This is a genomic window from Bacillus sp. CH_48 (assembly GCF_038008465.1).
Lineage (GTDB): Bacteria > Bacillota > Bacilli > Bacillales > Bacillaceae_G > Bacillus_A > Bacillus_A thuringiensis_S.
On the sequence record NZ_JBBOZF010000001.1, the window covers coordinates 2,282,144 to 2,339,814 of the forward strand.

Consider the following 57,671-nt stretch of genomic DNA (forward strand, 5'->3'; position numbering starts at 1 on the left):
ACGTAAAACGCCAAATTCCTGCAAATTTTTTTGAAAAAATAAAAGAAAAACTAATAAGAAATGTCTGAAATATTACAATTGTTCGGTATTTAGTTTTCGTGTATGGCATAAGGGATTTCGGTTTGCTATGATGAAAGAGATAATATAGTGAAGGATGGATGCGTGATGTCAGCGATTAATTGGACAGAAGAAGTTGCAAAACGAAAAGATGATTTAATTCGTGATACACAACAATTTTTACAAATTAAAAGTGTATGGGAAGAAGAATCGGCGAAAGAGGGCGCACCATTCGGTGAAGGGGTAGAAAAAGCGCTATCTTTCATGTTACATAAAGGAGAAGCTGAAGGTTTTGCTTCTAAAAATTTAGAAGGATATGCAGGTCATCTTGAAATGGGACAAGGAGAAGAATTAGTAGGTATTCTTTGTCACGTTGATGTTGTACCAGAAGGAGATGGCTGGACGACTCCCGCATATAGTGCGGATATTCGCGATGGAAAGATTTTTGCACGTGGTGCAATTGACGATAAAGGCCCAACGATGGCAGCATATTATGCGATGAAAATTGTGAAAGAATTAGGCTTACCTCTTTCAAAACGTGTTCGTATGATTATAGGAACAGATGAAGAAAGCAATTGGAAATGTGTAGATCACTACTTTAAAAACGAAGAAATGCCAACAATCGGTTTTGCACCAGATGCAGATTTTCCAATTATTAATGCAGAAAAAGGAATTTCTGATATACAAGTTGTGCAAAATGGTAGTGAAGAGAAAAAAGGTACATATGAACTTGTTTCATTTGATTCAGGGCGACGTTTAAATATGGTTCCTGATTTTGCAGAAGCGGTTATTACAGGAGAAGATGTAAATGCACTTATAGTAGCATATGAAGAGTATTTACAAACTGCTAAAAAAATAGGGGAATCGACTATAGAAGGTAATACAGTGACGTTGCAAATAAAAGGAATTTCAGCGCACGGATCTACTCCTGAAAAAGGAGAAAATGCAGGTTTATTATTAGCAAACTTCTTGACTACAGTTTCACTTGATGGAAAAGCAACTGCATTTGCGACATTTGCAACAGAAACATTTACTGGTGATATTTTGGGTGAAAAAGCTACTATTGCTTATAAAGATGAAATTAGCGGTCCGTTAACAGTGAATGTTGGTCGCCTTTCTTATACGAAAGAAAACGGTGGTAACTTAGGGCTAAACGTACGTTACCCAGTTACAACTAACTTTGAAGAAACAATTGCGAAGTTGAAAGAGTATGTTGGTACGCATGGATTTGAAGTAGCTGACTATTCTAATTCACGCCCGCATCACGTTGATAAAGACCACGTATTAATTCGTACGTTACAACGTGTATATGAAGAACAAACAGGTGAAAAAGCAGAACTATTAGCAATTGGCGGAGGTACTTATGCTCGTTCATTAAAAGCTGGTGTGGCATTTGGACCGCTATTCCCTGGAAAGGAAGAACTTGCGCATCAAAAAGATGAGTACATTGAAATTGAAGACTTATTAAAAGCAACAGCAATTTATGCGCAAGCAATTCATGAATTAGCGAAGTAAAGTGAAACTTTAATCGCCGATATATGAATAATGACCGCTCTCTACTTTAGAGGGCGGCTTCTTTTTAATTGAATGAGATAAGAAAGAAAAGCAACAATAGAAAGAAGGAGACGGTGTACATGGATAGGCATTATTTTGTCGCAATTACGTTACCAAATCATATAAAAGAAGTGCTGTCTAACTATAAAGAGGATACGAATGAGAAATTACCATTTCGCTCGTGGGTACATAAGGAAGATTATCATATTACCCTTTCCTTTTTAGGAGGTGCGACAGAAGAACAGTTAAAAGGGATAAAGAATGGATTACAAACACTTATAAAAACAAAAGAACTATCGTTCACGTTACAAGGTTTTTCAACGTTTGGTAGGGAAGATCAGCCCCGTATTCTTTGGGCGAAGGTAAGTGAGAATCATGATTTGTTTCAGTTACAAAAGCAAGTACATGCCATTTGTGAAGAAAATGGTTTTTCTCTAGAAACACGCCCGTATCATCCACATATTACTGTTGCTCGTAAATGGATAGGAGAAGAAAAGTTTCATTTAGAAAGTATAAAAGAAGTGCCTGAAATATCATTTCAAGCAGATACAATTACTTTATACGAATCCCACGTGAAAGAAACCCCGAAGTATAAATCGATTGCTGAAATAAAATTACAAAAATAGAATGTTGAAAACGTTTTTTATGCAGGTGAATATACTATAGAGAAGAATGGAGTTACTGTATAGAGTCTTGTTGATAAGAAAAGTCTTATCATTTGCAGCTCATTTTATCTCGCCTGATTGGTGAAGGCTAATAATAAGTGAGGATGGAAAAATTTTCTCGCTCATTAAAGTTTCACTTTATTTTAACTTTGAGAATGATGGTGATTTTTTTATGTTGAAAGTAAAACGTCCATTTGATGCCTATTTAGATGAAATGAATAAAATTACAATTTTGCTCCCACATGCGTATGGAACAAGTCGGACATTTCGTTTGCAAGAAGGAAGTAATGTGAAAGATTTACCGATTGCTCATACTATTGCACTTCCAGATGCAACGAAGTATGAGTGCTTTATAGAAGAGCCGCTAGATGTGGGGAAGTATTATACAGTACGAGATGAACGGAATGAAGAAACGGATTTACAAATAGGTGCTGTTATTCGAACAACAATTTTCGATGAAAAGTATTATTACGAAGGTACAGATTTAGGTGCTGTGTATCAAAAAGAAGAAACGACATTTAAAGTATGGGCTCCAACCGCAAGGCTTGCGAAAGTAAGAATTTATAAGAGTGATAAAGAATATACCGATCATGAAATGTACAGAGAAGAAAACGGAGTTTGGATTCAAACATTACAAGGGGATTTAGACGGAGCATGCTATACATTTCTTGTTTGTATTAATTTAATATGGAACGAAGCTGTGGATCCTTATGCAAAGTCGGTGACGGTAAACGGCAAACACGGTGTTGTTATCGATTTAGAAAAAACGAGTGTAACAAGACGAGAGGGATTAACACCATTACAATCAATGACAGATGCCATATTGTATGAACTGCATATTCGTGATGCGACTATACATCAAAATAGTGGAGTGAGTCAAAAGGGAACATATAAAGGATTGATGGAAGAGGGAACAACGGGACGGAACGGGACGTTAACAGGGTTGTCTCATATAAAAGATTTAGGTGTTACACATGTTGAACTATTACCTTTATATTGTTTCGGTGGTGTAGATGAGGCGAATCCTTCGTCCGCCTATAATTGGGGGTATAATCCATTATATTACAATGCACCAACAGGATTTTATGCTACAAATCCCTCTGATCCGTATAACAGGATAGTTGAGTGCAAACAACTAATTGAAACATTTCATGAACAAGGTATTAGGGTGATCATAGATGTTGTATATAATCATGTTTATGAAAGAGAGCTATCATCATTTGAAAAGCTTGTTCCAGGCTATTATTTTCGTCATGGTGAAGATGGTATGCCTTCTAATGGGACGGGAGTCGGAAATGATATAGCGTCTGAACGGAAAATGATGAGGAAATTCATTGTAGAGTCTATTTTATATTGGCTTACTGAATACAATGTCGATGGATTCCGATTCGACTTAATGGGAATTTTAGATGTTGATACAATGAATGTGATAGAAAAAGAAGTACGAAACATAAAACGAGATGCTTTATTATTAGGAGAAGGATGGGATTTACAAACACCACTTCCTGCCAAAGAAAAAGCAACGTTAAATAATGCGAAGAACATGCCGCATATTGCGCAGTTTAATGATCAATTTCGTGATGGGATAAAAGGGAGTACATTTCATATAAACAAGCGTGGTTTTGCATTTGGTGGGTCTGTAGACTGTAATCATTTGCAGTATATTGCAGCAGGAAGTCTTTTAAGTATGAAAGAAACAGGGCTGTTTCTAGAGCCGGCGCAAAGCATTAATTATGTAGAATGTCATGATAATATGACGATGTGGGATAAACTAGTGCGCAGTAATGAAGAATCAGAAGCGATTTTGAAAAAACGTCACCTGCTAGCGAGCGCAATGGTTATTCTTTCACAAGGCATTCCTTTCTTACATGCAGGACAAGAGTTTTATCGTACGAAGAAAGGAAATGAAAATAGTTATAATGCAAATGATGAGATTAATCAATTAGATTGGGATCAAAAAGAGAAAGAGATAGAGACTGTTAACTATATAAAAGGTTTAATTGCGATTCGTAAAGAGCATGGGGCATTCCGATTACAAAACGCAGACCTTATAAAAAAACATATGACTTTTTTACAAACATCTACAGAAGTACTTGCATACCACCTGCAAAATGTAAAATCGTTTGGACCGTGGAAAGAGATTGTCGTTTTATTTAATAGCGGTTTAGAAGCTAAAACGGTGCAACTTCCGAAAGAAGAAACGTGGCATGTGTTAGTAAACGAAAACGAAGCGAAAATAGATCCAATTTCTTCATTTAGAGGAAAGGAACTTAGGCTCGCTCCAATTAGCACGTATATATTGACGATAATGTGACAAATCGCTACTTGACGATGAGAATGTAATAAATGTAGAATTGACAAAGGTGACGATTTTGATAAGTTGTCATTCTATGACAGGTTTTGTAAAATAAAATAGAGGATTTTTGGCCTAGGCTAATTTTTCTTTTCATTTACAGTAAAATATATGAATCCACAACATGTGTAGAAATGTTGCGGTTTTTCTTTTCATAACTATAAAAGATAAGGATTTGTTAACGGGTAATGAATATGGAATGGTTGGAACAATTATTAGGAAAAGAGTGGAGTCTTGTACCGGCTGGTGGAGTAACGGGCGATGCATATATTGCGCAAAACGGACAACAGAAGTTATTTTTAAAGCGGAATACATCGCCCTTTTTAGCGGTATTGTCAGCAGAAGGAATTGTTCCAAAATTACTTTGGACAAGAAGGGTAACGAATGGTGATGTAATTTCTGCTCAAAAATGGCTTCCGGGACAGAAGCTAGAGCCAGAGGATATGAAACTAGAACGTGTTGCGAAACTTTTGAAGAAAATACACTCCTCTAAAGCGCTTGTACAGATGATTCAAAGACTTGGGAAGCAGCCGCTTCACGCACAAGAGTTATTACAACAACTGCAACTCGTTTTAAGAGGAGATATAAGGGATGATGAAACAATTCAGCAAGGCCTTCAATATTTAATGGGTTCATTAAAAGCTATTGAATACAATGAATTTGTTGTATGCCATTGTGATGTAAACCATAACAATTGGATATTGTCGGATGAAGATGAGTTGTTTTTAATTGATTGGGATGGAGCTGTAATTGCTGACCCGGCTCTAGACCTTGGTATGTTATTATATTGGTACATTCCGCGCCAGGAGTGGAGTGAGTGGCTCGGTTTTTATGATATTGAAATGGATGAATCGCTGCTTAGGCGTATGAGATGGTATGTGATAGCACAAACGATTTTGTCTATTCAATGGCATACAACAAAAAAACAGCAAGCAGAAGCTGAATATTGGCATCAATATTTACAGCAACTACTTGCTTCAGAATAATACTTAAGAAAAATTGTCCATTCCAGCAATCCACTGAGTAAGTTGTTCTTGATTATTGGAAATATGGTTGTCCAAATTAGAGGAAGATTTACCCGATTGACTATAAGAATATACATCGTTTAGCATTGTTTTAGCGTCACTACTTATATTATCGTTTGCGAGTAACGATTGAATGAGGCGCTCTAATTGCTCGCATTCTGAAACTGTCCCGCAGCAATCACTTTGGTGGTTGACTAAAATATCTTTCAGCACTTCTAATTGATGTTGTTGATTAATTGGCATGAACGGATCATCCTTTCGATTGTTTTTCTCTTCAAATGTAAGAGAAAAAGCTGTTTCGTCATGGAATGTTTAATGCTGTATGTAGTTTTTATCAAAATGGTACATCTTATACTTGAAAGAAACGGACCGAGTGCTCGTACGTACTTGGTTTTTTGTTTGGTAGATTAATTAAAAAAAGAAAGAAGGAATTATTCCTTTAAAATAGTTTTGTAAAGAGAGGGAGACATCTATGCGTTTAAGACATAAACCATATGCAATGGATCGAATTAACGAGTATTCACATATCGTAATCGGAAACCCAGAGGAGCGCGCTGGTAACTGGAAAGAAGTATTTGGAAATGAACAACCAATTCATATTGAAGTAGGTACAGGTCGTGGCCGCTTTATGTATGATATGGCAAAAGCGAATCCACATATTAATTATATTGGAATTGAAAAATTCACAAGTGTTGTTGTAGATGCACTTGATAAATTAATTGAAGAAGAAGTGCCGAACTTAAAGTTAATTAATAAAGATGCTGAAGATTTAACAGTTTTCTTTGCAAAAGGTGAGATTGATCGCGTTTATTTAAACTTCTCAGATCCATGGCCAAAGAAGCGTCATACGAAGCGTCGTTTAACGTATAAAACGTTTTTACGTAATTATGAAGAAGTGTTAGTAGAAGGCGGAGAAATTCATTTTAAAACAGATAACCAAGGTTTATTTGAATATTCTCTTATGAGTATGGCTGAGTATGGTATGTTACTAACGTACTTAAGCTTAGATCTTCATAACAGCGACTTTGAAGGTAACATCATGACTGAATACGAAGAGAAATTCTCTAGTAAGGGTCATCGTATTTACCGAGTTGAAGCAAAATATCGTACAGAGCCTATGCAGTAATGCATAGGTTTTTTTATGCCTAAAATAATCAGAATTTTATGTTAAGATTAATTAAAAGGGGGATGTGTAATGGAACAGTTACAAATTGGAGATATAAAAGTAACGTGGTTAAAAGGCGGGAATACACATTTAGATGGAGGGGCAATGTTTGGTGTTGTGCCGAAAGTACTTTGGTCACGTAAATATACACATAATGACACAAATCATATTTACTTACGAACAGATCCGTTACTATTACAAACGAAAGATGGAAATATGCTCATTGATTCAGGAATAGGAAACGGTAAGTTGAATGAGAAGATGAAACGAAATCAAGGTGTAACAGAAGAATCATCGGTTTATGAATCGTTAGAAAAACAGGGATTAAAGCCTGAAGATATTCAATATGTTTTAATGACACACCTTCATTTTGATCATGCATCTGGTCTAACAAAATGGGAAGATGATCACCTTGTACCGGCATTTCCAAATGCGAAAGTTTACGTAAGTGAAACAGAGTGGAATGAAATGAGGAATCCAAACATTAGATCACGTAATACATATTGGAAGGAAAATTGGGAGCCAATTGTAGATCAAGTTGTTACGTTCCAGCAAGAAATAGAAATTACAGATGAAATCAAGATGACGCATACCGGTGGTCATAGCGATGGACATGCAGTTATCGCTTTGGAGAGTCAAGGAGAAACGATGCTACATTTAGCAGACCTATTGCCGACACACGCGCATCAAAATGTATTATGGGTAATGGCATACGATGATTATCCGATGACTTCGATTGAAAATAAGCAAAAGTGGATGAAGTATGGTGCTGAAAAAGAGGCGTGGTTTACGTTTTATCATGACGCATATTATCGTGCTGTGAAGTGGAATGAGGAAGGACATATTGTAGAAAAAATAGAACGGAAAACGAGTATAGAAGCTTAAAAAGAGGAGATTGTTCCATCATATTTGTTGGAGCAGCTTCTTTTTTATTATCGGATTTTGTCGGTAAGTCGATATATTCGGAAAATCGCTGATATAATTTTAATCAATACCCACAATTTCAAAAAAATAAGAGGTTCACCTAATGGGAACCCTCCTTTTTATGCTGCTATAACTTCTAAAACAGTACCTGTTTTAGCATCAACTAAAAATTCAAATCGTTCTTGTATATCATCTAACATTGTTGTAAGACCGCCGCGATAAACTTCATATGCGACATCATATTTTTCAAATGTCTCTGGAACCATATGTACCCAAGAGCCAGTAATTTCACCTTTATGACTTAATGCTTGTTTCACCATTTTCAATGCTTTTTCTGAAGAAATATGGGATTGTTCTTGTACTTTGTTTGCAACGAGATAACCAGCTGCGAACCCAACGCCAAGACCTGCTACTAAACCTTTCCAACTCATATATTCACCTCAATTCTATAAAATAAAAATAGTGTACCAATAATAATTATAAAGCAAATACAGTTAAAAAAGAAGAAACTAGAAACATTTCGAAAATTTCGTTACAATAAAAGAGGTATTCTACTAAGGTTTGAAAGAAGGGGACTTCGTGAATAAAGAGACATTACAATTATTTCGTACGTTAACAGAATTACAGGGTGCATCAGGTTTTGAACATGATGTACGCCGTTTTATGAAACAAGAATTAAGCAAATATGCGGATGAAATTGTACAAGACGGTTTAGGTAGCGTATTTGGTCTGAAAAAAGGGGACGAAACTGGCCCGCGTGTTCTTGTAGCAGGTCATATGGATGAAGTAGGTTTCATGGTTACGCAAATTACGAAAAACGGAATGCTTCGTTTTCAAACGTTAGGCGGCTGGTGGAGCCAAGTTTTATTAGCACAGCGTGTACAAGTTATGACGAAGAATGGTCCTGTTATTGGGGTTGTTGGTTCTATTCCTCCTCATTTATTAAGTGACGCGCAACGTGCAAAACCGATGGATATAAAAAATATGTTAATTGATATAGGTGCAGATAGTTATGAAGATGCGATTGAAATTGGTGTAAAACCAGGACAACAAATCGTGCCGATTTGCCCATTCACACCGATGGCAAATGAGAAGAAAATTATGGCGAAAGCTTGGGACAATCGTTACGGATGTGGTCTTGCAATCGAATTGTTAAAAGAATTAAAAGATGAAACATTACCAAATACATTATATTCTGGTGCTACTGTACAAGAAGAAGTAGGCCTTCGCGGAGCGCAAACCGCTGCAAATATGATTCAACCAGACATTTTCTATGCGCTTGATGCAAGTCCAGCAAACGATGCATCTGGTGACAAAACGCAGTTCGGTCAATTAGGAAAAGGTGCCCTTCTTCGTATTTACGATCGCACGATGGTAACACATAGAGGAATGCGCGAATTCATTTTAGATACAGCAGAAACAAACAACATTCCGTACCAATACTTTATTTCACAAGGTGGTACAGATGCGGGCCGTGTACATACAAGTAACTCTGGTATCCCATCAGCAGTAATTGGTGTTTGTGCACGCTACATTCATACACATGCTTCAATTTTACATGTTGATGATTATGCAGCGGCGAAAGAATTAATTACGAAGCTTGTAAGAACAACAGATAAAACGACGTTAGAGACAATTAAGAATAACGCGTAGAGAAGAAGGGCGAAAAACCCTTCTTTTTTTAGGTTGAATAGATGACCCAGCGATGATTGGGAGCGGTCAGTGCTTAATTGGTGTTCGAATGATGTATGAAGACTCCAAGTAGGAAGTGAGAGGAAGGCTGTTTTTGTTTTCGAAGACGGTAATGTTGCTAGAAAAAACCTTCTTTTTTAGGCTGAATAGATGACTTGGTGATATGTGGTAGTGGTTGATACTTAATTCGTATCTGATGCGGATATTAGAATAGAATGATGAATTTTTTTAGAGGTGAACGAAATGAAAGTAGTAGTTGGATCGAAGAATAAAACGAAAGTTGGTGCTGTGGAGAAGGTTTGGAAAAATGCTGAAATTACCTCTCTTTCTGTTCCTTCAGGAGTAGCAAACCAGCCGTTTTCAGATGAAGAGACGATGCAAGGAGCGATTAATAGAGCGAAGCGAGCGCTAGAGGAAGGAGAAGCTCCAATTGGTATTGGGCTAGAAGGCGGTGTGATGAAAACGGAGCACGGTTTATTTATGTGTAACTGGGGCGCGCTAGCAACAAGTGATGGGAAAGTATTCGTGGCTGGAGGAGCGCGTATTACGTTACCAGACGATTTTTTAGCACCTCTTGAAGATGGCAAGGAGTTAAGTGAAGTGATGGAAGAGTTTGTACATAGAAAAGATATTCGTAGTCACGAAGGAGCGATTGGTATTTTTACAGATGATTATGTCGACCGCACGGAATTATTTGTACACGTTGTTAAGTTACTTGTTGGGCAATATAAGTATGACAAAAAGCAAGCATAAACCTTGCACCATGCGCGATGTATGGTAGTATAAAAGAAAGATTATAACATGAAAAATGCACTCGTTAGAGGAGGAAATATAGATGAAGTCATTAGAAAGCATGGAGCAATTCCAACAATTAAAAAATGAAGAGAATGTAGTCTTTATGTTCTCAGCAGAATGGTGCCCAGACTGCCGTTTTGTAGACCCATTTATGCCAGAAGTAGAAGAGAAATATAGTGATTTCTCATTTTACTATGTAGATCGTGATGAGTTTATTGATCTATGTGTAAAATTAGACGTATTTGGCATTCCGAGCTTTGTAGCGTACAATAAAGGTGAAGAAACTGGTCGCTATGTAAACAAAGATCGTAAAACACAAGAACAAATCGAAGAGTTCATTGAAGGTTTAAAATAAGGCAATTTGCCAATTGAATTGTAAAACAACCTCTACCTTCGCGGGGGAGGTTATTTTTTTGGAAGGGAGGAAAAAGAGATGAAGATGACAAGTAAAAAGATGAAAGACGAGTTAATGAAGAAATTATCTCGTCCAGAGTGGGACTTTCAGTATGATAGCGAGAAAGAGGTTCTACGTATAGAACAGAAAGACTCGAAAAAAGGTATTAACGTATCACTTCCAGGAGTTGTAGCAAAATGGGAAGTGAACAAAGAAAAGGCAATTGAAGAAGTTGCTTATTACGTACAAGAAGCGCTAATTGCGATGCATAAAGAAGAAAATAGCGGAGCAAAAATTTTACCTGTTATTCGTTCTACTTCTTTCCCGAAACAAGCAGAAGAAGGAAATCCGTTTATTATGACGGATCATACGGCGGAAACACGTATTTACTATGCGTTAGATTCGAATAAAACGTATCGACTAATTGATGAACGTCTGTTACAAAAATTAGAACTTACAGAACAGCAAGTGCGTGAAATGGCATTATTCAACGCACGCTCATTAGGTTATGAATTTAAACAAGACACAGTAGCGGGTAATACATTCTACTTTTTAAACACAAATGATGGGTATGACGCGACTCGTATTTTAAACGAATCGTTACTACAATCGATGCGTGAAAAGATTTCTGGTGACATGGTTGTTGCTGTTCCTCACCAAGATGTATTAATTATTGCTGATATCGTCAACGAAATCGGTTATGATATTATTGCACAAATGACAATGAAATTTTTTGCCGAAGGGCATGTTCCGATTACATCACTTTCATTCGTATATGAAGATGGAGAATTTGAACCAATCTTTATTTTAGCGAAAAATCGGAAGAAGACAGATGGAAAAGAGAAAGGATGAACGAAGTGAACGTTTTTTACAACCTTGAAGGAATTGGTGACACTTTAATTGTTGCCTTACAAGATATTACTTTAGAGAACCGTACTTTTGATCGCAAAGGAGATGTTGCACGCGTATACGATCGTGAAAGCAATATAACAGCAGGATTCAACATCTTTAATGCATCTTCTTACTTAGAAGTAAAAGAAACAGGAAACCTTACATTAACGAAAGAGCTTGTAGAGAAAATCAACGAAGTTTTAGCGAAGAATGGCTTTGAAGAAACAGTAGAAGCAGATCTTTCTCCGAAATTTGTTGTAGGCTATGTAGCTGAAAAAGAGAAACATCCAAATGCTGATAAGCTAAACATCTGTAAAGTAGAAATCGGTACAGAAACATTACAAATCGTATGTGGTGCACCAAACGTTGATGCAGGACAAAAAGTTGTCGTTGCGAAAATCGGCGCTGTAATGCCAAGCGGTATGTTAATTAAACCGGCTGAACTTCGCGGTGTTCCTTCTTCTGGAATGATCTGCTCTGCACGTGAATTAGAGCTTCCAGACGCTCCACAAGAAAAAGGTATTCTTGTATTAGAAGATAGCTTTGAAGTTGGACAAGAGTTTAAATTTTAATTGATATAAGAAAAGAGAGGTTGTCCTTTTGGACAGCCTCTCTTTTCTTTTTGTCATTCTTTGTCGGTAAGTCGAAATTTCTTGTTGAATCGTTGATATATTGAGAGTTGTGATAGATATACTCAAAAAATCGTAAATATGATAAGAATGTCACCTTTTTTCTTAAAATCTATATTGTATTTTATAAACAAACTAGTTAAAATTTAGAAAAATAGAAGGGGATAGACGTATGAAACAACAACCAAAAATCGCAGAACTTCTAAAACGAATTGAAACTTCAAAACAGCAAGATGTTGAGCTAGGTACTTATGAAATATATGTGTTTAGTGAAAGTGAATTAGAAAAAGGACAAATCGGTTACCGATATGATAAACATAAAAATTCATTAATAAGTGAAGAAAACGGAAAGTGGCAAGAAGGATGGATTGCAATTGGATATGAAACGGATATGGGTGATCCAGTTTTCGTAAATATAGATGATAACGCTTATCCGGTTTATACTGCAGAGCGTGGTACAGAAACGTGGCATCCTGTTTATATTGGAAATATGGATGAGATTATAGGGCAATTATAAGAAAAACTTTGAATCCGGTGCAAAGTGATGGGAGAGAAGTATGAAGTATATAAAAATAATGAGCATGATTGCATTCATTGGAATATATATGGCTGGTTGTTCACAAGAGCAGCCGAAAAAAGAAACTACATCTTCTATACAAGAGAAAAGAAAAGATACCAAAGAAGACGCACCGGTAGAAAAGCAGCAAGAACAAGAAAAGAACGAAGAATCGCAAGCAATTAAAACGAATGAGCAAGTGGAGCATAAGCAGGAGGAAATGCCGACTGAAGAAAAGATAGAGGAAACTACACCGGTGCTGCCAACTGAGCAACCAGTGCAAAATAATGAACAAAAAGTAGAGAGTAATGAAAAACAAGAGAAGTTTCTCGTCGTTATTGATCCAGGGCATCAACAAAAAGCGAATTTAAATTTAGAGCCGATTGGGCCAGGGGCAACAACACAAAAATATAAAGTCACAGATGGTACAACTGGTGTTGTGACGAAAAAAAGAGAGGCCGTACTTGTATTAGAAATGGCTTTCGTATTAAAAGAAAAGTTAGAAGCGAAGGGAATGCAAGTATTAATGACGAGAACGTCACAAGACGTTGATATAAGTAATAAAGAACGGGCGACATTCGCAAACAATCATAAGGCAAATTTATTTTTACGTCTTCATGCAGATGGTTCTGAAAATCCAAACCAAAGTGGATTTGCTGTATTGACGCCAGCAGAAGACAGTCCGCATACGAAAGAGATTTATGCGGAAAGCCTTCAAATCTCTCAAATGATTGTAAATAAAATGAGGGAGAACCAGCAAGTGAAAGTAAATGGAATTAAATTCAGGGATGATCTTTCTGGATTTAATTGGTCCAAAGTACCTGGTGTACTATTAGAACTTGGGTTTATGTCAAATCTTGAAGAAGATAAAAAATTATCTGACCCGCAGTATGTAAATTCTTTATTGCAAAGTGTAACGGATAGTATAGATGCATATTGGAAGCGTAAAGCTTAAGCGCAGTCTTACATGAAAGGCTGCGTTTTTCCATATGAAACACTTGTAAATTAGAATATTGTGGATAAATATGACATGCTTAATTTTACCTGCACTTTTTGCCGAATGCTGATACAATAAAGGATGTTACTATTTAGTAGAAAGAGTGGTAAGCATGTTAGATTGGATGAAAAAGTTGTTTAACAAAGAGGAAGAACAAACAGCGTTGAATAAAGAAGTACAAAAGCAAATTGAAAGTCAGCCGAAAATTCCTCGTGTAAACCACTACACTGAAGCAAGAGAAGCACAAATGGCAAGTAGGAATGCAGGTAAATGCCGTTTTCCTTTAGTACCGGATAATGGGTTCGATGAAGAGGATGAAAGAGAAGTAGATCACTTCGAAGAACAACCTGTTCAAGGAGTAACATATGAAGAACCGACTGCTCAAAGAGGAATACAGGTGGAAAGAAGCAGACGACCGTATGTGGAAAAGGTAGTTTCTACATATGAAGAACCGGAAGTACAATATGAACCGGTGCGAGAGGCTGTCGTTAAAAAGGCATCTGCACCTTCGCAAGAGAGTAACCGTAGACCATTTCGTCCAACAGAAATGATTTCGCCAATTTATGGATATAATCGTCCTTCAGTAGAGAAAAAGGTTGAAAAGCAGGAGGAAGTAAAAGAAAGAGAAGATCTTGAAATATCTGTAGAGGGCAAAGCAGTTGTTGATGCATGGTTAGAGAAAAAAGGATATACATTATCAGATTTCTCAGAAGGGCAAGCAACGTCTTCTTCGCCTAGTCATGAATCGGTTGGTCAACAGGATAAAAAGCAAGAAAAATCAGTTGTTGATCAATGGCTAGAGAAAAACGGTTATGAAATCGAACGCCAAGAGCCTTTAGTAGAAGAAAAAGAAGTGATTCAAGGAATGAGTACACCGCAGGAAGTTTCAGCGGATGAATTACTTCATAAAACAGTAGCTGAGCAGATGGAAAGTGCTAAGCTAGAAAAAGATGTAGTGGTGTTAAACGAAAACAATCTACAAGAAGAATTAGTGGCTTCTAAAGTAGAGCACGAGGATACAATATTATCAGAAGAAATTAAACGTAATACAGAAATAAAACAACCTACTATTGAAGTGGAAAAGCAAGCTCCAGAAGAATCAGTGATTGTCAAAGCAGAAGAAAAACTTGCAGAAACAATCATTGTGGAAATACCAGAAGAGCCAGAAGAAGTGGAAGTAATTACAGAAACAGAAGAGCCAGAAGAAGTGGAAGTAATTACAGAAACAGAAGAGCCAGAAGAAGTGGAAGTAATTACAGAAACAGAAGAGCCAGAAGAAGTGGAAGTAATTACAGAAACAGAAGAGCCAGAAGAAGTGGAAGTAATTACAGAAACAGAAGAGCCAGAAGAAGTGGAAGTAATTACAGAAACAGAAGAGCCAGAAGAAGTGGAAGTAATTACAGAAACAGAAGAGCTAGAAGAAGTAGAAGTAATTACAGAAACAGAAGAGCTAGAAGAAGTAGAAGTGATTGCAGAAGCAGAAGAGTCAGAAGAAGTAGAAGTAATCGCAGAAGCAGAAGAGTCAGAAGAAGTGGAAGTAATTACAGAAACAGAAGAGCCAGAAGAAGTGGAAGTAATTGCAGAAACAGAAGAGCCAGAAGAAGTGGAAGTAATTGCAGAAGCAGAAGAGCTAGAAGAAGTAGAAGTAATTGCAGAAACAGAAGCACAAGAAGAAGTGGAAGTAATTGCAGAAACAGAAGAGCCAGAAGAAGTGGAAGTAATTGCAGAAGCAGAAGAGCTAGAAGAAGTAGAAGTAATTGCAGAAACAGAAGCACAAGAAGAAGTGGAAGTAATTGCAGAAACAGAAGCACAAGAAGAAGTGGAAGTAATTGCAGAAGCAGAAGAGCTAGAGGAAGTAGAAGTAATTGCGGAAACGGAAGAGTCAGAAGAAGTAGAAGTAATTGCGGAAACGGAAGAGTCAGAAGAAGTAGAAGTGATTGCAGAAATAAAAGCACCTGTAGTAGAGACATTTGTAGCACTTGAGGAAATTCAGCAAGAAGATGAAGCGATTGAACAAAAGAGTGAATTCATACATGTAGCTGAGGCTGATGAACAGACAAAGAACGACGTTCAAAGCTTTGCGAATGTTTTACTTGCAGAAACAGAAGAAAATAAACGAGTTGTAGAAGAAGCGCCAGTCGCAGAAGAACAACGAGTTGTAGAAGAAGCGCCGGTCGCAGAAGAACAACCAGTTGTAAAAAAAGAAGAACCAAAACGTGAGAAAAAGCGTCATGTACCATTTAATGTTGTTATGTTGAAACAAGATAGAACACGATTAATGGAAAGACATGCAGCTAGGGCAAATGCAATGCAGCATTCTGTTAATGTACGAGTAGAGAATAGACCAGTGCAACAAGTAGTAGCAGAACCACAAGTGGAAGAACAACCAATGCAACAAGTAGTAGCAGAACCACAAGTGGAAGAACAACTAGTGCAACAAGTAGTAGCAGAACCACAAGTGGAAGAACAACCAATGCAGCAGGTGGTAGCAGAACCACAAGTGGAAGAACAACCAATGCAGCAGGTGGTAGCAGAACCACAAGTGGAAGAACAACCAATGCAGCAGGTGGTAGTAGAATCACAAGTGGAAGAACAACCAATGCAGCAGGTGGTAGTAGAATCACAAGTGGAAGAACAACCAATGCAGCAGGTGGTAGTAGAATCACAAGTAGAAGAGCAATCAGTGCAGCAAGTAGTAGCAGAGCCACAAATGGAAGAACGCCCAGTGCAGCAAGTAGTGGAAGAGCAAGTACAAAAGCCAATTTCAAGTACGGAAGTACAAGAGAAAGCATATGTTGTAAATCAAAGAGAGAACGATATGCGAAATGTATTGCACACACCACCGACATACACTGTTCCGCCATTAGCGCTGTTGTCGATTCCGCAGCAATCAGCGCTAGATAATACAGAATGGTTAGATGAGCAAAAAGAATTATTAGATACAACGTTTAATAATTTTCATGTTGGAGCACATGTTATTAATGTATCGCAAGGGCCAGCAGTAACTCGTTTTGAAGTGCAACCAGACCCAGGCGTGAAAGTAAATAAAATTACCAATTTAAGTGATGATATTAAGTTAAGTTTAGCTGCGAAAGATATTCGTATTGAAGCGCCGATTCCAGGGAAGAGTGCGATTGGAATTGAGGTTCCAAATAAAGAAAGTAAGCCAGTATTTCTTCGTGAAATTTTAAGAAGTCCTGTATTCACAAAGAGTGAATCACCGCTTACTGTTGCGCTTGGACTTGATATTTCAGGTGATCCAATTGTAACAGATATTCGAAAAATGCCGCACGGACTTATTGCGGGTGCAACGGGTTCAGGTAAAAGTGTGTGTATTAACGCGATTTTAACGAGTATTTTATATAAAGCGAAACCGCATGAAGTGAAGTTAATGTTAATTGATCCGAAGATGGTTGAGCTTGCACCATACAATTCTGTTCCACATCTTGTAGCACCTGTTATTACGGATGTAAAAGCAGCGACAGCGGCTTTAAAGTGGGCAGTCGAAGAGATGGAACGCCGTTATGAATTGTTTGCGCACGCTGGTGCTCGTGATTTAACTCGTTACAATACGATTGTAAGTGAGCGAGAAATTCCAGGAGAAACATTACCTTATATCGTTATTGTCATTGACGAGTTAGCCGACTTAATGATGGTAGCACCTGGTGATGTTGAGGAAGCGATTTGTCGTATTGCGCAAAAAGCACGTGCTTGTGGTATTCATTTATTAGTAGCGACGCAGCGTCCATCTGTAGATGTTATTACAGGTTTAATTAAGTCAAACATTCCAACGCGTATTGCGTTTACTGTATCATCTCAAGTTGATTCGCGTACGATTATTGATATTGGAGGCGCGGAGAAATTACTCGGCCGTGGTGATATGTTATTTTTAGGGAACGGTACATCTAAGCCAGTTCGTGTACAAGGTGTATATGTATCGGATGATGAGATCGAAAAGACAGTTGATCATGTGAGAAAGCAAATGAAGCCGAATTACTTATTTAAGCAAGAGGATTTATTAGCGAAAACAGAACAGGCTGAGTCGGAAGACGAATTGTTCTTTGAAGCATGTCAATTTGTTGTAGAACAAGGGGGAGCGTCCACATCTTCTGTACAGCGAAAATTCCGCATCGGTTATAATCGCGCGGCACGTCTCATTGAGGAGATGCAATCGCAAGGAATTATTTCTGAAGCAAGAGGGACGAAGCCAAGAGATGTCCTTATTTCTGAGGATGAATTCGCTGCTATGCAGGAAACGAATGTATAGTCCACGGTTTTGCTGTATACTAATAGAAAATGTTGGATAGTAAAGTAGGGAGTAAAGCGACATGAAAGAAATTGAATTAAAATTAAAAGGTGAAATAAATCGACTAACAAATAAAACATTTAAATTTGACGAACGAGTTGGAGAAGGTTGGTTCTCCGCCGTTTACTTTTTAAAAACTAGAGAAATTATTGAAGAATTTCGCCCGAAAAGTGTTGTAACGATGCAATTTTTCCAAAAAGAAAATGCAGTTCTTTGCGGAACAGATGAAGTAATTGCATTGCTACAAACATTCGCTAAAAATCCTGAGGAACTTGAAATTAACTCTTTAAAAGATGGCGATAAAATTAGTCCATTTGAAACAGTGTTAACAATTCATGGTCCTTATGAGAATTTCGGATTTTTAGAAGGTGTTATTGATGGGATTTTAGCTCGTCGTACATCGGTTGCAACAAACGTATATAATGTTGTCCAAGCTGCGCGTAGTGTAGATAAAGAAAAACCAGTTATTTTCATGGGAGATCGTGACGATCATTATACACAACAAGCTGGTGACGGTTATGCAGCATACATCGGAGGTATGAGCGCACAAGCGACGCATGCAATGAATGAATGGTGGGGCAGAAGTGGTATGGGAACAATGCCTCACGCATTAATTCAAATGTTTAATGGTGATGTTGTAGAAGCGGCAAAAGCATATCATAAGAAATTTCCAGAAGATGAATTAGTTGTACTAATTGATTACAATAATGATGTTATTACAGATGCACTTCGTGTAGCGCGTGAATTTGGATCAACATTAAAAGGTGTGCGTGTAGATACGTCTCGCACAATGATTGATCAATACTTTATTCGCCACCCAGAAGTACTTGGAACATTTGATCCACGTGGTGTAAATCCATCTCTTGTATTTGCACTTCGCAAGGCGCTTGATGAAGAAGGATTCCAGCATGTAGACATCGTTGTAACTGGTGGATTTGATGAAAAGCGTATTCGTGAATTTGAAGCTCAAAAGGTACCTGTTGACATATATGGGGTAGGGAGTAGCTTGTTAAAAATGAATATTGGCTTTACTGGTGATAATGTAGAATTAAATGGGAAACCAGAAGCAAAAGCTGGTCGTAAATATCGTCCAAACCCACGTTTAGAGCGTGTTCAATTAGAAAAAAGAGAAGATATGTAAAAGAGAGGAAAACTGATAGGTGATTGACCCTATCAGTTTTTCTGTTATCATAGTATAGCGGCTTCTTTTTTGCTATAATGGACTTGTTATGGACATATAAAGAAGTACGTACGAGTTTATCCTGATAAGTGAAGGGAAAGAATAACCTCACTACATCAAAAATGTATGATGATTACCAAAATAAGAAAAGATTCATATACTGTCTTATAGATAGGCCGTTGTATTAGTTCGAAATGTTGGAGGTTCTTTAAGATGACAGTTTACCATTTTGTAGGAATTAAAGGAACAGGAATGAGTTCATTAGCGCAAATTCTTCATGATATGAAGCATACTGTTCAAGGGTCTGATTATGAAAAGCGTTTCTTTACACAAACAGCGTTAGAAAAGCGTAGTATCTCGATCCTTCCTTTTGATAAGAATAATGTAGAAGAAGGACAAGTGATTATTGCAGGAAATGCATTTCCTGATACGCATGAAGAAATCGTAGCAGCAAAAGAATTGAACATCCCAGTACATCGTTACCATCACTTCTTAGGTGACCTTATGAGCCAATACACAAGTGTTGCTGTAACTGGTGCACACGGAAAGACATCAACAACAGGTTTGTTAGCCCATGTAATGCAAGGTGCACATCCTACATCTTACCTTATTGGAGATGGAACAGGGCATGGGGTAGAAAATAGTAAGTATTTTGTATTTGAAGCTTGTGAGTATCGTCGTCATTTCTTGTCTTACAATCCAGACTATGCAATTATGACGAATATTGATTTTGATCATCCAGATTATTTTGCAGACATCAATGATGTATTCAGTGCATTCCAAGAGATGGCATTGCAAGTGAAAAAAGGCATTATTGCATGTGGAGATGATGAAGAACTTCAAAAAATTCAAGCGAAAGTACCTGTTATTTTCTATGGATTTGGAGAAGATAATGATTTCCAAGCACGTAACATCCAAAAGAGAACAGATGGCACGATATTCGATGTATTCGTTCGTAATACGTACTATGACACGTTCAAAATTACAGGATACGGCAATCACAGCGTATTAAATGCGTTAGCAGTAATCGCACTTTGCCATTATGAAAACGTTGATGTAGAAGCAGTAAAACATCAATTAACAACTTTTGAAGGCGTAAAACGTCGCTTTAATGAAAAGCCGATGGGAGAGCAAGTTATTATCGATGACTACGCACACCATCCGACAGAAATTAATGCAACGATTGAAGCAGCTCGTCAAAAACATCCAGAGCGTGAAGTTGTCGCTGTATTCCAGCCGCATACATTCTCACGTACAGAAAAGTTCTTAGATGAGTTCGCTGAAAGCTTAAGCAAAGCTGATCAAGTATACTTATGTGATATTTTCGGATCAGCACGCGAAAACAAAGGTGAATTAACAATTGAAGATCTGCAAAAGCGTATTGATGGTGCAGAACTAATTACAGATACAACAACGGATGTATTAAAGAAACATAAAAACGGCGTTCTAATTTTCATGGGCGCAGGTGACATCCAAAAATTCGAAGCAGCTTACGTAAAAGAAGTTCAAGTTGCAGAGAAATAATAGAAAAGACGCATAGCTGTGGCTGTGCGTCTTTTTTTGTTGTGTTCAACTTTTATCCCGCATTAACGTGCAATAAGACCCACACTGATTAAAGTTTCACTTTATTTATGTATTGACCTAGAGCTAACTCTAGGTTGTAAGATGAAAATGTAAAAACAAGGGGGAGAGAACATGTATAAAATCGGCGAAGTAGCAGAATTAACAGGGATGAGCATTCACACTTTGCGCTACTATGAGAAATTAGGTTTATTACCACCACCAACGCGAAATAGCGGTATTCGTCAATATACAGAAGGCGATGTACGTTTATTAAAATTTTTATATTCATTAAAACAAACTGGGATGTCATTAGAAGAGATGGCTGAGTTTGCAAGTGATGGGTGCATTATAGAGGAAATTAGGCAGAAGAAAGAGGAAGTACCAGCGAAAGTAAAAAAGAGAATTTCCATTTTAACAACTCACTTGGAGCGATTAAAAGAACAGCAGGAACAATTGCAAAAAGTTGTTCAGCTAACGGAGGAGAAGTTAGAAATTTATTACGGTTTTCTAGAAGAAAAAGACTTGGAGGCCGGCAATGAAAAATAAAGTATATACGCAGTTATTAGGTTTTGCGATATTTACTGGTGGGACATTTAATGCTTCGAAATATGCGGTGCAGTATTTCGAAGCAATTCATATAGCAGCATGGCGTTTTGGGATTGCTGCATTTGTGATGTTATGTTTGTTAAAAATACGAAAAGATTTTGATTTGGAAGTATGGATGCAGAATAGGACCTATTATCTTTTGCTAGGTATTGTTGGTGTATTCGGCTTTAACTTCTTTTTCTTTTTAGGAATGAAATATACAGAAGCTGTTAATGGTGCACTTATTATGGCGACAAATCCTCTCGTTACGACGCTGTTAGCAAGTGTCATTTTACGAGAGAAAATTGTGAAGCGCCAAGCAATTGGAATGTTACTTGCACTAATTGGCGTTGTTTTTGTACTTACACAAGGTTCGTTTACAATACTACAACATTTATCATTTTCAAAAGGGGATTTTTATATTTTATTAGGGAATATTTGCTGGGCGTTATACGGCGTGCTAGGCAGAAGGTTTATTAAAACTGGTAATCCAATACAAACGACGACATATACGATGACTATTGGTGCACTTGCCTTTATTATCATATCTTCTACACAAAAAAGTATAGTACCAGTTTTAGAAATTCCTTGGTTGGCATGGGGAGCGATTCTCTTTATGGCAATTGGAATGAGTGTGCTTGGTTACTTATGGTGGAATAATGGAATTGCTCAAATTGGGGCAGCAAGGACATCTTTATTTTTTAATCTAGTGCCTGTTGTTACAATACTTATTTCTTTTATTGAAGGAGTCAATATAACATCTGCACAATCTGTAGGAATGATATTAGTTATTACGGGAATATTGTATTCTTCTGGTTTTATACAAAGAAAATCAAAAGAAAGTGTTAATATTTAACTCTTTACATCTAAAAATGTTAGAATAATAAGAAAAATAAAAAGGGGACTAAAAAACATGTTCACACTTCGAGTAGATGACGAAATCGAACTACAATTACTAGAAAAACATCATAAAGAAGAATTATATCAATTAATAGACCAAAACCGTAATCATTTACGAAAATGGCTTCCTTGGGTAGATGGGACAAAATCTGCTGATGCTTATGATGAGATTTTTCCGATGTGGTTAAAGAAATTTGCAGAGGGAGACGGTTTTGAAAGTGGTATACGTTACAAAGGAAAGCTCGTTGGGATGGTAGGTATTCATCCAGTGAGCTGGGGGAAGAGAGCGGCGAGTCTTGGGTATTACCTTGCAGAAGATGCTGGAGGAAAAGGCGTTATGACACGTAGCGTAAAGGCTGTGCTTCACTATGCATTTGAGAATTTAAAATTAAATAAAATGGAAATTAGATGCGGTGTTGAAAATGTGAAAAGCCGCGCTATTCCAGAGCGTTTAGGGTTTAAATTAGATGGTATTTTAAGAGATGAAGAATGGTTATATGATCATTTTCATGATATCACTGTATATAGTTTATTAGCTTCAGAATGGAAAGATATTCGATGAACGAGAAGATTCGTATTATTCCGTATGAAAGTGCGTTTCAAGAGGAAGTAGTAGATCTTATCGTTCATATTCAGCAAAAAGAGTATAATGTTCCCATTACGAAAGAAGAGCAACCTGATTTACTTGAAATAGAAACATTCTATCAAAAGGATCACGGAAACTTTTGGGTAGCACTTTATGATGGGAAAGTAGTTGGAACAGTAGCTTTATTAGATATTGAGAATCATCAAGTAGCGCTAAGAAAAATGTTCGTACAAAAAGAGTTTCGTGGAAAAGAATGTGGCGCGTCATATATGTTGCTTCAAACAGCAATTTCATGGGCTGAGGATAAAAAGTTGAAAGATATTTATTTAGGAACAACAGTAAAATTTTTAGCGGCACATCGCTTTTATGAAAAGAATGGTTTTCAAAGTGTGAGTATAGATGAGTTGCCGAAAAACTTTCCAGTGTTACAGGTAGATAAGAAATTTTATAGGTACATTGTGAAAAAGGTCATCTAGAAATGGCCTTTTTCTATGAACCAAAATGGAAATAGTGGTATAATTTGGATTAGGGGGTGTAGGTATGAACTTTCCAATTCAAAGAAGTAAGTCAGTAGTCATTTTCGTTTGTCTTACGTTAGCTTTTATGTGTATATATCCAATTGTCATGCTTTTCACTAATAAAGCGCATTGGATGTCAGCGTTGATTGGGATGGGTTTATGCTTCATTGTAAATGTACCACTCGTTTGGGAAGTATTTATTAAAAAACATAAAGTAGAAAATGGCGTATTAAAGTACGGTATTCTAAATGATGATGTTGTATTAAAAGATATAAGAGTTGTTCGTCAAGTTGGAAAGTATCTTGAAATTACGACGAATGCATATAAAGTACATATGGTTGCGATGCCGCAAGATATGAATGAATTTTTGGCGCTTATCGAGAAAGAAAATCCACATGTGAAAATAGAAATGGTAGGTAAGAAATGAAATATGTAAAACCTTTGTTTTGTTTGGAAATTTTGCTTGTGTTTGCTATCTGCACTAGAGTATATATGAAATGGGATCTGCCCTTATATGAACCAATATTAATAGGTACTATCGCAGTGGCGCTTTTATATTATTTTCATTTTCAGCAAACAAAAAGTAAGAACAGTAGATCAATATAGGGTGAGGATAATAAAAAACGCTCGGATATAATTCCGAGCGTTTTTTATTATTTTAAGTTCTCTGGGTTTAAAGCTTCTAATTCAGGTACAACGAAGCGTCCGTCTTTACGGATTAGTACGTCGTCGAAGTAAATTTCACCGCCGCCGTATTCAGGGCGTTGGATGCATACTAAGTCCCAATGGATGTTCGAGTTGTTACCGTTCCATGCATCGTCGTAAGCTTGTCCAGGAGTGAAGTGGAAGCTGCCATCGATTTTTTCATCGAATAGGATGTCTCCCATTGGATGTAAGATGTATGGGTTTACGCCGATTGCGAACTCACCAACGTAGCGTGCGCCTTCGTCTGTATCGAAGATTTTGTTAATGCGTTCTGAATCGTTTGCAGCTGCTTCAACGATTTGACCGTTCTCGAACTTAAGTTGTACATTTTCAAATGTATAACCGTTGTAAGGAGATGGTGTGTTGTAAGAAACTGTACCGTTAACAGAATCACGAACTGGTGCAGAGTATACTTCACCGTCTGGAATGTTTAAATGACCTGAGCATTTAATAGCTGGAATGTCTTTAATAGAGAATGTTAAGTCAGTTCCAGGACCAGTTAAACGAACTTTATCTGTTTTATTCATTAATGTAACAAGGCTATCCATCGCCTTATCCATTTTACCGTAGTCTAAGTTACAAACTTCGAAGTAGAAGTCTTCGAAAGCTTCTGTGCTCATTTTAGCAAGCTGTGCCATAGAAGCATTTGGGTAGCGAAGAACAACCCAACGTGTTTTTGGAACGCGAATATCTCTATGAACTTTTTTCCCAACTGTTTGGCCATGAACTTTCATGCGCTCACTTGGAACGTCAGCTTGTTCATTAATATTATCGCCAGAGCGAAGACCGATATAAGCGTCCATGTCTTTCATTACGCTTGCTTCATATGCAGCGATTTGTTCGAAATGTTCTTCAGTAGCACCCATTAATAAAGAGCGATCTACTTGATGATCTTTTAAAGAGACGAATGGGAAACCACCAGCTGCATATGCTTCTTTTACAAGTGCAGTTACAAGTTCTTTTTGTAAGCCAAAGTTTTCAATTAATACTTTTTCGCCTTTTTGTAAGCAAATAGAGTAGTTAATTAAATTGTATGCTAACTTTTCAATACGTGGATCTTTCATATGTAAAGCCTCCCTACTAATTATGTATCCTCTCCTATTGTAACCTACTTAGTGGAATTTGTTGAATGATTTATGTTACAGTTAACGAATAAGTATGAAAATTCTAATGATGAGATAGGGATTAGAATGAAACGGAAAATGATTGTATAATAGGGGAAAGTATGAAAAAGATAAAGGAAGTGATGAAATGCAAGTTCTTTTATATGTAAGTGCGGCTATTATCGCGGTTGCTTTCGCAGTATTAGTTGTGTATGTATGCAGAACGTTGTTATCGGTTCAGAAGACGTTAGAAAACGTTGCAAGCACGTTAGAAGGTTTAGAAAAACAAATGCAAGGAATTAGCGTAGAGACAGAGCAATTATTACATAAAACGAATGCGTTAGCTGATGATATTCAACAGAAGTCACAGTCATTAAATAAAGTGGTAGCGGGTGTAGATGGGATTGGAACTACAATCCAATCTTTAAATACGAAGCTTCGTAATGTATCAGACTCTGTAACGGACGAAATTGAAAATAACGCTGATAAAGTAGCGCAAGTTGTACAGTGGAGCAGTGCGGCGATTGAAGTATACAATCATTACCGTGCGTCGAGACAAGAGAAGAAGGTTGAAAAAGAAGAGCGTAAATTAGAAAGAATTGAGAAAAACGCTGAAAAGAAAGAGAAGCGCTCTAGATTTCGTATGAGAGGTGAATCGTGATGAATATGACAAAGCTTGAAACAATTGAAGAGCTTGAAGTCTTAGTAGAAAAGAATGAGCCGTATGTTCTTTTTAAACATAGTACGACATGCCCGATTAGTCACGGTGCATACACAGAATTTCAAGCGTATTGCAGTGAAGAAAGAGAAGTGCCAGCGTATTACTTATACGTACAAGATGCGAGAGATGTGTCAAATCGTGTTGCAGAACAATACAGTATTAGACATGAATCACCGCAAGTGTTATACATAAAAGATGGGATGGTAGTATGGAATACATCTCATTGGAATATTAAAAAAGATGCTTTAGAAGAGAATATAAAGTAAAAAGAAGCAAGCTAAAGGTGCTTGCTTCTTTTTTTTGTTTTTGTTGAAATATATTTAGTGGTACACTATTAATAGTTCAAACTAAATAACTAGATTGTTGAAAGTAGGTTTTAAGTAATGAAGAAAATGGCATTATCCTTCGCAGTCGTAAGTTTATTACTGGGAGCTTGTAGTAACAATAGTAATACGATTAGTAAGAAGGATGAAGTTATACAAAAAGATACAAAAGAAAAAAGTATGATTCCGAGAACTGCTGTTTCTAAAGATTATTATAGAACTGTTATTCCTTTAAAAGAACAAAAGGTTATTAATACAGCTAATATAAAAACAAATTCTAAATTAGATTTAGCAGAGTATGAAAATGGTTTAATAAATATTGCAACGCAGCAATTTGATACAGAGAGTCACGTACTGCAATTAAATCAGTATATTCCAGAGAAACTAGTTGATGAACTAGTTGCGAAAGTAGAAGCGCCAGTTTTGACGAATATTATAGAACAAGACTATTTTGGAAAACAGAATTCAAATGAATTAAGTTTATCTGGTGTTATGATTGGCTTAGCTATGTCTTCAAGTGTATCGAATGAAGAAGCTATGTCTAAAGGGTCTGAAGTTGCTAAACAACTTATTGAAGCTATTAACAAAAATGATAAATATAACAAATCTCCAATTACGTTTGCTATCTTTAAGCAAGAAAGTACAAGTTCTTTAAAAAATGGTACGTATATTGCTAGTGCTACTGTTCAAAAGAATGATATGAACCTTGGAAATTGGAGTACAATTGATGAAAAGTCGTATTCATATCCTTCTGATGAATTTACACAAGCACATGGAGAAGATAATACAAAAATAAATAACTTTGCTAAGGAAATAAAAGGTTTTTCTAATGGAGATTTTATTCCAGTCAATGCAAAAGTTTCTTATAAGAAAGATCAAATGGATACATTAAATATGAATATTGTTATTAAATATAACGGTAAAACAGAATTAATGGCTCTTACCCAATTGGCTGCTCAAGGTATGTTAGACAAATTGCCTAAAGATGCGAAAGTACAATTACAGATCAAGTCCGAGAGTAAAATTGAGGCCGTTATTATAAAAGAGAAAAACAGTGATAAACCGTTTGTTTCCTTCTTGTAAAAAAGACAGTATGTAAACTGTCTTTTTTTATTTTAAATGAAAATATAAAAGGTTTTTTTATTTTAAATGAAAATATACAATGTTTTTTGATGATAATTCATTGCTGTATATCGTGTGACAATCGTATATGTATCAACTATAATAAGTTATCTTAAAAAAGTAATATATAGGAATTTGAAAGATGTGGCTTTTTTATGGCATCGCAACAATTAGGTCGTTTACGTTCTGAAATTGATCAACTTAATTTACAAATATTAGAGTTATTAAACGAAAGAGGTCGTCTCGTACAAGAAGTTGGTACTTTAAAAGAAGTATAAGGTGTGAAACGTTTTGATCCTGTACGTGAAAGAAATATGCTGGATTTAATTGTAGAGAATAATAATGGTCCATTTGAAACTTCGACTTTACAACATATTTTCAAACAAATTTTTCAAGTTGGCTTAGAGTTACAAGAAGAGGATCATCGTAAAGCACTACTTGTGTCTTGTAAGAAAAAATAGAAGATACGATTGTTGAAATTAATGGTGAAAAAATTGGTAACGGAAATTAGCATTTTATTATGGGACCGTGTGCAGTGGAAAGTTATGAACAAGTACGTCAAGTTGCTGAAGCAATGAAAGAGCAACGCGTAATACGCTTGATATTTCCGCTGTACCGATTTTAAAGAAAGAGACACATTTACCTGTCGTTTTTGATGTAACGCATTCTACAGAGAGACGTGACCTTCTCTTACTAACTGCAAAAGCAGCGATGGCAATTGGTGCAAACGCAATTATGGCTGAAGTACATCCAAATCCAGCTGTAGCTTTATCAGATGCGGCGCAGCAAATGAATATCCCGCAGTTCAATGATTTTATGAATGAATTAAAATCATTTGGAAGTAAATTATAAAAACTTTTAATGAGCTGTTCCAAAAAGGCATTTTGGGACAGCTGTATAGCGACTGTCATTGTCGATTTTTGTTGGGAAGTTGGTATATTAAAAAAATCGCTGATATAATTAGAGTTGTGGTCGATATATTTGGGAAATCGCCGATATATTTCGAGTTACGGTTCATATATTCGAAAAATCGCCGATATAAATTTCATTTACTATCGTACTGCTTAAAATAAGATTTCTACTTAGGAAATATCTATTTTTTTACAAAAAATGCCCTTTTTTCATAAAAAATACGAAAATACGAGAAAAGAAGCGAATTTTTTCGAAACTTTTGCGGGAAAATATTGTATGAGCCTGCGTTTATATCGTATCATTAGTAAAAGGAAGAACTCGGGACGATTGGTGGCATCTGCAAATAGAGTTGATGTCTTTTTTTCATTCAAGTAACCGATACATAAAAATAGATAACAAAAATAGAAGGAGTGTGCGATGAGATGAACGTAACAATCTATGATGTAGCGCGCGAAGCGAACGTTTCAATGGCTACCGTATCACGCGTTGTGAACGGTAACCCAAATGTAAAGCCTACAACAAGAAAGAAAGTATTAGAAGCAATTGATCGTTTAGGATACCGTCCAAATGCGGTAGCACGTGGACTAGCAAGTAAGAAGACAACTACGGTAGGTGTTATTATTCCTGATATCTCAAATACGTTTTATGCAGAACTTGCACGTGGAATTGAAGATATCGCAACAATGTACAAATATAACATCATTTTAAGTAACTCTGATCAAAACAAAGAGAAAGAGTTCCATCTATTAAATACGATGCTTGGAAAACAAGTGGACGGAATTGTTTTCATGGGTGAAGATATTACAGACATTCACATTGAAGAATTTAAAAAATCTCCAGTACCAATTGTATTAGCAGCGTCATTTGATGAGCAAAATGAAACGCCATCAGTAAATATTGATTATACACAAGCAGCTTACGATGCAATGAAGCACTTTATCGAACAAGGACATAAGCGTATCGGTTTCGTCTCTGGTCCATTCATTGATAAAGCGGGAAGCGCGAAGAAGTTACAAGGTTATAAAAAAGCTTTAGAAGAAGAAGGTATTTCATATGATGAAAATCTTGTAATCGATGGAGATTACACATATGACTCAGGTATCGAAGCATTCGAAAAGCTTTGGAGCAATGATGAAAAGCCAACAGCAATCTTCGTGTCTTCTGATGAAATGGCACTAGGTGTAATCCATGCAGCACAAGATGCTGGATTAAACGTACCAACTGACGTAGAAGTACTTGGTTTCGATAATACACGCCTTGCATTAATGGTTCGTCCGCAGCTTTCAACAGTTGTACAACCGATGTATGATATCGGTGCAGTAGCAATGCGTCTATTAACAAAGTATATGAACAAAGAAAAAGTGGAAGATCACACTGTTATCTTACCTCACCGTATCCAATTTAGAGATTCAACGAAATAAGTATAAAAAAGCTCACAGCGATTGCTGTGAGCTTTTATTCATATTCAGGATAATATTTTTCAATTACTGTATCTACAGTTTCATTTTTCTTAACGTGTAAAAATTTTGCGTACAATTCTTTTCCAGTTTCAAATGGCGTATCGTCTAATTCAAATACATGTAACACTTTTCGGAACGTCCATGTGATTTGCTCATCATACATATTATCGTATGTGTGCTCCGATTGTATAGCTATCTTTTCACCTAGTTCATGAGCTTCTTCTAAACTGTTTGCTTTAACAAGAATAATACTTTCTTCAAAAAGTGTATCGTGATTCTCTTCATAATGCTCATCCATTTTCATAGGATGAGGCTCACCAGAATGAACAGACTCAAACAATAATTTTACAGCGTACATATTATGCTGCATGTTTCACCTTATAAATAATACTTGCGACAAGCGAAGCAGGTATTGTAAATACGTTACTTTGATAATGGTAATGCACTTGGGATTCTTCATAAGACATGTTGTCATATAGTTCGTTTTGTGAGACACTCATTTTTTTCTGTTTTTCTTTGAGTATTTTAATGTAGTTGTACTGTATTGGGACGAGAATGATGAAATAAGCTAATACGATTAGTGAAATCCAAATCATTATGAACACTCCCTTACAAAGAATATTTGCATATGGTAATTATATCAATTTATATGAGGGATATCCATATTTTTCTAGTGGTCAATTTCTTTTCCAAAATGCAAAAAGTTCTTCAGCGCTTCGTAAATTATGTTCAAGGCATGTTTGTGCAGTGCGTTTAAAATTTTGTATTAAATGCTCTAGCCTAGAAGAATCATAGTGCTTTGCTTTTCCATCTACAATCGTTTTATCTTTTTTTAAGTTAAGTGATATTTTTAGCAAAGTTACATTTGTTTCTATTTGTACAACTTCCATGTAAAAAAAATTTTGTCTAAGTCGATTGTAATATAATCAAATCGCTCTACTTGTTTAAAATATCCTACAATATCATCTTCCAATTGAAATCCTCCCTAGTATATAGCTTACCTGGAAGAGTTTTCTATAGATTGTATGATTCCTTGTTATATGTCACATAAGTGTAAAAATAACTATTATAGGGCAATGTCATGTATAATAGAAAGAAAAGGCTTGTGAGGGGGGAAAAGAGATGATCGTTCTTTGGATAATTACGCTTTGTATGACTGCTATTTTTGCATATATGACGTTAAAACAAAATGGTTTAAAGCGATTTGTTCCAGGAAGTATTCTTGCAGGAATTGCCCTTATCACGTATGTAATTTCTATTTTTATTGAAAGTGTATCAGTAGATATGAGCAAAAGTTTAATGTTTATTGGTATTACACTATTTGCAGGTAGCATTATGGTACTTATGGTTGCTGGTATTATTTTGTTTATTCATATGAATTCGGAAACGTTATAGCATATAGAAAAGGCATGTCCCGAGGGACATGCCTTTTTATCCGTTCAATTATGCTCTATCTTTAGAAGAATTTTGTTGTTTTAATAAGTCGCGAATTTCGCCAAGAAGAACTTCTTCTTTTGTTGGTTCTGGAATTTCTTCCTCTTTTTCGTCTTCTTTTTTAGATGTTAGTTTGTTGAAAACTTTAATAAACATAAAGATAGAAGCTGCGATAATTAAGAAATCAAAAATTGTTTGGATGAAGTTACCATACATAACAGCTGATTTACCGTATCCAAAGTGCAAATCTGTAAAGTTAACGCCACCTAATACCATACCAAGTAATGGTGTAATAATGTCTTTTACTAAAGAACTAACGATTTTACCGAATGCAGCACCGATTACAACCCCGACAGCTAAATCAACGACATTCCCTTTGAAAGCGAACTTTTTAAACTCGTTCCACATGTGTCAATCCCATCCTTTCCACGATTCATTATGAAATTTATAATTCCTATCAACATATTTTATAGAAATTTACGAGAGAAATAAAGGGGAAATGGGAATGAAAGTAAATTCTGAAAAATGTATCCGTTTTAATTTTTGTTTACATCATCTAGTAAAGATTGTAGCATTTGCTGCGTTTTTAATCCTTCTAATCCATCTACAACAGGCTTTGTATCTCCGTGTACACATTCAATAAAATGATGAACAGCATCTTCAAAACCACGTTGTTTTAACGTCGTATCCCATGATGGAGAACCGCTTTGTGAAACTGAGTTTTCCTGTTCAATTTCAAATGTATTCATATTTTTTACGCGAATGATTTTCCCTGGCGTTACAAGTTCAATTTGTTCTAAATTTGTACCGGCATGGCGATGCATTGCAGTAGAAAGTAACAGTCCACTTGGAGTTGTATATGTATGATGTCCGTAAAGAAGTTCATTCTTTTCATTGATTTGCATCATATTGTGAACGACGTTAAGGTCATCATTAGCGAACCAGCGAGCAGTATCTACAATGTGTAAATAATCATCTAACATAGTGAAGTCGTACGTATATGGCCCGACTTTATTTGTGCGATGCTTTTCAATTCGAATCCATGAAATATCATGAGCCTGTTCTTTGGCAGCAACATACATAGGAACGAATCTGCGATTAAATCCGACCATTAACTTTCGGTTATACTTCTCGCTCAACTCGACTAGTTGCTCAGCTTGTTCCACAGTAGCTGCTAACGGCTTATCAACATAAACGTCGATTCCTTTTTTCAAAAGCTCAGAAACGATTTCATAATGCGATGCAGTTGAACTATGAACGAAGATTGCATCACATTCCGAAGCTAACGTTTCAATAGAATGAAAGTCTTGAATTCGGTATTGCTGGCAAACTTGTTTTCTTTTCTCTGCGTTAGGTGTAAACGCCCCGACAAAGTTCCAATCTGTTTCTTTTGTAAGTGTTGGAAGATAGGCCTTTTGCGCAATGCTACCAAGTCCAATCATCCCAATTTTAGGTTTATTCATATGTATTCCCACCCTATTAATATTGATGTAACGGCTTAAATGTAGCATAGGATGGGGGAGGAAGGCAAAGATAAGCTTTTTACTTATTTCCTTCTAACAAAATTTTCTCTATCTCTGCAAAATTATGAGCGCGAGCATGCTCTAACGGGGTAACACCATCATTATCTGGAATATTTACATCTGCACCGTGCTCAATAAGAAGGCGAATGACTTGTTGCTGTGTTTCGTTTCCGTTACTTAGTACGATAGCTTCCATTAAAGCTGTCCATCCTAGGTTATTTACATGATTTACATCAATATTTGTTCGAGTGAGGAGTTCTTTTATAACGTCAATATAGCCATGTTCTGAGGCTGGGATAAGAGCTGTTCCGCCGTAACGATTTGTAATCGTAGGATCTGCACCAGCATTAATTGTTAGCTTTAAAATGTCTAAGTAACCTTCCGCACCGGCGTATAGAAAGGGATTGTTTTTCATGTCATCTTGGATATTTACGTCAGCACCAGCTTTGATAAGTGCTTTTGCGGTTTTTACATCATTTTTGTATGTAGCAATCATAAGAGGGGTACGTCCTTGATTATCCGTCGCATTTATATTTGCACCTTGTTTTAGTAAAGATATAACAGTATTCGTTTCATTTTTTTCAGTAGCTGCTAGTAGTGCAGTCTCCATGTTTGTCATCTCCTTTTTGACTTCTTGTTCTTGCGAGCATCCTTGTAAAAAAATTACGCAACATATCATACTGAATGTTTTTTTGAACATGGAATTTCAACCTCCTAATTTCAACTGTAAAATAGGAACATTAAATTTTTATAAACTGACGCTAAAATTACTATAAAATCGCTTGAGTATTTGAACATATATTTTTATGCTTATGAATATGAAGGATGGGTAAAGTGAGGATGTAACATATGTCTATTAAAACAAGGTTTTTATTTTCTTATATTGCTGTAATTCTCGTTTCTATTACGCTCATATTAGTCGCGGGATTTTTAATTGTTTTTTCAATAACAGGTGATTTGGAAGCAGTGAAAAATTTCTATAAAAGTTCTTACATTCAAAAGCCGCTTACACCAGAAGAAGAAAATGCCTATCTTGAATTAAAATTAGCGGCAAAGCAACATCAATCTCAATTATTAGATAAATCGTTCGTTTCATCAATTGAAAAAGAAGGTGTGAAAATAATTGTAAGAAAGGGAGAAAACATTTCTTATGCTAATAAGGGATTTGAAAGTTCGACTTTAACAGAAGCCCTTCCGAAATTTGAAGCGGCAAATATTAATAGTCGTGGTACAACGGAACTAGGCGAGACATTTTATCGATATGTAAAGTTTGATTTTTATTTTCCAGAGAAAGAAGAAGGGAGTATATTTGTACTAAAAAAGCAAAGTTCATTTGTAGATCTTACACAAAAATTATTTCCAATCTTATTCGTATCGCTTTTACTATTAGCCATTTTACTCATTGGTTTATTAAGTTATCTTGTTTCAAGAAGTGTAATAAAACCAATTTTTGTATTGAAAGGTGCAACGGAGAAAATTAAAGAAGGAAATTTAGATTTTCAAATGCCAGTTACATCGCACGATGAAATAGGTCAATTAAATCAAGGATTTGAGGAAATGAGGAAGAAGTTAAAGGAATCGATTGAAGTACAAACGCAGTATGAAGAAAATCGAAAAGAACTTATTTCAAACATATCGCATGATTTAAAAACACCGATTACATCTATTATCGGATATGTAGAAGGAATAAAGGACGGGGTAGCAAATACGCCAGAAAAAATGGATAAGTATTTAACGACAATTCATACGAAGGCAAAACATATGGACACACTCATTGATGAACTCTTTTTGTTTTCGAAGCTCGATTTAAATCGAGTTCCATTCCAATTTGAGACAGTTGAATTAAATACGTTTATGCAAGAATTAATAGAAGAGATGCAGATGGATTTAAGTGAAGAAGGTATAGAAATTAACTTACAATTACATTCATCGCCATTATATGTAACGGCTGATTGCGAAAAGATAAATAGAGTTATATCAAATTTAATTCATAATAGTGTGAAGTACATGGATAAAGAAGAGAAGAAAATTACCGTAACAGTATCGAGTGATAACAATAAAGTTATTGTGAAGGTGATAGACAATGGATCAGGTATAGAATCTGATACGCTACCGTATATCTTTGAACGTTTTTATCGTGCAGAACAATCGCGAAATTCTAGCACAGGTGGAAGTGGACTTGGTTTAGCAATAGCGAAGCAAATTGTTGAAGAACATGGCGGGGAAATTTGGGCGGAAAGCGAGCTTGGTAAAGGCACAAGCATTTTCTTCTCATTGGAAAAAGTAGAGGAATGTGGTGAGTAAATTGAAAAGAATTTTACTAATAGAAGATGAAGTAAGTATTGCAGAATTACAGCGAGATTATTTAGAAATTAATGATTTCCAAGTTGATGTAGAGCATTCAGGAGAAACAGGTTTACAAATAGCCCTGCAAGAAGACTATGATTTAATTATTTTAGATATTATGCTTCCGAAAATGAACGGATTCGAAATTTGTAAACAAATACGTGCTGTAAAAGATATTCCGATTCTACTTGTTTCAGCAAAAAAAGAAGATATAGATAAAATTCGCGGGCTCGGATTAGGAGCGGATGATTATATAACGAAACCGTTTAGCCCAAGCGAATTAGTCGCAAGAGTAAAAGCGCATATTGCTCGTTATGAAAGATTATCAGGAAATGTAAGTAAGCAACGTGATACGCTATACATTCACGGAATTTCTATCGATCAACGAGCGAGGAAAGTTTTTATAAACAATGAAGAAGTGGCATTTACAACGAAGGAATTTGATTTATTAACATTCTTTGTCACACATCCAAACCAAGTATTAAATAAAGAACAGTTATTTGAACGCATTTGGGGATTAGATTCCGCTGGTGATTTAGCCACTGTTGTCGTCCACATTAGAAAGCTACGTGAAAAAATTGAAAGAGATCCTGCCCACCCGCAATATATTGAAACAGTATGGGGAGCTGGTTATCGTTTTAATGTGTAGGGAACCTGTCAAAGTTTTGGCAGGTTTTTTTGTATGTGATCAAAAGGGGATAATAGGTAATTTATGTTAAAATATAAAGAGAGATAAAACATAGGAGAGTGTGAGAGGGCGTGCTACATTTTGGGGGATACATTAAAAGATAATAAATCAAACAAGGTTTTAAAGATTGGAACTAATATTGTACTTATCTTATTAATTATTGGTGCAATACAAATGTTTTATGATGAAGATTCTACGAATGATCATTTGGGTTGGTTATTTATGATGGTCTTTTTTGCAATTAAAATAATTTCTAGTTTTATGATAAGTTTAAAAGAAGGAGATAAAAAGTCAGTATTTATTGATTTAGGTTTAATAATTTTTTCTGTTCTTCTTTTGGTTGTTACTAGTGTGAAATATTTCTTTTGAAAAACCTCATAGTCTTATAGAGGCTGTGAGGTTTTTGTTGGAAAATTAACTTGCGACCTTAATATGCTATTTTAGAGTTCCTTGTTGCAATGATTTATAAAATATTTGAGTAGTAGAAGTAAACTGAGCAGCTTCTTCTAAAAAAGGATAATGGTTGCTCTCCTCAAATGTCACAAAAGTAGAATCGCATATACCCTCATGTATCTCGATGGAATATTGAATAGGACACTGCACATCGTGTCTTCCACATATAATTAGTGTTTTTGTTTTTATAGAAGGTAAATACTCCCTTAAATCAAATGAAGGATATTCATTGGCGAAAGCATTCATCCGGCTAACGGACATTGTTTTTTTGATTGGTTTACAAAAATAAGAGTTGTAGTTTTCTGGTTTATACAATGATAATTTTGTTCTCTTAGTAGATAGTTCTTTCCGTTCTTCACTTGTAAGGTGAGGGCTTTTTAAGTTTTCGATGAGCTCTTGCATATAATGAAACTGTGAATGTTCTGGATGATAAATACAAAATGGTGTTTCGGTATAGTTACTTGCTGCAGCGCCTGCTACGACTAATGATTGTAAGGAATTTGGATATGTAATCGTATATAAAAGTCCAAGCATACCACCTGTTGAATGACCAGTGAAATGCCATGTTGGGAGTTGTAAAGCTTCCCGTATTGCTTCTAAATCGTGAACCGTTTCAATCATACTTAATTCGTTTTCTGACTGGGTGGTTACAGAGCTACCAGTATCTCGTAAATTAATGAGAAATACACGATGCGTAGCAGTGAAAACATCTGCAAAGTAATCACCAGTTTCATTAAATTGTGAATAGTGATGTGTAATACAAAGCGGTTCGCCATTTCCTTTTGTAAAGAGTTCAAATGTGCCGCGTTTTGTGGGGATCATTTGTTGTGTCCACATAATATCACGTCCTTTTTTCATAAAAGTTGGACCGGTTAATTATTAAATAAAATATATCGGCGCAACTCGAAACATATCGACTTACCGACAGTAGTCGACAATAAATAAAAGGAGGCTATTCAAAAACGAGCCTCCTTTTCGTTTAGTACAAAGATTTTGTCATATTATTCCGAATGATTTCAAGGGATTTCGCTACAGTTAATGCATTCTTTTCTTCAATTTCTGGTTTACGGGGGATAGGTTTAAACATGTTGTCTGGATCTTCCCATGTGAGGGGAAGTTCTGTTTCGGCTTGTCCTTTCCAAGCGTCAATCCATTCTGGAGGGAGATAACCCGAGATGTTTTGGATGTTGTTCATTTCGAGCCAAATAAGTGCCCAAGCTCTTGGTACGACGCGCCAATGGTCATAGCCACCGCCGCCGACAGCGATCCAGCGACCGTCGCAATATTCATTAGCAATTTCACGAGCGAGCTTCGGTATTTCGCGGTAAATATTCATGGTTGCACAAAGGTGTGTAAGTGGGTCGTAGTAATGTGCGTCGGCACCATTTTGCGTTAAAATAATATCCGGTTTAAAGTACGCTGCAACTTCTTTTACAACTGTTCGATATGATTTTAGAAAGGATTCATCTTCTGTAAAAGCATCCAGTGGAACGTTAAAAGAATAACTATAACCATTACCTTGTCCACGTTCGTTTACAGCGCCAGTTCCAGGGAATAAATAGCGACCAGTTTCATGTAATGAAATGGTGCATACGTTAGGATCATCATAAAACGACCACTGCACGCCATCACCGTGATGAGCGTCTGTATCAATATATAAGACGCGTAAACCGTATTTCTTCTGAATATACTTCATTGCGATGGAGCTATCGTTATAAATACAAAAACCAGATGCCTTGCCACGGAAGCCGTGATGTAAGCCTCCACCTAAGTTAAGTGCGTGTTTTACTTTTCCGGAAAGAACAGCATCGACAGCTGTTAACGTACCGCCAACGAGCAATGCGCTTGCTTCGTGCATATTTGGGAACATCGGTGTATCTTCTGTTCCTAGTCCATATGTCATCGCAATTGATTTTTCTAACTTTCCTTCTCCAGCACGTTTTACCGCATTTATGTACTCCTCTGTATGAACGTAGGCAATCTCTTCATCTGTAGCCATCCGTGGTGAGATGATTTGAGAGGGAGAGATGAAACCACCCTTTTGTAATAAATCATACGTAAGTGTGACGCGCAGTTGGTTAAAAGGATGATCAGGGCTAAATGAATAGCCCCGAAAGTCATCCGAATAAATAAACGCGCTACTCATGCTTGCATCCCCATGATGTTCGGCCATAATACGCGATAGCCTTCTGCTTCAAGTGCATCAATCACTTTTAGAGGATTCATCGTTTGAATGCGGAAAACAAGTACTTTATCATTCTCATCTTTTGCTGGGTAGACGAGAACGCTCACGATATTTATTTGTAAATCACTAAAAATAGCAACGACTTTTCCAAGAATACCAGGTTCATTTTTTACTTGAATTTCAATTTGTGAACTCGGTTGATGTGCTCCTGTTAATTTTACTAACGTGTGCAGTACTGTAGATTCTGAGATTATTCCAACTAACTTCCCAGCTTTTGTAACAGGAAGACAGCCAATTTTATTTTCAAAAAATAAAGTAGCAATTTCCTCAACGAAATCGAGAGGGTGGCAAGTCATTACAGGATGTTTCATAATAAGTTCAAGTGGTTGCTTCAGCATATCGAGTGAAACTTGTTCATCTAGAATAGACGGACTTGCATCTCTTACATCCCGATCAGAAATAATGCCTACGACGTGATTATTTTGATCGACAATTGGAATGTGCCGAATTCCTTTCGTGCGAATCGTTCGGATTGCTGTTTCGATTGTATCGTTTGGATGTAGTGTAACTACATTTTGATTCATAATTTCTTCTACAATCATTCCAGTTGCCCCCTTTATTAATACATAAAACGATTGTGAAAACGTAGACGATCAAAAGCTTGAATAGAATCCGTATCAACGCGTTTACCGATGCGGACCATTAAACAGTTGGCGGGATGTGAACAAATTTCAGGATCGTCTGTAGCCATCCATTGTAACCCGCCGGCATTCATCATCTTTTCCATTACTTTTCGGTATTCCCAAACATTTAATCCTGTTTGTTTCAAATCCCAGTGCCAATAATATTCAGTCGTCAATATAATGTAATCTTCCATATAATCGTCCATCATAGAAACCTCTAGTAAGTTCTTTCCGACAGAACTCCCGCGGAAGGCTGGAACTACTTCAATTGCCCCAAGCTCAATTAAGTTTTCTATTTTTCCTTCTGACCATCGTTCAAGTGGATCAGGATACAAGTATGTAACATATCCAACAATTGTTTGGTCATGTCTAGCAATAATGAGACGAGCTTCTGGTAATTTAGAAATTTCGACAATTGCTTTATATTGTTGCTCGGCAGGACGAAACGCAATTAAGTCTGGATGAAACTCATACATTTCTAAGTTATGTGTAGAGACAGGACCTTCAATAATTAAAGTGCCTTTCGCTGTTTTTAAGTTTCTAGCATTATATATTTTTTTATGAATCAATGTATTGCTCACCACCTTGAGGGTTTGTGAATCTATTAATATCGTACTTTATAATATATGCGATGTGAATCGAATTTTGTCATTAAAAATTTGTCTAAAAATCAACAAATATACTGAAAATTTTAAATAATGTCATTATAATAGATAATAGAATACATAGGAGGGGGATGTAAAGTATGAAAGTAGAAACGCTTCCTGTCATTAAAGGAGAAAATAATTTGCCGAATTATGATGAGGCATACGCGAATTTTAACTGGGAAGAGGTTAATAAAAACTTTACTTGGAATGAAACAGGCCGAGTAAATATGGCGTATGAGGCAATTGATAAGCATGCGAAATCCGATCGAAAGAATAAAGTAGCTCTTTATTATCAAGATGGATCGCGAAAAGAGAAATATACATTTAAGGAAATGAAGGATTTTTCTAATAAAGCAGGAAACGTCCTTAAGAATTATGGCGATGTAGAAAAAGGCGATCGCGTTTTTATTTTTATGCCACGTTCTCCAGAATTATATTTCGCACTTTTAGGTGCAGTGAAATTAGGAGCAATTGTTGGACCGTTATTTGAAGCATTTATGGAAGGTGCGGTTCGCGATCGTTTAGAAGATAGTGAAGCGAAGGTGTTAATTACAACGCCTGAGTTATTAGAGCGTGTACCATTAAATGATTTACCTGCTTTAAAAACAGTTTTTCTTGTTGGAGATAATGTAGAAGAAGGCGGTAAAACGGTAGCGTTCAATCCTTTATTTGAACAAGCTTCAAAAGAATTACATATTGAATGGTTAGGCCGTGAAGATGGTTTAATTCTTCACTATACGTCTGGTTCTACTGGTAAGCCAAAAGGTGTGCTTCATGCGCAAAATGCAATGGTTCAGCACTATCAAACGGCGAAATGGGTATTAGATTTAAAAGAAGACGATGTATATTGGTGCACAGCTGATCCAGGCTGGGTAACGGGAACTGCTTACGGTATTTTCGCACCGTGGTTAGTTGGAGCGTCAAATGTTATTTTAGGTGGGCGATTTAGTCCGGAAGCTTGGTATGAAGCACTGCAAGATTACGGTGTAACAGTTTGGTATAGTGCACCGACAGCGTTCCGTATGTTAATGGGAGCTGGACAAGACGCAATTAAAAAATATGACTTATCACAAGTTCGCCACGTATTAAGCGTTGGTGAGCCGTTAAATCCAGAAGTAATTCGCTGGGGTATGAATGCATTTGGACTTCGTATTCATGATACGTGGTGGATGACAGAAACAGGTGGACAAGTTATTTGTAACTACCCTTGTATGGAAATCCGTCCAGGTTCAATGGGTAAACCCATTCCAGGTGTAAAAGCAGCGATTGTTGATAATGAAGGAAATGAAGTTCCTCCATACACAATGGGTAACTTAGCAATTGCGAAAGGTTGGCCATCTATGATGCGCGGGATCTGGAATAACCAGCAAAAGTATGAATCTTATTTCATGCCGGGAGATTGGTACGTATCAGGTGACTCTGCCTATATGGATGAAGATGGATACTTCTGGTTCCAAGGACGTATTGACGATGTAATTATGACGTCAGGTGAGCGCGTTGGTCCGTTTGAAGTAGAAAGTAAATTAATCGAGCATGCTGCTGTTGCAGAAGCAGGTGTAATTGGTATTCCTGATCCAGTGCGTGGCGAAATTATTAAAGCATTTATCGCACTTCGAGCAGGATACGAACCATCTGATGAATTAAAAGAAGAAATTCGTCAATTTGTAAAGAAAGGCCTAGCAGCTCATGCAGCGCCACGACAAATTGAATTTAGAGATAAATTACCGAAAACGAGAAGTGGTAAAATTATGCGCCGCGTATTAAAAGCGTGGGAGCTGAATTTACCAACAGGTGACTTATCAACGATGGAAGATTAAGAGAGGAAGGTCTGAACGAAAAAATGTTCAGGCCTTTTTTTATGTTATTATTAACTTATATATATAAGTTAACGGGGGTAGTATGATGAAAACAGAAAAAGAAAAGATGATACTAGGAGAAATGTATATACCGGCTGATCCAGTTTTAGTACAAGAAAGAGAGCAAGCACGTATATTAACGAGAAAATTAAATGATACGCCAGAAGAGCAATTGAAAGAGCGTAGCGAAATCATAAAAGAATTATTCGGAACGACAGGAGATAATATTCATCTTGAATCTTCTTTTAGATGTGATTACGGCTATAACATTCATGTCGGTGAAAATTTTTACGCGAACTTTGACTGCACGATTTTAGACGTATGCCCGGTAACAATCGGAGTGAACTGTATGTTAGCTCCAGGTGTTCACATTTATACAGCAACGCACCCGCTTGATCCGGTAGAGCGTATAAGCGGATCAGAATACGGAAAACCAGTTACAATTGGCGATAACGTATGGATTGGCGGAAGAGCAATTATTAATCCAGGTGTAACAATTGGAGACAATGCGGTGATCGCATCTGGTGCTGTCGTAACGAAAGATGTGCCTAATAATGTAGTAGTTGGCGGGAATCCTGCAAAGATTATAAAAAAACTAAAATAATATTTGAACGAAGTGCCTTCCTCGTCTGTATACATTTATGAAAGAATAGATGAGGGAGGCTTTTATATGTCTAATAAATTACTCTTTGCGACGTTGTAAAGGATTGGAGAGAAGTGAAATTCCACCTCTATTTGACATGCCTATATAAATGATGGTATAAAGAAAAGTATATGAATAATTGAGCGTGGAAAGGGAGAAGTAGTGATCATTTCCCTGTTTTAGAGAGCTGATGGCCGGTGAAAATCAGCACATAGATGATCGCGAATTACGCCCCTAGAGCATCTTTTTTCGATTGAATTGTATTCAAAAGGGAAAAGACGGTGCTAAGCCGTTATGTAAATAAGGTGGTAGGCTTTTTTTGCCTGCAACTAGGGTGGTAACGCGATGATCAAAATCGTCCCTTATTTGAAGGGGCGATTTTTTTATGTTTTTAACCTTCACGCCAGTAATGAACTTAAAGGAGAGTATGTAGGATATGGGTATTTTACAAGATCTTGAATTTCGCGGTCTAATTAATCAGCAAACAGATGCTGAGGGCCTTGAGCAATTATTAGAAAAAGAAAGCGTTAAATTATACTGTGGTTTCGACCCGACAGCGGATAGCTTACACATTGGTCATATGTTACCAGTATTAATGTTACGTCGTTTCCAATTAGCTGGTCACCAACCAATCGCACTTGTTGGCGGTGGTACTGGTATGATCGGTGACCCGAGTGGTAAAAAAGCAGAACGTACATTAAATACGAAAGATACAGTTGCTTACTACACAGAAAGCATTAAAAACCAACTTTCAAACTTCTTAGAGTTTGAAAACGTGGACAACCCAGCAACGATGGCTAACAACTACGACTGGCTTGGTAGCTTAGATGTCATTTCATTCTTACGCGATATCGGTAAAAACTTCGGTTTAAACTATATGTTAGCAAAAGATACAGTAGCATCTCGTTTAGAAACTGGTATTTCATTCACTGAGTTCAGTTACATGATTTTACAATCATACGACTTCTTAAACTTATACCAACAACATAATTGCCGTCTGCAAATCGGTGGTAGTGACCAATGGGGTAACATTACAGCTGGTCTTGAATTAATCCGTAAATCAGAAGAAGATGCGAAAGCATTCGGTTTAACAATTCCACTTGTTACAAAATCTGACGGTACGAAGTTTGGTAAAACAGAAGGCGGCGCAATTTGGTTAGACCCAGAGAAAACAACTCCTTACGAGTTCTACCAATTCTGGATCAACACAGATGACCGCGACGTTGTTAAATACTTAAAATACTTCACATTCTTATCTCACGAAGAAATTCTTGAGCTTGAAAAGCAAGTAGCTGAAGCGCCAGAAAAACGTGCAGCACAAAAAGCATTAGGTTCTGAAATGACAAAACTTGTTCATGGTGAAGAAGCATTCGAGCAAGCGATTAAAATTTCAGCTGCATTATTCAGCGGTTCTGTAGCAGAACTGACTGCAAGCGAAATCGAGCAAGGATTCAAAGACGTACCATCTGTAGAACGTACTGCAGAAGATACAGTATTAATCGACTTACTTGTAGAAAGCAAAATCTCTCCATCAAAACGTCAAGCACGTGAAGATGTAACGAACGGCGCAATCTACGTAAATGGTGAGCGTACACAAGCATTAGACTACGTTGTAACAGAAAACGACCGCATCGAAGGTAAATTCACAATCATTCGCCGCGGTAAGAAGAAATATTTCTTAATTCGTTACTAATAAATAAAAAGCTTTGAGGAATTTCCTCAAAGCTTTTTTGTTTTAATCTCCTTTTCGAGTTCATACGGAAATCACATGTAAGCGGTATGATAAACGTATAACAATTAGAAAGGAGTGGTAAAACGAAATGTCACTAGAAGCGTTGATTATTTTTTCTTTGCTAAACGCGGGTCAACTTGCAGAGAATTCGAAGGTTGATATACATAAAGAGCAGAAAGATGCTTATGTATATGTTCAAAAAGAGGAAAATAAATAACTTTAATATATATAAATAAAAGCTACTCGAAGTAACTGTTTTGGTGTCTTCGGTAGCTTTTTAAATCATGAATAAATAGGAATTAATTCTCGCTTAAAATCTTCGTACATTTCAAAGGCAATTTTCATGATTTCTTTGAGTTCATCGTAACTGTGGAAGCATACTGCCGGCAACCTTTCAGAACCATTGGATAATACTTTTACAAACATATCCCATGAATTCCCAACTCTAACTTCACCATTATACCTTGCAGACCAAATGAACTCAACAAGCCCATATTTTAAGCTGATATTGAATCTGAAAGTATAGAAATCCTTGTTCTTTACTTCACCAACAATAAAAAGTTTTCCTTTTTCATAAAACGAGCTTTATAGCCAAGAGACTCAAATACTGCAATTACTTTTTCGTTTTCATAGTTTTCAAATGTGTTTTCTCTATCTGGAAATTGTTTTGATAATGCTTTATATCTCTGAATAAAATCAATTTTCTCAAGTACCTCTTTAATTTCGGGTTCTAAATCATACGCCATCAATTATTCCTCCCTAAATCTAATATCAATATCATATTTTTCTTTTGCTAGCTTGATATATTCATCTATTTTTTTGAATTTTTTATTAGATGTTGGAATCTCTAAAATATGTCTTCCTTCTAGTAACTTTCCCTCCCCTTACAAGAAAATAATACCAATTTAAGGAATGGGTTGTAAATTGAATATTCTAATAATTCTACGGTTAAAGAGATACTAGTTCATTAAGTTTTTTTAATCTTATTCAGATGCTCGGGTGATGAAGAGGTTTTTAAGATTGAATGTAAATAGAAAAAGGGAAGGTATAGAGAATGTACACATAAATACGTTGTAAAAATCATGTTAACAAAAAGAAAGTACAGCAAAGAAAAATGAGTTATGGGGTAGAATGTAGTGTTTTTAAGTGTTAGAAGAAGGTAAACTGGCTAAATTCAGAAATGATAATTCTAATGTTGTATTAGCATTGAAAAGAAATACTAACATTAGAACAAATAGGACAGTATAAAATGAATTAGATAATGAAGAAAGCCGCTCGTTTTTTCGGGGCGGCTTATTCTTTACATGTTTTAGTTTTCTTCTTCTTTGTAATTTAATGCAATCTCTACTATTTCTTCCGGTGTTAAATCCCTAAAATCCCAAAAGATTATATCACTTGGAGCGGGATGAGGTACACCGCTATTATTAAATTGGTTTACGTATTCATTAAGTTCTTCTTCAGGTAATTTAGGATTACAAATCTTTGTTACAAGTTCAATAAGTTCTTCTTTTGTCATTTTGAGTGTCATACTAACCATCCTTTCATAATCATTAACCTTTTTTACCGAAATGATATGAACGATCTAAAACATTTTGATGCATTTTAGGAGAAACAATTATTAAGTTATCGAGATTGTACACATCTCCACCCTGGTGAATTGGTTGTTTATGGTGCAAAATATATTGATTGTGCTGACCATACTTCTCAGATAATGGAGCGAATGGAGCTTTACCCTCTTTCATAAGGTTTATATTTCTTTGGTTAAATTCTGTCGCATAGTCTGAATCAGCAACTGTTTTCCAAAACTCTTTTCTAAAATCATCAAAGGAGTTGAAATTTTTTCCAATTAGCTTATTTCGAATTTCTTGTGGAATAACACCAATTGAACCTTTATTATACATTAGTTTCTTTTGAGTCCCTAAACTTCGTTCAAGATTAAAACTTGAAGTTACTGTTCCTGGAGAATTTCTTTTTTGTGCACTTGAAATCGTAGTCTTTGCAAAATTATAGTAGGCTTGATTCAATTCGCTTTGAGGTATCTTGGTTATGATAGTTCCACCAGAGAAAGCATAAGAAACATCTTTCTTAAAAGATTGTAAAATCTCAGATGCGTGCTTCATTTCTTTTATTAGTGTTACTCCTTTTGTTAATGTACTTGCTCCACTTGATGCTTTTACTCCTTTTATAACAAGTCCTGCTCTACCTAATCCCTTGTCGGCGATTAGACCAATACCTATTTGGGTTAATGCATAAGTAATCCATTGCGTACGGCTCTCTGCATCTCCATTTATCATATCTCGTTTCACGGTACTTGAAAATGTATGCCACATATTTTTCGCCGTTTCATCCAAATGTAAAATCGCATATGTAACATTAATAAAAGTTTCTATATCCATATTCCTTATATTCATATTACTTAAAGTTTCCATGGACTTGATTGCATCTTCAACAGATTTCCCTGTTCCGATTACAGTACCATTCCATATCTTTTTTACTGTTTCGAACATTTCAACTACACTGTCTACCTTATCGCCCCAAGCTTTTTTAATCGCAGATGTTTCTTCTAGCCTACCGCACATTTCTCCATCTTTAATTAAATGATCAGCTTTTCGTTTTTTTTCTTCTGTAATTGCTTGAATAGGACCCGTCCACTCCATATTCAACCCTTGCGTACTAAATGTACCACTTGCAGGACTAAAACCTTTTCCACTTTGAACTTCCGCCAAACCTGTCGCAATGCTAGCGGCTAGTTGGAGTGCAGTATCATAATTATTACTAGAAGTATAATTAAATTCATATAGATGTTCTAATTTTTCTTGCAGTTTTTGCCTCATGACAGTAAAAAGATTTACCATAGCGTCCATACCTGGGATCGGCATAGTTTGGTTGAGCGCTTCTGTACTTGCTATCATTCGATCGATTTCTCGAATTTGTTCTAATATCTCCTGTTCGATAACATCTGTAGAAGCTACCTGTGATTGAAAGTCTCTTGGAAAAGCATCATTTTGACGGATTAATTCTTCGCATAAGTAAATGATTCCTTGTGCTAACGGACGAAAGGTTTGTAAGAAATATGCTTTTGCACTGCTATATGTTTGTCCTTGTAGAACAGTATCCAATGCAAAAGCATTAATAGAATGAATAATTTGTTCCATTCCTTGAATAGTAGCGTTACAGAAAGCGTTCATACTTTCTGTTTGAGCTTTTACTTGACCGAGATACATATTTAAAGACATGAACTTTCCCTCCCCTTACAAGAAAAATAATACCAATTTAAGGAAGTGATTGTAAATGTAATATTCTAATTATTTAGCGAAAAAGGTACTCTTTCATTAAGTTTTATAATCTCATTCGGATGATCTGGTAATGAAGAGGTTTTTTAGTTGAATGTAAATAGAAAAAGGGAAGGTATAGATTATGTACAAATAAATACGTTGTAAAAATAATGTTAAGAAAAGGAGAGTACAGCAAAGAAAAATGAGTTATGGGATAGAATGTAGTGTTTTTAAGTGTTAGAAGAAGGGGGAGGTTTTTATTAATGTGGATAAAAAATGAATGGAATTCTAGAGAGGGGGTTAAGTTTTATTAACTATAGACTTGCAGTTCTTTTTTATTTTGTTACATTGGTCTGTTTCTATGCATATAATCGGGTTATATTCAATAAAAAAAGCCCAGGCTCCTTGATAAACAAGGTTCCTAAGGCTTTTAATACTACTCTTTGCAGAGTACCGAGATTAACGAGAGTAGAACTCTACGATTAATGCTTCGTTGATTTCAGCTGGTAACTCAGCACGCTCAGCGTGACGAGTGTAAGTAGCTTCTAATTTGTCAGCATCGAAAGTTAAGTATTCTGGTACGAAGTTGTTAACTTCGATCGCTTCTTTAACAACAACAAGGCTGTTAGATTTTTCGCGAACGCTGATAGTTTGGTTAGGTTTTACACGGTAAGATGGGATATCTACGCGAGCGCCATCAACCATGATGTGACCGTGGTTTACTAATTGGCGAGCTGCACGACGAGTGCGAGCTAAGCCCATACGGTAAACTAAGTTGTCAAGACGAGCTTCAAGAAGGATCATGAAGTTTTCGCCGTGCTTACCAGGCATTTTACCTGCTTGGTCAAATGTGCGACGGAATTGACGCTCAGTCATGCCGTACATGTGACGAAGTTTTTGTTTCTCTTGTAATTGTAAACCGTATTCTGAAAGTTTCTTACGTTGGTTAGGACCGTGAGGACCTGGTGCGTAAGGGCGTTTTTCTAATTCTTTTCCTGTGCCGCTTAGAGAGATTCCAAGACGACGAGACAGTTTCCAAGCTGGACCTGTATAACGAGCCATAGTTGACTCCTCCTTTAAAAATGTTTTTATTTACGTAAAATAAAAACAGACGTAATCGATATTTACGGGCATTTTGTTTTCATGTACCTTCGCTCCAGCAGCAGGGAGTTACGAGATACACCTCCGTAGAGGAACAAAATACAAACGATAAACTCACATTACAAGGCTGCCTTTTTATTTTACACAAACGCTATTATATCTTTTACCCAGAGTTTCGTCAAGCGAGTACGTTTTTGTTTTATGCATATAAATTTTGGAAATTAATATAAGAAGGAATTTAAAACAATATAAAAGAAGAGATAGAAACACAAATAAAACGCTTACATAAAATGTAGTAAAAACGTTCATCAGTTTTTATTGGTGAATATGCGGGATAAAAACATAAAGGGGATGTTTTTATGAAAAAGAAGCATATGGAGACAGCGTTAATTCATCACGGTTATACACCTGAGGAACATAAAGGAAGTTTAACACCACCTTTATTTCAAACTTCTACATTTACATTTGAGACTGCGCAGCAAGGAGAGGCGAGTTTTGCGGGAGTGGATCCATCTTATATTTACTCACGGCTTGGAAATCCAACTGTGAAATTATTTGAAGAACGTATGGCGGTGTTAGAAGGAGGAGAAGAGGCACTTGCCTTCGGATCTGGTATGGCAGCTATTTCAGCAACTTTAATTGGTTTTTTAAAGGCTGGAGATCATATTATTTGTTCAAACGGATTATATGGGTGTACGTACGGTTTTTTAGAAGTGTTAGAAGAAAAATTTATGATTACGCATTCGTTTTGTGACATGGAGACAGAGGCTAATATTGAAAATAAAATTCGTTCGAATACAAAGCTTATTTTCGTTGAAACACCGATTAATCCAACAATGAAATTAATCAATTTAAAACAAGTGATTCAGGTTGCGAAGCAAAATGGCTTACTTGTCATTGTTGATAATACGTTTTGTTCGCCTTATTTACAAAGACCGCTTGAGCTTGGCTGTGACGCTGTTGTGCATAGTGCGACAAAATATATTGGTGGCCATGGTGACGTTGTAGCGGGTGTAACGATTTGTAAAACGAAAGCGTTAGCTGAAAAGATTCGCCCGATGCGAAAAGATATCGGCGGTATTATGGCGCCGTTTGATGCGTGGTTATTATTACGCGGGTTAAAGACGTTAGCAGTAAGAATGGATCGTCATTGTGATAATGCAGAAAAAATTGTATCGTTCTTAAGAAAACATGATGTGGTAGAAGATGTTTGGTATCCAGAAGGGGAGTTAGCATCTCGTCAAATGAAACGCGGGGGCGGTGTTATTTCTTTTTCAGTAAAAGGCGGAAAAGAAGAGACGCAAGCGTTTATTAATGATCTTCACTTTATTACAATTGCGGTAAGTTTAGGCGATACAGAAACATTAATTCAGCATCCAGCAACGATGACGCACGCTGCGATTCCGGCTGAACTAAGAAAAGAAATGGGCATTTTCGATAATTTAATACGCTTATCGGTCGGTTTAGAATCGTGGGAGGATATCGTTTCTGATTTAGAGCAGGCATTAAAGAAAATATCTACTGTTAATCAATAAAAAAAGAGTGAGTTATCGGTTTTGTACAGGACGTACTAAGTCGATAACTCGCTCTTTTCTTTTTACATATGTTTTAGGAGTGTCTCCACAAACTTTTCTAAATAGCGCTGATCTACTTCATCAAAACGATTTTTTTCAGGACTATCAATGTCAAGTACACCAATGACAGCTCCTTCTTTCACAATCGGTACAACGATTTCCGAATTAGAAGCACTATCGCAAGCGATGTGACCTGGGAATTGGTGAACGTCCGCTACAAGCTGAGTTGTTTTCGTTTCAGCTGCTACGCCGCAAACGCCTCGTCCAAATGGAATGCGTACGCAAGCAGGCATTCCTTGGAACGGTCCAAGGACAAGCTGATTTCCTTCTGTTACATAAAAGCCAACCCAATTAACGCGATCTAAAAATTGGTTTAATAATGCGGACGCATTTGATAAGTTTGCGACTACGTTTGATTCGCCAGTTAATAACGCATCCAGTTGTTTAATTACTGTCTCATATTGCTGCACGCGAGATCCTGCATAACTTTCTTTAGTAAACATGGAAACAGCTCCTTTTTTATCGAGATGTGTAAAATATTAGCAAAATACGATGTATTTCACATGACTTTGTCGATAGAAAATTAAAGGAATTTGTCTTAAAAGTCAAGAAATTTAAACTATAGCTGTTCATTGAGAGGAAGTGAGCGCATGAAGCAGACGAAACAAAAAGTAATTGATGCGGCAATATCGTTGTTTAATACGAAAGGTTATGATGGAACGTCGGTGCGAGACATTGCAAAGCGAGCGGATGTGAATGTAGCGAATATTTCATATTATTTTGCTGGGAAGCAAGGTTTATTAGAACAGCTTATTACTGATTTTTTAGAAGGGTATATTCATGTGATTGAAATTTCGTTTGAACAGAGAGAGTATTTGTCGGCTAAAGATGTGATGGTGCAAATGGTGCGTGGGATGTTACGATATCAATTTGAAAATAGAGAACTAACACGTTTCTTCTACCGAGAGCTTTCGCTTGATACGACATTAATTCGTGAAGTGATGACCGTTTATTTTTCTAAAGAAAGATATTATATAGAGCAAATTATTAGGCAAGGACAAATAAAACAAGAATTTCAGAAAGTATCATTTACAATGTTTATGACGCAATTAAAAGGCATGATAAATATGCCGTTTTTATATCCACAATATATATCAGAAGTACTGCATTCTTTCCCGTCTGAGACATTTTTCATAGAAATGTACACGAAAGAGATTGAGCAATGGATGGAACAAGCATTATGTAAAGCGAATATGTACCATGAATGGCCAAGAGCTGTTCATATGTGAAGAATCCCCACCTAACGAACTGAGGTGGGGAGTTTTATGTTTATTTTTCTTTGCCATAAATTGTTACATAATAGCGCGATAATTGTTAACGTTGCTCCAGCGATTTCAATTTTATCGACTGTATAACCTCGAAAGATAGAACCGATCAGTGCAAGAATAGGAACTAAATTCATAAATAATATGCCGTTAATAGATGAAATATAGCGATTTCCCATATTCCAGCAAAATACAGCGATAACTCCTGCGATAATCGACATATAAAAGAGCTCAAAACGAACGCTCACAACTTTACGCAGTGACGGCATAGTAACTATATTTGTGTACGTTAAGAAAGTAACAATAACGATGAGTGAAATGGAGCCAAATAAACAAGTTAATGTCGTGTACCTAAGTGGTGACCAGGATTGAAAACGAGCACCTCCGTTTGTATAAATGACCCAGCAAGTAACGCCGCATAGCATTAATATGTTTGTCGATAAGTGGCTTGCAGCTCCAAATAATAAGTGAATATTTCCTTTTGAAATGACAAGCATCACACCAAGTAATGCAACGAACATACAAAGAAATGTGTAGTTTTGTGGGCGACGATTTTTCGTTACCCATTGCAGTGATAAGGCGATCAGTGGCATAAGAGACTGAATCATAGCTGCATGAATTGCTCCGGAAGGTCCAGCAAGTTGTTGTCCGTAGAAAACGAGAAAACCATATCCTGCGAAACCGACTGTCCCGTAAAAGAACAGAGAAAGTGTTCTTTTTTCTAAGCGGAGTGAAGTCTTCCCTTCAGTAATTAATAGCAAAATAAGAAAAATAATAGCTGCTGATCCATAGCGAATCGTTGTGAAGAAGAACGGATCGATAAATTGCAGAGCATTTGCCATTACAGGAAACATAAATCCCCAGGCAGTGACGGCGAGTAAGCATAGAAAGGATCCGAGTAGCATTTGTTTTTTGTTCAAGAGTATCTTTCCCCTTTGCATTTCGTTATAGTAAGTTGATGAAATAAGTATAAAGAGTAATTGTTTATAGGAGGAAATATCGATTTCTTATAACGGTTATAACTTTTTGTTAGAGGTGTGTACGATGGATTTGGAGGCAGTACGATCGTTTATCGAAGTGAAGCATACGCGAAGTTTATCAAAGGCAAGTAAAATTTTACATATATCTCAACCAGCGCTTAGTAAGCAAATTCAAAAGTTAGAAGCGGATTTAGAGGTTACTTTACTTAAGCGTTCTGCGCAAGGAGTGGAGTTAACGGAGGCAGGAGAGTTATTTATAAAAAGAATGCTACCGATTTTGGAACAAATAAATGAAGTGAAAACAGAAATGAGGGGGTATCAAGAGAACCGAAAGTTTTCAATTGGTATACTACCGAGTTTAGCAGAGCATTACATATTAGAGTGTAAAGATGTATTAGGTGATGAGTTCGAAGTAGAGTGGCAAATCGGACATACGGAAGTATTAAGAGATTTATTTAAAGCGCGGGAGATCGACGCGATGTTCATCGATTCAGTAGTAGAAGGTGCTACGTATATAAAAGAAGTGCAACAAGAGAAAATTGTTTGTGTCATTTCAAATAATCATCCGTATAAAGAGAAGAAAGTCATTCAAATAGAAGAGCTGCAAAATGAAAAATTAATTGTATATCCAGAAATATGCGATGTAAGGAAAATGATTATGAACATGTTTCATGAGATAGGTGTAAAACCAACTATAGCTGTGGAAACATCTTACGCAGAACCGATGCTTGCAATGGTAAAAGCTGGCCTTGGCATTACTTTACTTCCAGAAAGGGCAGTAGAGCAGTCTGTAAGGCAGGGAAATGTACATGGAATTTCTGTTGAACCACCACTCATGCGGAAAATTTATTTCGTATCTCATACGAAAGATTGTTTGTTATTACAATCATTTGAGGATAGGTATTGAGGTAGGCGGAATATTGAGAAAGATTACAATCGCATTGAAAGAAACATGAAATTTTAAAAAAAACTAGGTCAAAAACAAGCCATTACATGGTATGATTAGTACATTGTTAGTTGTTAAATATAGGGGAATTCCCTTTTTATACATAATGCCTTCCATTTCATAAACGGAACGGACAAAAAAAGAGATATAACTAGGAGGCTTTTTTGCATGGATTCTATCCTGACGATCGTTATCATTGTAGTAAGCTCTATTCTAGTGCTGCTCATGATAGAGCTTGTGATAAGAAATCGTTCATATAAAGATATTGAAGCACTGGAGCAGTGGAAACAAGAGATAAAAGATAAACCTGTGGCAGATGAACTAAAACGGGTAAAAGATTTAAACATGACGGGTCAAACAGAAGAACTGTTTGGTAAATGGCGTGAAGAATGGGATGAAATTGTATCAACAACCCTTCCGAAAGCGGACAAAGATTTAGCGCAAGCGCGAAAATTCGCCTCGCAATTCTCCTTCCGAAAAGCAAAGCATGCGATGAACGAATCCATAAGTGGTTTAGATGACGCTGATAATCGTATTACAGGTGTTTTAAATGAATTACAGCAATTGTTAGAAAGCCATGAGAAAAATAGCTCGGAAATTGAAGGATTACGTGATACATATCGTAGTATGAAAAAGAGTGTTCTTGCTCATAGACATATGTATGGAGCAGCAGAGCAGAAAATCGAAGAGATGCTAGACGCTGAATCTAATAAATTTAAAAGCTTTGAAGAAGCAACAGATAATGGTGACTACTTAAAAGCGAGAGAAATTGTTATTAGTTTAGAAGAAGGTTTAGCAAGTTTAGAAATCATTATTCACCAAATTCCAGATTTATTAGTAGAATGTCAAGCGACGCTACCAGTTCAACTGGAAGATTTATTACAGGGTCATAATGATATGGTAAGACAAGGTTATGTATTAGAGTATTTGGAAATCCCTAAAGAAGTTCGTGATATGACGACACAACTAAACACATGTTTAATGGATATACAGGAGCTTCATATAACAGAAGCGGCTGAAAAAGTGGAAGACTTAAAAACTCGTTTAGATGGTTTCTATGATCAACTTGAGCAAGAGGTACATGCGAGACATTATGTGGAGCAAAAAACACTTTCTGTTTATGAAGACTTAGAAGAAATGCGTATCGAAACGATTGAAACGAAAACAGAAACACAACTTGTTAAACAAAGCTATCAATTGCAAGATAAGGATATTGAGTCTCAAAAAGTAATTGAAAAGCAAATGCACATTTTAACGAAACGTTTTGAAATGCTACAATTACGCGTTGCTGAACAAGATATTGCCTTCTCTATTATTCGTGAGGAATTAGAAGAGGTTTATGAGCAATGTGAAACGTTAAAAATACTTCATGCAGAATATAAAGAAATGCTGCAAACGATGCGTAAAGAAGAATTTGAAGCGCGTGAGAAGTTACAAGAAATGCGAAATACTATTTTCGAAACGAAACGCTTTATGCAAAAGTCGAATTTGCCAGGTCTTCCAGAGAGTATTATGGAAGATTTAAAAAGAGGGCAAATGGCAATGCAAGCTGTATATGAACAATTAGAAGTGAAGCCGTTAAATATGAACGCTGTAAATAGCAGTTTAGAAGAAGCATACACAACTGTGAACGGTGTAGCTGAAATGACAGAAGAGTTAATTGGACAAGCGTATTTAGTTGAAAAATTAATTCAATACGGTAACCGTTACCGCAGTCATGATGAGAGCCTTGCAGAAAGCTTAAATTATGCGGAGAAATTATTCCGTGAATATCAATACGATGCAGCTTTAGAACAAGCGGCTTCTGTACTAGAGCAACTTGAACCTGGTGTTGTTCAAAAAATAGCTGAATATGTAGACAATGAACAAACCCTTTCATAAAAGGGTTTGTTTTTTTGTGTAATTTTGCAGACGATGTTGCTATAATGAATAGCGGAATACAGTAAGGTTATTCGTTTCAAAATAAAGTGAAACTGTAATCAGTGGGGGGGATTCATCCTCCACTGATTACTAGTTGAACCAATCGGGCATTTACGGGCAGTTGATCTCCTACCTAACTTCTTTGCTCTAGTTGAACTTTGAGGTGAGAGTCTTACTGCCCGTTAATGCGGGGTAAAGTGAAACTGTAATCAGTGGGGGTATCTCACTAATTATTATTATTCACTAATCGGGATAAAACGGAACCTTTGCGTAGTCTTAGCGTAATGACACGTATTTATGATATGATTATATGATGTGATAGCGCTGAAAGGGGAAGAACGATGATCTATTTTGATAATAGTGCGACGACGAAGCCATATCCAGAAGCTCTTCAATCGTACGTGACGGTTGCTGGGAAATATTTTGGTAATCCTTCTTCTATTCATTCGCTTGGAGGAGAGGCAGAGCGTCTATTAACACAATCAAGAACGATTGCAGCGCAGCTTCTTCACGTTAAACCTTCTGAAATTATTTTCACATCAGGTGGAACGGAAGGGAACAACCTTGCGATTAAAGGGATAGCGATGAGGAATCGTTCGCGCGGCAAACATATCATTACAACAAATATTGAACACGCGTCTGTGTTTGAGGCATATAAGCAATTAGAAGAACTCGGATTTGATGTAACATATTTACCGGTTAACGAGCATGGTGTTGTATCGGTAGAGGATGTAAAACGAGCACTTCGTGAAGATACGATTCTTGTATCAATTATTCATGTGAACAACGAAACTGGAGCAATTCAGCCCGTTGCTGAAATTGGAACGTTATTATCGAATCATCCGAAAATAAGATTCCATGTAGATCATGTACAAGGGATAGGAAAAGTACCGCTTGATTTATATGCTTCTCATATTGATCTTTGCTCAATATCTGGACATAAATTCCACAGTGTAAAAGGAACGGGTCTTCTTTATATACGTGATGGCGTAAGATTAGATCCGATTTTATCAGGTGGTCAACAAGAGCTTAAGTATCGCTCTGGTACAGAGAATTTACCTGGCATTGTAGCGATGGTGAAAGCACTTCGCATGACAATGGAACAAGTGAAAGAAAAGGTAGCTCATTTGCAAGGTTTACAAGCGGAGCTTGTCAGCTTCTTTAAAGAGATGGAAGATGTGACGATTAATACATCGCTTGCATATGCAGCACCGCACATTTTAAATGTATCATTTGTTGGTTTAAAACCAGAAGTAGTCGTTCATGCTTTAGAAGAACACGGTGTATATGTGTCAACGAAATCAGCTTGTTCTTCAAAAGCAAATGAAGTAAGCAGAGTGTTAGTGTCGATGGGAGTGCCGCATGCAGCAGCTGCAAGCGCTATTCGTATTAGTTTGGCACCAGATAACACGATGGAAGAAGTAAAACAATTTGAAGGTATTGTAAAAGAGACAATGCCAAAATTATATGAAGTGATGAGGTAAAGAAATATGATGACATATGAATATATTTTAGTGCGTTACGGAGAAATGACGACAAAAGGTAAGAACCGTTCTAAATTTGTAAGCACATTAAAAGATAACGTGAAGTTCAAACTGAAAAAGTTCCCAAACATTAAAATTGATGCAACGCATGACCGTATGTACATCCAGTTAAACGGTGAAGATCATGAGGCAATCTCTGAAAGGTTGAAAGACGTATTTGGTATTCATAAGTTTAACTTAGCGATGAAAGTACCATCAGAATTAGAAGACATTAAAAAAGGTGCATTAGCAGCTTTCTTACAAGTAAAAGATGATGTGAAAACATTTAAAATTACAGTGCATCGTTCTGATAAGCGCTTCCCAATGAAGACGATGGAGTTACTTCCAGAAATCGGTGGGCACATTTTAGAAAATACAGAGGATATAACAGTAGATGTTCATAATCCAGATGTGAATGTACGTATAGAAATTCGCAGTGGTTATAGTTATATTATGTGTGGTGAGCACATGGGAGCTGGCGGTTTACCAGTTGGCGTTGGTGGAAAAGTAATGGTACTTCTTTCTGGTGGTATTGATAGCCCGGTAGCAGCGTACTTAACGATGAAACGCGGCGTATCTGTGGAAGCAGTTCACTTCCATAGCCCACCTTTCACAAGTGAGCGTGCAAAACAAAAAGTAATCGATTTAGCACAAGGGTTAACGAAATACTGTAAACGTGTAACGCTGCACCTTGTTCCGTTTACAGAAGTGCAAAAAACGATTAATAAAGAAATCCCATCTAGCTATTCAATGACGGTTATGCGCCGTATGATGATGCGTATTACAGAGCAGATTGCTGAGGAGCGTAACGCACTTGCAATTACGACTGGTGAAAGTCTTGGACAAGTAGCAAGCCAAACATTAGATAGCATGCATACGATTAACGAAGTAACAAACTACCCAGTTATTCGTCCGCTTATTACGATGGATAAATTAGAAATTATTAAAATTGCTGAAGAAATCGGCACGTATGATATTTCAATTCGTCCATACGAAGATTGCTGTACAGTATTCACACCAGCTAGCCCGGCGACGAAGCCGAAGCGTGAAAAAGCAAATCGATTTGAAGCGAAATACGATTTCACACCGTTAATCGAAGAAGCTGTAGCGAACAAAGAAACAATGGTATTACAAACGGTTGAAGTAGTGGCGGAAG

The 57,671-nt window shown here is 36.6% G+C and carries 57 protein-coding genes, 3 pseudogenes and 1 other annotated feature (1 of these 61 cut by a window edge); of the genes and pseudogenes, 41 read left to right on the top strand and 19 right to left on the bottom strand.

Annotated elements, in window-relative coordinates; genetic code table 11:
- Window positions 1-165: 165 nt before the first annotated feature.
- The 4 genes from pepV to N2V92_RS11420 all read left to right on the top strand — a co-directional run bounded on the left by pepV (window position 166) and on the right by N2V92_RS11420 (window position 5,615).
- Entirely contained in the window at window positions 166-1,572 is a 1,407-nt protein-coding gene (gene pepV, locus N2V92_RS11405; protein ID WP_001274232.1) for a dipeptidase PepV, read from the top strand.
- A 119-nt stretch (window positions 1,573-1,691) separates the two neighbouring features.
- Entirely contained in the window at window positions 1,692-2,237 is a 546-nt protein-coding gene (thpR, locus tag N2V92_RS11410) for an RNA 2',3'-cyclic phosphodiesterase (protein ID WP_000373845.1), read from the top strand.
- 211 nt (window positions 2,238-2,448) lie between these two features.
- Window positions 2,449-4,590 (top strand): type I pullulanase, encoded by a 2,142-nt coding sequence (gene pulA, locus N2V92_RS11415; RefSeq protein ID WP_016077204.1) that lies wholly within the window; start codon window positions 2,449-2,451, stop codon window positions 4,588-4,590.
- A 227-nt stretch (window positions 4,591-4,817) separates the two neighbouring features.
- Window positions 4,818-5,615 carry a phosphotransferase family protein gene (locus N2V92_RS11420; protein WP_002081999.1) on the top strand — a complete coding sequence of 266 codons (798 nt, stop codon included), beginning with the start codon at window positions 4,818-4,820 and terminating at the stop codon, window positions 5,613-5,615.
- 3 nt (window positions 5,616-5,618) lie between these two features.
- On the opposite strand, the gene N2V92_RS11425 is transcribed toward N2V92_RS11420, so the two are convergent.
- Complete coding sequence (locus N2V92_RS11425) at window positions 5,619-5,897, bottom strand: YtzH-like family protein (protein ID WP_001122235.1); 279 nt, start codon at window positions 5,895-5,897, stop codon at window positions 5,619-5,621.
- Between the two features lie 229 nt (window positions 5,898-6,126).
- Between N2V92_RS11425 and trmB the strand changes: the two genes are divergently transcribed.
- Both trmB and N2V92_RS11435 read left to right on the top strand, forming a co-directional pair.
- Window positions 6,127-6,780, top strand: a complete 654-nt coding sequence (gene trmB, locus N2V92_RS11430; RefSeq protein WP_001239383.1) for a tRNA (guanosine(46)-N7)-methyltransferase TrmB — start codon at window positions 6,127-6,129, stop codon at window positions 6,778-6,780.
- A 69-nt stretch (window positions 6,781-6,849) separates the two neighbouring features.
- Entirely contained in the window at window positions 6,850-7,704 is an 855-nt protein-coding gene (locus tag N2V92_RS11435) for a YtnP family quorum-quenching lactonase (RefSeq protein ID WP_000436876.1), read from the top strand.
- A gap of 158 nt (window positions 7,705-7,862) precedes the next feature.
- Here N2V92_RS11435 and N2V92_RS11440 read toward each other — a convergent pair whose 3' ends face one another.
- Window positions 7,863-8,174, bottom strand: a complete 312-nt coding sequence (locus N2V92_RS11440) for a PepSY domain-containing protein (RefSeq protein ID WP_000118541.1) — start codon at window positions 8,172-8,174, stop codon at window positions 7,863-7,865.
- 148 nt (window positions 8,175-8,322) lie between these two features.
- Between N2V92_RS11440 and N2V92_RS11445 the strand changes: the two genes are divergently transcribed.
- The 16 genes from N2V92_RS11445 (at window position 8,323) to N2V92_RS11520 (ending at window position 23,941) form a co-directional block, all read left to right on the top strand.
- Window positions 8,323-9,396 carry a M42 family metallopeptidase gene (locus N2V92_RS11445; RefSeq protein WP_001031517.1) on the top strand — a complete coding sequence of 358 codons (1,074 nt, stop codon included), beginning with the start codon at window positions 8,323-8,325 and terminating at the stop codon, window positions 9,394-9,396.
- A 282-nt stretch (window positions 9,397-9,678) separates the two neighbouring features.
- Complete coding sequence (locus N2V92_RS11450) at window positions 9,679-10,188, top strand: DUF84 family protein (protein WP_000869961.1); 510 nt, start codon at window positions 9,679-9,681, stop codon at window positions 10,186-10,188.
- Window positions 10,189-10,270: 82 nt separating this feature from the next.
- Window positions 10,271-10,585 (top strand): thioredoxin family protein, encoded by a 315-nt coding sequence (locus tag N2V92_RS11455; protein ID WP_000838193.1) that lies wholly within the window; start codon window positions 10,271-10,273, stop codon window positions 10,583-10,585.
- A 78-nt stretch (window positions 10,586-10,663) separates the two neighbouring features.
- On the top strand, window positions 10,664-11,476 hold the full coding sequence (locus tag N2V92_RS11460) for a DUF1444 domain-containing protein (RefSeq protein WP_000784606.1): 813 nt from the start codon (window positions 10,664-10,666) through the stop codon (window positions 11,474-11,476).
- Window positions 11,473-12,087: a YtpR family tRNA-binding protein gene (ytpR, locus tag N2V92_RS11465; RefSeq protein WP_016077205.1), complete on the top strand. Its 615-nt coding sequence runs from the start codon at window positions 11,473-11,475 to the stop codon at window positions 12,085-12,087. The genes N2V92_RS11460 and ytpR overlap by 4 nt, the downstream gene beginning before the upstream one ends.
- A gap of 229 nt (window positions 12,088-12,316) precedes the next feature.
- Window positions 12,317-12,661 (top strand): hypothetical protein, encoded by a 345-nt coding sequence (locus N2V92_RS11470; RefSeq protein ID WP_000813351.1) that lies wholly within the window; start codon window positions 12,317-12,319, stop codon window positions 12,659-12,661.
- A 40-nt stretch (window positions 12,662-12,701) separates the two neighbouring features.
- On the top strand, window positions 12,702-13,655 hold the full coding sequence (locus tag N2V92_RS11475) for an N-acetylmuramoyl-L-alanine amidase (RefSeq protein WP_016077206.1): 954 nt from the start codon (window positions 12,702-12,704) through the stop codon (window positions 13,653-13,655).
- A gap of 154 nt (window positions 13,656-13,809) precedes the next feature.
- Window positions 13,810-17,964 carry a DNA translocase FtsK gene (locus tag N2V92_RS11480; protein WP_042595955.1) on the top strand — a complete coding sequence of 1,385 codons (4,155 nt, stop codon included), beginning with the start codon at window positions 13,810-13,812 and terminating at the stop codon, window positions 17,962-17,964.
- 61 nt (window positions 17,965-18,025) lie between these two features.
- Window positions 18,026-19,144, top strand: a complete 1,119-nt coding sequence (locus N2V92_RS11485; protein ID WP_000658372.1) for a nicotinate phosphoribosyltransferase — start codon at window positions 18,026-18,028, stop codon at window positions 19,142-19,144.
- A 252-nt stretch (window positions 19,145-19,396) separates the two neighbouring features.
- Complete coding sequence (murC, locus tag N2V92_RS11490; protein ID WP_000219469.1) at window positions 19,397-20,707, top strand: UDP-N-acetylmuramate--L-alanine ligase; 1,311 nt, start codon at window positions 19,397-19,399, stop codon at window positions 20,705-20,707.
- Window positions 20,708-20,878: 171 nt separating this feature from the next.
- On the top strand, window positions 20,879-21,292 hold the full coding sequence (locus N2V92_RS11495; protein WP_000276609.1) for a MerR family transcriptional regulator: 414 nt from the start codon (window positions 20,879-20,881) through the stop codon (window positions 21,290-21,292).
- Window positions 21,282-22,187, top strand: a complete 906-nt coding sequence (locus N2V92_RS11500; RefSeq protein ID WP_000792471.1) for a DMT family transporter — start codon at window positions 21,282-21,284, stop codon at window positions 22,185-22,187. Before N2V92_RS11495 ends, N2V92_RS11500 begins: the two co-directional genes overlap by 11 nt.
- Window positions 22,188-22,244: 57 nt before the next feature.
- On the top strand, window positions 22,245-22,793 hold the full coding sequence (locus N2V92_RS11505; protein ID WP_016077209.1) for a GNAT family N-acetyltransferase: 549 nt from the start codon (window positions 22,245-22,247) through the stop codon (window positions 22,791-22,793).
- Window positions 22,790-23,293, top strand: coding sequence for a GNAT family N-acetyltransferase (locus N2V92_RS11510; RefSeq protein WP_001003135.1), 504 nt, complete (start codon window positions 22,790-22,792; stop codon window positions 23,291-23,293). The genes N2V92_RS11505 and N2V92_RS11510 overlap by 4 nt, the downstream gene beginning before the upstream one ends.
- Window positions 23,294-23,357: 64 nt before the next feature.
- Window positions 23,358-23,762: a PH domain-containing protein gene (locus tag N2V92_RS11515; RefSeq protein ID WP_001010622.1), complete on the top strand. Its 405-nt coding sequence runs from the start codon at window positions 23,358-23,360 to the stop codon at window positions 23,760-23,762.
- Window positions 23,759-23,941 (top strand): hypothetical protein, encoded by a 183-nt coding sequence (locus tag N2V92_RS11520; RefSeq protein WP_023523191.1) that lies wholly within the window; start codon window positions 23,759-23,761, stop codon window positions 23,939-23,941. The genes N2V92_RS11515 and N2V92_RS11520 overlap by 4 nt, the downstream gene beginning before the upstream one ends.
- Before the next feature lie 47 nt (window positions 23,942-23,988).
- Here N2V92_RS11520 and N2V92_RS11525 read toward each other — a convergent pair whose 3' ends face one another.
- Window positions 23,989-25,104 (bottom strand): aminopeptidase, encoded by a 1,116-nt coding sequence (locus N2V92_RS11525; protein ID WP_016077210.1) that lies wholly within the window; start codon window positions 25,102-25,104, stop codon window positions 23,989-23,991.
- 187 nt (window positions 25,105-25,291) lie between these two features.
- On the opposite strand from N2V92_RS11525, the gene N2V92_RS11530 reads away from it, so the two are divergent.
- The 5 genes and pseudogenes from N2V92_RS11530 to ccpA all read left to right on the top strand — a co-directional run bounded on the left by N2V92_RS11530 (window position 25,292) and on the right by ccpA (window position 29,642).
- A complete protein-coding gene (locus N2V92_RS11530; RefSeq protein WP_001197721.1) occupies window positions 25,292-25,804 on the top strand; it encodes a DUF948 domain-containing protein in 513 nt (170 codons plus the stop codon).
- Window positions 25,804-26,130, top strand: coding sequence for a bacillithiol system redox-active protein YtxJ (gene ytxJ, locus N2V92_RS11535; protein WP_001057469.1), 327 nt, complete (start codon window positions 25,804-25,806; stop codon window positions 26,128-26,130). The genes N2V92_RS11530 and ytxJ overlap by 1 nt, the downstream gene beginning before the upstream one ends.
- A gap of 117 nt (window positions 26,131-26,247) precedes the next feature.
- Window positions 26,248-27,270, top strand: coding sequence for a CamS family sex pheromone protein (locus tag N2V92_RS11540; RefSeq protein WP_000738027.1), 1,023 nt, complete (start codon window positions 26,248-26,250; stop codon window positions 27,268-27,270).
- Between the two features lie 194 nt (window positions 27,271-27,464).
- Window positions 27,465-28,161: pseudogene (aroA, locus tag N2V92_RS30025) on the top strand (chorismate mutase).
- A gap of 482 nt (window positions 28,162-28,643) precedes the next feature.
- Window positions 28,644-29,642: a catabolite control protein A gene (gene ccpA, locus N2V92_RS11560; RefSeq protein WP_001103303.1), complete on the top strand. Its 999-nt coding sequence runs from the start codon at window positions 28,644-28,646 to the stop codon at window positions 29,640-29,642.
- Window positions 29,643-29,676: 34 nt separating this feature from the next.
- On the opposite strand, the gene N2V92_RS11565 is transcribed toward ccpA, so the two are convergent.
- The 3 genes and pseudogenes from N2V92_RS11565 to dhp61 all read right to left on the bottom strand — a co-directional run bounded on the left by N2V92_RS11565 (window position 29,677) and on the right by dhp61 (window position 30,654).
- A complete protein-coding gene (locus tag N2V92_RS11565) occupies window positions 29,677-30,039 on the bottom strand; it encodes a DUF4288 domain-containing protein (protein WP_003309991.1) in 363 nt (120 codons plus the stop codon).
- A 1-nt stretch (window position 30,040) separates the two neighbouring features.
- Window positions 30,041-30,277, bottom strand: a complete 237-nt coding sequence (locus tag N2V92_RS11570) for a DUF3949 domain-containing protein (protein ID WP_000637885.1) — start codon at window positions 30,275-30,277, stop codon at window positions 30,041-30,043.
- An 81-nt stretch (window positions 30,278-30,358) separates the two neighbouring features.
- Window positions 30,359-30,654: pseudogene (gene dhp61 / locus N2V92_RS11575) on the bottom strand (protein Dhp61).
- Between the two features lie 149 nt (window positions 30,655-30,803).
- Here dhp61 and N2V92_RS11580 point away from each other — a divergent pair.
- Window positions 30,804-31,076 carry a DUF3917 domain-containing protein gene (locus tag N2V92_RS11580; RefSeq protein ID WP_000636586.1) on the top strand — a complete coding sequence of 91 codons (273 nt, stop codon included), beginning with the start codon at window positions 30,804-30,806 and terminating at the stop codon, window positions 31,074-31,076.
- 48 nt (window positions 31,077-31,124) lie between these two features.
- On the opposite strand, the gene mscL is transcribed toward N2V92_RS11580, so the two are convergent.
- From mscL to N2V92_RS11595, 3 genes are all read right to left on the bottom strand, one after another.
- Window positions 31,125-31,523 (bottom strand): large conductance mechanosensitive channel protein MscL, encoded by a 399-nt coding sequence (gene mscL / locus N2V92_RS11585; RefSeq protein WP_000267015.1) that lies wholly within the window; start codon window positions 31,521-31,523, stop codon window positions 31,125-31,127.
- A 128-nt stretch (window positions 31,524-31,651) separates the two neighbouring features.
- Entirely contained in the window at window positions 31,652-32,578 is a 927-nt protein-coding gene (locus N2V92_RS11590) for a Gfo/Idh/MocA family protein (protein ID WP_001039702.1), read from the bottom strand.
- 79 nt (window positions 32,579-32,657) lie between these two features.
- Window positions 32,658-33,338 carry an ankyrin repeat domain-containing protein gene (locus tag N2V92_RS11595; RefSeq protein ID WP_000475120.1) on the bottom strand — a complete coding sequence of 227 codons (681 nt, stop codon included), beginning with the start codon at window positions 33,336-33,338 and terminating at the stop codon, window positions 32,658-32,660.
- 149 nt (window positions 33,339-33,487) lie between these two features.
- Here N2V92_RS11595 and N2V92_RS11600 point away from each other — a divergent pair, with 149 nt between their 5' ends.
- From N2V92_RS11600 to N2V92_RS11610, 3 genes are all read left to right on the top strand, one after another.
- The gene (locus N2V92_RS11600; protein WP_000023861.1) at window positions 33,488-34,942 is read left to right on the top strand and encodes a HAMP domain-containing sensor histidine kinase; all 1,455 of its coding nucleotides are present in this window, start codon (window positions 33,488-33,490) and stop codon (window positions 34,940-34,942) included.
- 1 nt (window position 34,943) lies between these two features.
- On the top strand, window positions 34,944-35,633 hold the full coding sequence (locus N2V92_RS11605; RefSeq protein WP_003280338.1) for a response regulator transcription factor: 690 nt from the start codon (window positions 34,944-34,946) through the stop codon (window positions 35,631-35,633).
- 120 nt (window positions 35,634-35,753) lie between these two features.
- Complete coding sequence (locus N2V92_RS11610; protein ID WP_000502926.1) at window positions 35,754-36,041, top strand: hypothetical protein; 288 nt, start codon at window positions 35,754-35,756, stop codon at window positions 36,039-36,041.
- A 66-nt stretch (window positions 36,042-36,107) separates the two neighbouring features.
- On the opposite strand, the gene N2V92_RS11615 is transcribed toward N2V92_RS11610, so the two are convergent.
- From N2V92_RS11615 to acuA, 4 genes are all read right to left on the bottom strand, one after another.
- Window positions 36,108-36,983, bottom strand: coding sequence for an alpha/beta fold hydrolase (locus N2V92_RS11615; RefSeq protein ID WP_127057656.1), 876 nt, complete (start codon window positions 36,981-36,983; stop codon window positions 36,108-36,110).
- Between the two features lie 121 nt (window positions 36,984-37,104).
- Window positions 37,105-38,271 (bottom strand): acetoin utilization protein AcuC, encoded by a 1,167-nt coding sequence (gene acuC / locus N2V92_RS11620; RefSeq protein ID WP_080117623.1) that lies wholly within the window; start codon window positions 38,269-38,271, stop codon window positions 37,105-37,107.
- Window positions 38,268-38,912: an acetoin utilization AcuB family protein gene (locus N2V92_RS11625; protein ID WP_002123078.1), complete on the bottom strand. Its 645-nt coding sequence runs from the start codon at window positions 38,910-38,912 to the stop codon at window positions 38,268-38,270. Before N2V92_RS11625 ends, acuC begins: the two co-directional genes overlap by 4 nt.
- Before the next feature lie 17 nt (window positions 38,913-38,929).
- On the bottom strand, window positions 38,930-39,562 hold the full coding sequence (gene acuA / locus N2V92_RS11630) for an acetoin utilization protein acetyltransferase AcuA (protein ID WP_016077213.1): 633 nt from the start codon (window positions 39,560-39,562) through the stop codon (window positions 38,930-38,932).
- A 176-nt stretch (window positions 39,563-39,738) separates the two neighbouring features.
- Here acuA and acsA point away from each other — a divergent pair, with 176 nt between their 5' ends.
- The 4 genes from acsA to N2V92_RS11650 all read left to right on the top strand — a co-directional run bounded on the left by acsA (window position 39,739) and on the right by N2V92_RS11650 (window position 44,088).
- Window positions 39,739-41,457, top strand: a complete 1,719-nt coding sequence (gene acsA / locus N2V92_RS11635; RefSeq protein ID WP_000862049.1) for an acetate--CoA ligase — start codon at window positions 39,739-39,741, stop codon at window positions 41,455-41,457.
- An 82-nt stretch (window positions 41,458-41,539) separates the two neighbouring features.
- Window positions 41,540-42,100, top strand: coding sequence for a maltose acetyltransferase domain-containing protein (locus N2V92_RS11640; RefSeq protein WP_003257681.1), 561 nt, complete (start codon window positions 41,540-41,542; stop codon window positions 42,098-42,100).
- Window positions 42,101-42,276: 176 nt separating this feature from the next.
- Window positions 42,277-42,505 (top strand) — a binding site (T-box leader).
- Window positions 42,506-42,575: 70 nt separating this feature from the next.
- A complete protein-coding gene (tyrS, locus tag N2V92_RS11645) occupies window positions 42,576-43,832 on the top strand; it encodes a tyrosine--tRNA ligase (protein WP_000512089.1) in 1,257 nt (418 codons plus the stop codon).
- Between the two features lie 127 nt (window positions 43,833-43,959).
- A complete protein-coding gene (locus tag N2V92_RS11650; protein WP_000050940.1) occupies window positions 43,960-44,088 on the top strand; it encodes a hypothetical protein in 129 nt (42 codons plus the stop codon).
- A 65-nt stretch (window positions 44,089-44,153) separates the two neighbouring features.
- On the opposite strand, the pseudogene N2V92_RS11655 reads toward N2V92_RS11650, so the two are convergent.
- The 4 genes and pseudogenes from N2V92_RS11655 to rpsD form a co-directional block, all read right to left on the bottom strand.
- A pseudogene (locus tag N2V92_RS11655) lies at window positions 44,154-44,617 on the bottom strand (hypothetical protein).
- Between the two features lie 563 nt (window positions 44,618-45,180).
- On the bottom strand, window positions 45,181-45,399 hold the full coding sequence (locus N2V92_RS11660) for a bacteriocin immunity protein (protein ID WP_000172895.1): 219 nt from the start codon (window positions 45,397-45,399) through the stop codon (window positions 45,181-45,183).
- Between the two features lie 22 nt (window positions 45,400-45,421).
- Complete coding sequence (locus N2V92_RS11665; protein WP_000056154.1) at window positions 45,422-47,107, bottom strand: T7SS effector LXG polymorphic toxin; 1,686 nt, start codon at window positions 47,105-47,107, stop codon at window positions 45,422-45,424.
- A 498-nt stretch (window positions 47,108-47,605) separates the two neighbouring features.
- Entirely contained in the window at window positions 47,606-48,208 is a 603-nt protein-coding gene (gene rpsD, locus N2V92_RS11670) for a 30S ribosomal protein S4 (RefSeq protein ID WP_000135320.1), read from the bottom strand.
- A 398-nt stretch (window positions 48,209-48,606) separates the two neighbouring features.
- On the opposite strand from rpsD, the gene megL reads away from it, so the two are divergent.
- On the top strand, window positions 48,607-49,782 hold the full coding sequence (gene megL / locus N2V92_RS11675; RefSeq protein ID WP_016077216.1) for a methionine gamma-lyase: 1,176 nt from the start codon (window positions 48,607-48,609) through the stop codon (window positions 49,780-49,782).
- Between the two features lie 62 nt (window positions 49,783-49,844).
- On the opposite strand, the gene N2V92_RS11680 is transcribed toward megL, so the two are convergent.
- On the bottom strand, window positions 49,845-50,324 hold the full coding sequence (locus tag N2V92_RS11680) for a GAF domain-containing protein (RefSeq protein WP_000494340.1): 480 nt from the start codon (window positions 50,322-50,324) through the stop codon (window positions 49,845-49,847).
- A 147-nt stretch (window positions 50,325-50,471) separates the two neighbouring features.
- On the opposite strand from N2V92_RS11680, the gene refZ reads away from it, so the two are divergent.
- Window positions 50,472-51,110, top strand: coding sequence for a forespore capture DNA-binding protein RefZ (gene refZ, locus N2V92_RS11685; RefSeq protein ID WP_000814913.1), 639 nt, complete (start codon window positions 50,472-50,474; stop codon window positions 51,108-51,110).
- 11 nt (window positions 51,111-51,121) lie between these two features.
- Here refZ and N2V92_RS11690 read toward each other — a convergent pair whose 3' ends face one another.
- The gene (locus tag N2V92_RS11690; protein ID WP_001036055.1) at window positions 51,122-52,066 is read right to left on the bottom strand and encodes a DMT family transporter; all 945 of its coding nucleotides are present in this window, start codon (window positions 52,064-52,066) and stop codon (window positions 51,122-51,124) included.
- 124 nt (window positions 52,067-52,190) lie between these two features.
- Between N2V92_RS11690 and N2V92_RS11695 the strand changes: the two genes are divergently transcribed.
- The 4 genes from N2V92_RS11695 to thiI form a co-directional block, all read left to right on the top strand.
- On the top strand, window positions 52,191-53,033 hold the full coding sequence (locus N2V92_RS11695) for a LysR family transcriptional regulator (RefSeq protein WP_016077217.1): 843 nt from the start codon (window positions 52,191-52,193) through the stop codon (window positions 53,031-53,033).
- A 207-nt stretch (window positions 53,034-53,240) separates the two neighbouring features.
- Window positions 53,241-54,953, top strand: coding sequence for a septation ring formation regulator EzrA (gene ezrA, locus N2V92_RS11700; RefSeq protein WP_016077218.1), 1,713 nt, complete (start codon window positions 53,241-53,243; stop codon window positions 54,951-54,953).
- A 380-nt stretch (window positions 54,954-55,333) separates the two neighbouring features.
- Window positions 55,334-56,476: a cysteine desulfurase family protein gene (locus N2V92_RS11705; RefSeq protein WP_000638974.1), complete on the top strand. Its 1,143-nt coding sequence runs from the start codon at window positions 55,334-55,336 to the stop codon at window positions 56,474-56,476.
- Window positions 56,477-56,482: 6 nt separating this feature from the next.
- Window positions 56,483-57,671, top strand: the 5' portion of a protein-coding gene (thiI, locus tag N2V92_RS11710; RefSeq protein WP_000989272.1) for a tRNA uracil 4-sulfurtransferase ThiI. It continues 26 nt past the right edge of the window; only the first 1,189 of its 1,215 coding nucleotides appear in the window; it begins with the start codon at window positions 56,483-56,485; its stop codon lies off the right edge, out of view.

Coding starts and splice junctions, on each gene's coding strand:
- N2V92_RS11515 (WP_001010622.1), top strand. CDS start 23,358: ATGAACTTTCCAATTCAAAGAAGTAAGTCAGTAGTCATTTTCGTTTGT.
- N2V92_RS11565 (WP_003309991.1), bottom strand. CDS start 30,039: ATGTACGCTGTAAAATTATTGTTTGAGTCTGTTCATTCTGGTGAGCCT.
- N2V92_RS11540 (WP_000738027.1), top strand. CDS start 26,248: ATGAAGAAAATGGCATTATCCTTCGCAGTCGTAAGTTTATTACTGGGA.
- N2V92_RS11475 (WP_016077206.1), top strand. CDS start 12,702: ATGAAGTATATAAAAATAATGAGCATGATTGCATTCATTGGAATATAT.
- N2V92_RS11625 (WP_002123078.1), bottom strand. CDS start 38,912: ATGATTGTAGAAGAAATTATGAATCAAAATGTAGTTACACTACATCCA.
- acuC (WP_080117623.1), bottom strand. CDS start 38,271: ATGAGTAGCGCGTTTATTTATTCGGATGACTTTCGGGGCTATTCATTT.
- N2V92_RS11595 (WP_000475120.1), bottom strand. CDS start 33,338: ATGTTCAAAAAAACATTCAGTATGATATGTTGCGTAATTTTTTTACAA.
- N2V92_RS11530 (WP_001197721.1), top strand. CDS start 25,292: ATGCAAGTTCTTTTATATGTAAGTGCGGCTATTATCGCGGTTGCTTTC.
- N2V92_RS11435 (WP_000436876.1), top strand. CDS start 6,850: ATGGAACAGTTACAAATTGGAGATATAAAAGTAACGTGGTTAAAAGGC.
- thpR (WP_000373845.1), top strand. CDS start 1,692: ATGGATAGGCATTATTTTGTCGCAATTACGTTACCAAATCATATAAAA.
- N2V92_RS11640 (WP_003257681.1), top strand. CDS start 41,540: ATGATGAAAACAGAAAAAGAAAAGATGATACTAGGAGAAATGTATATA.
- ytxJ (WP_001057469.1), top strand. CDS start 25,804: ATGAATATGACAAAGCTTGAAACAATTGAAGAGCTTGAAGTCTTAGTA.
- N2V92_RS11495 (WP_000276609.1), top strand. CDS start 20,879: ATGTATAAAATCGGCGAAGTAGCAGAATTAACAGGGATGAGCATTCAC.
- ytpR (WP_016077205.1), top strand. CDS start 11,473: ATGAACGAAGTGAACGTTTTTTACAACCTTGAAGGAATTGGTGACACT.
- pepV (WP_001274232.1), top strand. CDS start 166: ATGTCAGCGATTAATTGGACAGAAGAAGTTGCAAAACGAAAAGATGAT.
- N2V92_RS11520 (WP_023523191.1), top strand. CDS start 23,759: ATGAAATATGTAAAACCTTTGTTTTGTTTGGAAATTTTGCTTGTGTTT.
- N2V92_RS11470 (WP_000813351.1), top strand. CDS start 12,317: ATGAAACAACAACCAAAAATCGCAGAACTTCTAAAACGAATTGAAACT.
- trmB (WP_001239383.1), top strand. CDS start 6,127: ATGCGTTTAAGACATAAACCATATGCAATGGATCGAATTAACGAGTAT.
- N2V92_RS11580 (WP_000636586.1), top strand. CDS start 30,804: ATGATCGTTCTTTGGATAATTACGCTTTGTATGACTGCTATTTTTGCA.
- N2V92_RS11660 (WP_000172895.1), bottom strand. CDS start 45,399: ATGACACTCAAAATGACAAAAGAAGAACTTATTGAACTTGTAACAAAG.
- rpsD (WP_000135320.1), bottom strand. CDS start 48,208: ATGGCTCGTTATACAGGTCCAGCTTGGAAACTGTCTCGTCGTCTTGGA.
- N2V92_RS11505 (WP_016077209.1), top strand. CDS start 22,245: ATGTTCACACTTCGAGTAGATGACGAAATCGAACTACAATTACTAGAA.
- N2V92_RS11570 (WP_000637885.1), bottom strand. CDS start 30,277: ATGATTTGGATTTCACTAATCGTATTAGCTTATTTCATCATTCTCGTC.
- N2V92_RS11450 (WP_000869961.1), top strand. CDS start 9,679: ATGAAAGTAGTAGTTGGATCGAAGAATAAAACGAAAGTTGGTGCTGTG.
- N2V92_RS11455 (WP_000838193.1), top strand. CDS start 10,271: ATGAAGTCATTAGAAAGCATGGAGCAATTCCAACAATTAAAAAATGAA.
- pulA (WP_016077204.1), top strand. CDS start 2,449: ATGTTGAAAGTAAAACGTCCATTTGATGCCTATTTAGATGAAATGAAT.
- N2V92_RS11440 (WP_000118541.1), bottom strand. CDS start 8,174: ATGAGTTGGAAAGGTTTAGTAGCAGGTCTTGGCGTTGGGTTCGCAGCT.
- N2V92_RS11525 (WP_016077210.1), bottom strand. CDS start 25,104: ATGAAAGATCCACGTATTGAAAAGTTAGCATACAATTTAATTAACTAC.
- N2V92_RS11460 (WP_000784606.1), top strand. CDS start 10,664: ATGAAGATGACAAGTAAAAAGATGAAAGACGAGTTAATGAAGAAATTA.
- N2V92_RS11705 (WP_000638974.1), top strand. CDS start 55,334: ATGATCTATTTTGATAATAGTGCGACGACGAAGCCATATCCAGAAGCT.
- N2V92_RS11500 (WP_000792471.1), top strand. CDS start 21,282: ATGAAAAATAAAGTATATACGCAGTTATTAGGTTTTGCGATATTTACT.
- N2V92_RS11600 (WP_000023861.1), top strand. CDS start 33,488: ATGTCTATTAAAACAAGGTTTTTATTTTCTTATATTGCTGTAATTCTC.
- N2V92_RS11480 (WP_042595955.1), top strand. CDS start 13,810: ATGTTAGATTGGATGAAAAAGTTGTTTAACAAAGAGGAAGAACAAACA.
- mscL (WP_000267015.1), bottom strand. CDS start 31,523: ATGTGGAACGAGTTTAAAAAGTTCGCTTTCAAAGGGAATGTCGTTGAT.
- ccpA (WP_001103303.1), top strand. CDS start 28,644: ATGAACGTAACAATCTATGATGTAGCGCGCGAAGCGAACGTTTCAATG.
- N2V92_RS11420 (WP_002081999.1), top strand. CDS start 4,818: ATGAATATGGAATGGTTGGAACAATTATTAGGAAAAGAGTGGAGTCTT.
- N2V92_RS11590 (WP_001039702.1), bottom strand. CDS start 32,578: ATGAATAAACCTAAAATTGGGATGATTGGACTTGGTAGCATTGCGCAA.
- refZ (WP_000814913.1), top strand. CDS start 50,472: ATGAAGCAGACGAAACAAAAAGTAATTGATGCGGCAATATCGTTGTTT.
- N2V92_RS11680 (WP_000494340.1), bottom strand. CDS start 50,324: ATGTTTACTAAAGAAAGTTATGCAGGATCTCGCGTGCAGCAATATGAG.
- N2V92_RS11665 (WP_000056154.1), bottom strand. CDS start 47,107: ATGTCTTTAAATATGTATCTCGGTCAAGTAAAAGCTCAAACAGAAAGT.
- N2V92_RS11510 (WP_001003135.1), top strand. CDS start 22,790: ATGAACGAGAAGATTCGTATTATTCCGTATGAAAGTGCGTTTCAAGAG.
- acsA (WP_000862049.1), top strand. CDS start 39,739: ATGAAAGTAGAAACGCTTCCTGTCATTAAAGGAGAAAATAATTTGCCG.
- megL (WP_016077216.1), top strand. CDS start 48,607: ATGAAAAAGAAGCATATGGAGACAGCGTTAATTCATCACGGTTATACA.
- murC (WP_000219469.1), top strand. CDS start 19,397: ATGACAGTTTACCATTTTGTAGGAATTAAAGGAACAGGAATGAGTTCA.
- N2V92_RS11425 (WP_001122235.1), bottom strand. CDS start 5,897: ATGCCAATTAATCAACAACATCAATTAGAAGTGCTGAAAGATATTTTA.
- N2V92_RS11695 (WP_016077217.1), top strand. CDS start 52,191: ATGGATTTGGAGGCAGTACGATCGTTTATCGAAGTGAAGCATACGCGA.
- N2V92_RS11485 (WP_000658372.1), top strand. CDS start 18,026: ATGAAAGAAATTGAATTAAAATTAAAAGGTGAAATAAATCGACTAACA.
- ezrA (WP_016077218.1), top strand. CDS start 53,241: ATGGATTCTATCCTGACGATCGTTATCATTGTAGTAAGCTCTATTCTA.
- tyrS (WP_000512089.1), top strand. CDS start 42,576: ATGGGTATTTTACAAGATCTTGAATTTCGCGGTCTAATTAATCAGCAA.
- N2V92_RS11650 (WP_000050940.1), top strand. CDS start 43,960: ATGTCACTAGAAGCGTTGATTATTTTTTCTTTGCTAAACGCGGGTCAA.
- N2V92_RS11615 (WP_127057656.1), bottom strand. CDS start 36,983: ATGAAAAAAGGACGTGATATTATGTGGACACAACAAATGATCCCCACA.